Annotated in this window: 55 protein-coding genes (2 of these 55 only partly in view); 29 read left to right on the top strand and 26 right to left on the bottom strand. The window is 71.2% G+C overall.

Annotation, left to right across the window (positions count from 1 at the left end; translation table 11 throughout):
* The 3 genes from RA210_RS02075 to RA210_RS02065 all read right to left on the bottom strand — a co-directional run.
* Positions 1–13: the beginning of a gluconate 2-dehydrogenase subunit 3 family protein gene (locus RA210_RS02075; RefSeq protein WP_201485220.1), read on the bottom strand. Its footprint begins 515 nt before the window's first position; the window shows 13 of its 528 coding nt (coding positions 1–13); its start codon is at positions 11–13; its stop codon lies off the left edge, out of view.
* 268 nt (positions 14–281) lie between these two features.
* Positions 282–1,253: a hypothetical protein gene (locus RA210_RS02070; protein WP_201485219.1), complete on the bottom strand. Its 972-nt coding sequence runs from the start codon at positions 1,251–1,253 to the stop codon at positions 282–284.
* A gap of 74 nt (positions 1,254–1,327) precedes the next feature.
* Positions 1,328–2,326, bottom strand: coding sequence for an MBL fold metallo-hydrolase (locus tag RA210_RS02065; RefSeq protein ID WP_136490309.1), 999 nt, complete (start codon positions 2,324–2,326; stop codon positions 1,328–1,330).
* 208 nt (positions 2,327–2,534) lie between these two features.
* Between RA210_RS02065 and RA210_RS02060 the strand changes: the two genes are divergently transcribed.
* From RA210_RS02060 to RA210_RS02050, 3 genes are all read left to right on the top strand, one after another.
* A complete protein-coding gene (locus tag RA210_RS02060) occupies positions 2,535–3,086 on the top strand; it encodes a histidine phosphatase family protein (protein WP_201485218.1) in 552 nt (183 codons plus the stop codon).
* A gap of 52 nt (positions 3,087–3,138) precedes the next feature.
* Complete coding sequence (locus RA210_RS02055; RefSeq protein WP_201485217.1) at positions 3,139–3,582, top strand: GNAT family N-acetyltransferase; 444 nt, start codon at positions 3,139–3,141, stop codon at positions 3,580–3,582.
* Between the two features lie 95 nt (positions 3,583–3,677).
* Positions 3,678–4,136 (top strand): hypothetical protein, encoded by a 459-nt coding sequence (locus tag RA210_RS02050; RefSeq protein WP_201485216.1) that lies wholly within the window; start codon positions 3,678–3,680, stop codon positions 4,134–4,136.
* Positions 4,137–4,149: 13 nt separating this feature from the next.
* On the opposite strand, the gene RA210_RS02045 is transcribed toward RA210_RS02050, so the two are convergent.
* Both RA210_RS02045 and RA210_RS02040 read right to left on the bottom strand, forming a co-directional pair.
* On the bottom strand, positions 4,150–4,902 hold the full coding sequence (locus tag RA210_RS02045) for a Mut7-C RNAse domain-containing protein (protein WP_201485215.1): 753 nt from the start codon (positions 4,900–4,902) through the stop codon (positions 4,150–4,152).
* A gap of 60 nt (positions 4,903–4,962) precedes the next feature.
* The gene (locus RA210_RS02040; protein ID WP_201485214.1) at positions 4,963–5,625 is read right to left on the bottom strand and encodes a hypothetical protein; all 663 of its coding nucleotides are present in this window, start codon (positions 5,623–5,625) and stop codon (positions 4,963–4,965) included.
* Positions 5,626–5,789: 164 nt separating this feature from the next.
* Between RA210_RS02040 and RA210_RS02035 the strand changes: the two genes are divergently transcribed.
* The 3 genes from RA210_RS02035 (at position 5,790) to RA210_RS02025 (ending at position 8,258) form a co-directional block, all read left to right on the top strand.
* A complete protein-coding gene (locus tag RA210_RS02035; RefSeq protein WP_136491308.1) occupies positions 5,790–6,809 on the top strand; it encodes a M14 family zinc carboxypeptidase in 1,020 nt (339 codons plus the stop codon).
* 2 nt (positions 6,810–6,811) lie between these two features.
* Positions 6,812–7,582 (top strand): alpha/beta fold hydrolase, encoded by a 771-nt coding sequence (locus RA210_RS02030; RefSeq protein WP_201485213.1) that lies wholly within the window; start codon positions 6,812–6,814, stop codon positions 7,580–7,582.
* A gap of 241 nt (positions 7,583–7,823) precedes the next feature.
* Positions 7,824–8,258: a DUF7673 family protein gene (locus RA210_RS02025; protein WP_136491310.1), complete on the top strand. Its 435-nt coding sequence runs from the start codon at positions 7,824–7,826 to the stop codon at positions 8,256–8,258.
* Positions 8,259–8,289: 31 nt separating this feature from the next.
* On the opposite strand, the gene RA210_RS02020 is transcribed toward RA210_RS02025, so the two are convergent.
* From RA210_RS02020 to purU, 4 genes are all read right to left on the bottom strand, one after another.
* Complete coding sequence (locus RA210_RS02020) at positions 8,290–9,894, bottom strand: mucoidy inhibitor MuiA family protein (protein ID WP_201485212.1); 1,605 nt, start codon at positions 9,892–9,894, stop codon at positions 8,290–8,292.
* 137 nt (positions 9,895–10,031) lie between these two features.
* The gene (locus RA210_RS02015) at positions 10,032–11,516 is read right to left on the bottom strand and encodes a helicase HerA-like domain-containing protein (protein WP_201485211.1); all 1,485 of its coding nucleotides are present in this window, start codon (positions 11,514–11,516) and stop codon (positions 10,032–10,034) included.
* A 79-nt stretch (positions 11,517–11,595) separates the two neighbouring features.
* A complete protein-coding gene (locus RA210_RS02010; RefSeq protein ID WP_201485210.1) occupies positions 11,596–12,018 on the bottom strand; it encodes a CBS domain-containing protein in 423 nt (140 codons plus the stop codon).
* A gap of 44 nt (positions 12,019–12,062) precedes the next feature.
* Positions 12,063–12,914 (bottom strand): formyltetrahydrofolate deformylase, encoded by an 852-nt coding sequence (gene purU, locus RA210_RS02005; RefSeq protein WP_201485209.1) that lies wholly within the window; start codon positions 12,912–12,914, stop codon positions 12,063–12,065.
* A gap of 368 nt (positions 12,915–13,282) precedes the next feature.
* Here purU and mvaT point away from each other — a divergent pair, with 368 nt between their 5' ends.
* On the top strand, positions 13,283–13,669 hold the full coding sequence (gene mvaT, locus RA210_RS02000) for a histone-like nucleoid-structuring protein MvaT (RefSeq protein WP_136491315.1): 387 nt from the start codon (positions 13,283–13,285) through the stop codon (positions 13,667–13,669).
* Positions 13,670–13,753: 84 nt separating this feature from the next.
* On the opposite strand, the gene sbcB is transcribed toward mvaT, so the two are convergent.
* The gene (gene sbcB, locus RA210_RS01995; protein WP_201485208.1) at positions 13,754–15,187 is read right to left on the bottom strand and encodes an exodeoxyribonuclease I; all 1,434 of its coding nucleotides are present in this window, start codon (positions 15,185–15,187) and stop codon (positions 13,754–13,756) included.
* A 199-nt stretch (positions 15,188–15,386) separates the two neighbouring features.
* Here sbcB and RA210_RS01990 point away from each other — a divergent pair, with 199 nt between their 5' ends.
* The 10 genes from RA210_RS01990 to RA210_RS01945 all read left to right on the top strand — a co-directional run bounded on the left by RA210_RS01990 (position 15,387) and on the right by RA210_RS01945 (position 27,508).
* Positions 15,387–16,154, top strand: a complete 768-nt coding sequence (locus RA210_RS01990; RefSeq protein ID WP_136491317.1) for a hypothetical protein — start codon at positions 15,387–15,389, stop codon at positions 16,152–16,154.
* Between the two features lie 96 nt (positions 16,155–16,250).
* Positions 16,251–16,958 carry an RDD family protein gene (locus tag RA210_RS01985; RefSeq protein WP_201485207.1) on the top strand — a complete coding sequence of 236 codons (708 nt, stop codon included), beginning with the start codon at positions 16,251–16,253 and terminating at the stop codon, positions 16,956–16,958.
* Positions 16,955–17,923 carry a stage II sporulation protein M gene (locus RA210_RS01980; RefSeq protein ID WP_201485206.1) on the top strand — a complete coding sequence of 323 codons (969 nt, stop codon included), beginning with the start codon at positions 16,955–16,957 and terminating at the stop codon, positions 17,921–17,923. The genes RA210_RS01985 and RA210_RS01980 overlap by 4 nt, the downstream gene beginning before the upstream one ends.
* Positions 17,924–17,997: 74 nt before the next feature.
* Positions 17,998–19,581 (top strand): DUF4129 domain-containing protein, encoded by a 1,584-nt coding sequence (locus RA210_RS01975; RefSeq protein WP_201485205.1) that lies wholly within the window; start codon positions 17,998–18,000, stop codon positions 19,579–19,581.
* On the top strand, positions 19,578–20,744 hold the full coding sequence (locus RA210_RS01970) for a DUF4350 domain-containing protein (RefSeq protein ID WP_201485204.1): 1,167 nt from the start codon (positions 19,578–19,580) through the stop codon (positions 20,742–20,744). The genes RA210_RS01975 and RA210_RS01970 overlap by 4 nt, the downstream gene beginning before the upstream one ends.
* A complete protein-coding gene (locus RA210_RS01965) occupies positions 20,741–21,826 on the top strand; it encodes an AAA family ATPase (protein ID WP_201485203.1) in 1,086 nt (361 codons plus the stop codon). Before RA210_RS01970 ends, RA210_RS01965 begins: the two co-directional genes overlap by 4 nt.
* Positions 21,823–23,151 carry a DUF58 domain-containing protein gene (locus RA210_RS01960; protein ID WP_201485202.1) on the top strand — a complete coding sequence of 443 codons (1,329 nt, stop codon included), beginning with the start codon at positions 21,823–21,825 and terminating at the stop codon, positions 23,149–23,151. Before RA210_RS01965 ends, RA210_RS01960 begins: the two co-directional genes overlap by 4 nt.
* A gap of 141 nt (positions 23,152–23,292) precedes the next feature.
* A complete protein-coding gene (locus tag RA210_RS01955; RefSeq protein ID WP_201485201.1) occupies positions 23,293–24,213 on the top strand; it encodes a universal stress protein in 921 nt (306 codons plus the stop codon).
* Positions 24,214–24,323: 110 nt separating this feature from the next.
* Complete coding sequence (gene pyk / locus RA210_RS01950; RefSeq protein ID WP_136491481.1) at positions 24,324–25,775, top strand: pyruvate kinase; 1,452 nt, start codon at positions 24,324–24,326, stop codon at positions 25,773–25,775.
* Positions 25,776–25,984: 209 nt separating this feature from the next.
* Positions 25,985–27,508, top strand: a complete 1,524-nt coding sequence (locus RA210_RS01945; protein ID WP_201485200.1) for a fumarate hydratase — start codon at positions 25,985–25,987, stop codon at positions 27,506–27,508.
* 58 nt (positions 27,509–27,566) lie between these two features.
* On the opposite strand, the gene RA210_RS01940 is transcribed toward RA210_RS01945, so the two are convergent.
* Both RA210_RS01940 and RA210_RS01935 read right to left on the bottom strand, forming a co-directional pair.
* Complete coding sequence (locus tag RA210_RS01940; RefSeq protein ID WP_201485199.1) at positions 27,567–28,721, bottom strand: phospholipase D-like domain-containing protein; 1,155 nt, start codon at positions 28,719–28,721, stop codon at positions 27,567–27,569.
* Between the two features lie 167 nt (positions 28,722–28,888).
* On the bottom strand, positions 28,889–29,674 hold the full coding sequence (locus tag RA210_RS01935; RefSeq protein WP_201485198.1) for an MBL fold metallo-hydrolase: 786 nt from the start codon (positions 29,672–29,674) through the stop codon (positions 28,889–28,891).
* Between the two features lie 239 nt (positions 29,675–29,913).
* On the opposite strand from RA210_RS01935, the gene olsB reads away from it, so the two are divergent.
* Entirely contained in the window at positions 29,914–30,669 is a 756-nt protein-coding gene (gene olsB, locus RA210_RS01930) for an L-ornithine N(alpha)-acyltransferase (RefSeq protein WP_201485197.1), read from the top strand.
* On the top strand, positions 30,669–31,439 hold the full coding sequence (locus RA210_RS01925; RefSeq protein WP_201485196.1) for a lysophospholipid acyltransferase family protein: 771 nt from the start codon (positions 30,669–30,671) through the stop codon (positions 31,437–31,439). Before olsB ends, RA210_RS01925 begins: the two co-directional genes overlap by 1 nt.
* Position 31,440: 1 nt before the next feature.
* Here the strand turns inward: RA210_RS01925 and RA210_RS01920 are convergent, their stop codons facing one another.
* Positions 31,441–32,019, bottom strand: coding sequence for an acyl carrier protein phosphodiesterase (locus tag RA210_RS01920; protein ID WP_136491810.1), 579 nt, complete (start codon positions 32,017–32,019; stop codon positions 31,441–31,443).
* A 71-nt stretch (positions 32,020–32,090) separates the two neighbouring features.
* Between RA210_RS01920 and RA210_RS01915 the strand changes: the two genes are divergently transcribed.
* Positions 32,091–33,140, top strand: a complete 1,050-nt coding sequence (locus tag RA210_RS01915) for an alkene reductase (RefSeq protein ID WP_201485195.1) — start codon at positions 32,091–32,093, stop codon at positions 33,138–33,140.
* 65 nt (positions 33,141–33,205) lie between these two features.
* Here RA210_RS01915 and RA210_RS01910 read toward each other — a convergent pair whose 3' ends face one another.
* Positions 33,206–34,114 carry an ATPase gene (locus tag RA210_RS01910; protein WP_201485194.1) on the bottom strand — a complete coding sequence of 303 codons (909 nt, stop codon included), beginning with the start codon at positions 34,112–34,114 and terminating at the stop codon, positions 33,206–33,208.
* 212 nt (positions 34,115–34,326) lie between these two features.
* Here RA210_RS01910 and RA210_RS01905 point away from each other — a divergent pair, with 212 nt between their 5' ends.
* Positions 34,327–34,644 (top strand): hypothetical protein, encoded by a 318-nt coding sequence (locus tag RA210_RS01905; protein WP_136488170.1) that lies wholly within the window; start codon positions 34,327–34,329, stop codon positions 34,642–34,644.
* Between the two features lie 11 nt (positions 34,645–34,655).
* Here RA210_RS01905 and RA210_RS01900 read toward each other — a convergent pair whose 3' ends face one another.
* Entirely contained in the window at positions 34,656–35,555 is a 900-nt protein-coding gene (locus tag RA210_RS01900; protein WP_136488171.1) for a LysR family transcriptional regulator ArgP, read from the bottom strand.
* A 100-nt stretch (positions 35,556–35,655) separates the two neighbouring features.
* On the opposite strand from RA210_RS01900, the gene RA210_RS01895 reads away from it, so the two are divergent.
* The 3 genes from RA210_RS01895 to RA210_RS01885 all read left to right on the top strand — a co-directional run bounded on the left by RA210_RS01895 (position 35,656) and on the right by RA210_RS01885 (position 39,257).
* Positions 35,656–36,267 (top strand): LysE/ArgO family amino acid transporter, encoded by a 612-nt coding sequence (locus RA210_RS01895; protein ID WP_136488172.1) that lies wholly within the window; start codon positions 35,656–35,658, stop codon positions 36,265–36,267.
* A gap of 171 nt (positions 36,268–36,438) precedes the next feature.
* On the top strand, positions 36,439–37,020 hold the full coding sequence (gene sodB, locus RA210_RS01890; RefSeq protein ID WP_136488173.1) for a superoxide dismutase [Fe]: 582 nt from the start codon (positions 36,439–36,441) through the stop codon (positions 37,018–37,020).
* Between the two features lie 158 nt (positions 37,021–37,178).
* Complete coding sequence (locus RA210_RS01885) at positions 37,179–39,257, top strand: putative bifunctional diguanylate cyclase/phosphodiesterase (RefSeq protein WP_136488174.1); 2,079 nt, start codon at positions 37,179–37,181, stop codon at positions 39,255–39,257.
* A gap of 6 nt (positions 39,258–39,263) precedes the next feature.
* Here the strand turns inward: RA210_RS01885 and RA210_RS01880 are convergent, their stop codons facing one another.
* The gene (locus RA210_RS01880) at positions 39,264–40,163 is read right to left on the bottom strand and encodes a GIDE domain-containing protein (protein ID WP_136488175.1); all 900 of its coding nucleotides are present in this window, start codon (positions 40,161–40,163) and stop codon (positions 39,264–39,266) included.
* Entirely contained in the window at positions 40,163–40,735 is a 573-nt protein-coding gene (locus tag RA210_RS01875; RefSeq protein WP_136488176.1) for a LemA family protein, read from the bottom strand. The genes RA210_RS01880 and RA210_RS01875 overlap by 1 nt, the downstream gene beginning before the upstream one ends.
* Before the next feature lie 187 nt (positions 40,736–40,922).
* Here RA210_RS01875 and RA210_RS01870 point away from each other — a divergent pair, with 187 nt between their 5' ends.
* The 4 genes from RA210_RS01870 to RA210_RS01855 all read left to right on the top strand — a co-directional run bounded on the left by RA210_RS01870 (position 40,923) and on the right by RA210_RS01855 (position 46,064).
* Positions 40,923–42,266, top strand: a complete 1,344-nt coding sequence (locus RA210_RS01870; RefSeq protein ID WP_201485193.1) for an imelysin family protein — start codon at positions 40,923–40,925, stop codon at positions 42,264–42,266.
* Positions 42,267–42,458: 192 nt separating this feature from the next.
* Positions 42,459–43,886, top strand: coding sequence for a di-heme oxidoreductase family protein (locus RA210_RS01865; protein WP_136488178.1), 1,428 nt, complete (start codon positions 42,459–42,461; stop codon positions 43,884–43,886).
* A 10-nt stretch (positions 43,887–43,896) separates the two neighbouring features.
* On the top strand, positions 43,897–44,964 hold the full coding sequence (locus RA210_RS01860; protein WP_136488179.1) for an imelysin family protein: 1,068 nt from the start codon (positions 43,897–43,899) through the stop codon (positions 44,962–44,964).
* 2 nt (positions 44,965–44,966) lie between these two features.
* Complete coding sequence (locus RA210_RS01855) at positions 44,967–46,064, top strand: DUF1513 domain-containing protein (protein ID WP_136488180.1); 1,098 nt, start codon at positions 44,967–44,969, stop codon at positions 46,062–46,064.
* 47 nt (positions 46,065–46,111) lie between these two features.
* Here RA210_RS01855 and RA210_RS01850 read toward each other — a convergent pair whose 3' ends face one another.
* From RA210_RS01850 to RA210_RS01810, 9 genes are all read right to left on the bottom strand, one after another.
* Positions 46,112–46,348, bottom strand: a complete 237-nt coding sequence (locus RA210_RS01850; RefSeq protein ID WP_136488181.1) for a hypothetical protein — start codon at positions 46,346–46,348, stop codon at positions 46,112–46,114.
* An 85-nt stretch (positions 46,349–46,433) separates the two neighbouring features.
* The gene (locus RA210_RS01845; protein WP_136488182.1) at positions 46,434–47,957 is read right to left on the bottom strand and encodes an ArnT family glycosyltransferase; all 1,524 of its coding nucleotides are present in this window, start codon (positions 47,955–47,957) and stop codon (positions 46,434–46,436) included.
* A gap of 4 nt (positions 47,958–47,961) precedes the next feature.
* Positions 47,962–48,240, bottom strand: a complete 279-nt coding sequence (locus tag RA210_RS01840; protein WP_136488183.1) for a lipid-A-disaccharide synthase N-terminal domain-containing protein — start codon at positions 48,238–48,240, stop codon at positions 47,962–47,964.
* A 1-nt stretch (position 48,241) separates the two neighbouring features.
* On the bottom strand, positions 48,242–49,024 hold the full coding sequence (locus RA210_RS01835; RefSeq protein ID WP_136488184.1) for a glycosyltransferase family 2 protein: 783 nt from the start codon (positions 49,022–49,024) through the stop codon (positions 48,242–48,244).
* 2 nt (positions 49,025–49,026) lie between these two features.
* Positions 49,027–49,992 (bottom strand): NAD-dependent epimerase, encoded by a 966-nt coding sequence (locus tag RA210_RS01830; RefSeq protein ID WP_136488185.1) that lies wholly within the window; start codon positions 49,990–49,992, stop codon positions 49,027–49,029.
* A complete protein-coding gene (locus RA210_RS01825) occupies positions 49,989–51,332 on the bottom strand; it encodes a UDP-glucose dehydrogenase family protein (RefSeq protein ID WP_201485192.1) in 1,344 nt (447 codons plus the stop codon). Before RA210_RS01825 ends, RA210_RS01830 begins: the two co-directional genes overlap by 4 nt.
* A gap of 102 nt (positions 51,333–51,434) precedes the next feature.
* Entirely contained in the window at positions 51,435–52,034 is a 600-nt protein-coding gene (locus tag RA210_RS01820) for an SAM-dependent methyltransferase (protein ID WP_136488187.1), read from the bottom strand.
* A gap of 82 nt (positions 52,035–52,116) precedes the next feature.
* Positions 52,117–53,400 carry a sensor histidine kinase gene (locus RA210_RS01815; protein WP_136488188.1) on the bottom strand — a complete coding sequence of 428 codons (1,284 nt, stop codon included), beginning with the start codon at positions 53,398–53,400 and terminating at the stop codon, positions 52,117–52,119.
* The gene (locus RA210_RS01810) at positions 53,390–54,073 is read right to left on the bottom strand and encodes a response regulator transcription factor (protein WP_136488189.1); all 684 of its coding nucleotides are present in this window, start codon (positions 54,071–54,073) and stop codon (positions 53,390–53,392) included. The genes RA210_RS01815 and RA210_RS01810 overlap by 11 nt, the downstream gene beginning before the upstream one ends.
* 164 nt (positions 54,074–54,237) lie before the next feature.
* On the opposite strand from RA210_RS01810, the gene RA210_RS01805 reads away from it, so the two are divergent.
* Positions 54,238–54,509 carry the beginning of an LTA synthase family protein gene (locus RA210_RS01805; RefSeq protein ID WP_201485191.1) on the top strand. Its footprint extends 1,711 nt past the window's final position, so the window shows 272 of its 1,983 coding nt (coding positions 1–272); the start codon lies at positions 54,238–54,240; its stop codon lies off the right edge, out of view.

Raw genomic sequence — 54,509 nt, 5'->3', positions numbered from 1 at the left:
AAGAGTCGTGCATGGCAGCGCTCCAGACTGTTGCCGGCGCGCCCGCAGGGTGGGGGTCAGACAGGGCCGGCGTTCATTGTTCTGTTGTCGGGAGAGCCTGTTGCGACTCCCCGAACGGAGCAGAGCAGCTTGCGTGCCAAGCCCGAGAGATACGCATAAGCTGTTGTTTTTACTGATTTTCTCAGCGGAACAGTGGGTTTGAACGGCTGCCCACCGGACAGGCCGGCTGTAAATGCCCGGCCTTACACCTGTAAAACGTCTGTAAGGGTTTTACAGGTGGATCACCGATCCTCGACGAACCAATGCCCGTCGCCCATCAGCACCAGCGGCCGCCGGCGGAAGGCAGCCGGCATCGTCCGGCTGGACTCGAACCGCCAGTCGACCAGTTCCTGGCGCCAGAATCCCTGGTCGGCGGTGGCGTCGATCTGCAGATAGCTCACCTCTCCCGCCCGGCAGCTCAGGCCATGGAACTGCCGGCCATCCAGATGGCTGGCGGAAAACTGCAGCCTGTGCTCACCCGGCGGGAGCCGCAGCGCCACCAGGGTATCCAGCCAGGACGGCGCGGCCTCGCCCGCCGCCGGCAGCATGCCGCGCAGCCAGGCCTGCTGCTCGCCCTCGCGATACCAGTAGGCATCGCTCAGGCGCAGCGGCAGGGGTTGCGCGGGCTGGCCGTCGAGCGCCAGCCGGTCGGGGCAGCCCTGGGCGCCGCAACCAAGCACCAGGGTGCAGTCGGCCGCGCCGTGCGCGCGTTCGAGCCAGGCGTCGCGCAGCGCGGGGGCGGCCAGCAGGTTCTCGCGCCGCTCGCCGTCCGGAACGACGAAGAACAACAGGTCGCCGCTGCGCAGGTGCAGCGCCAGAAAGTCGGTCTCGATGGGCGACATGCTGCGCCAGTCAGTCGGCCGCCGGACCAGCCCGCTGTCCACCGCGACGACGCGCGCCTCGTCGTCATAAGCCACCAGGCTGTAGCGCAGCAGGCGATCCTTGATATGGGCGAAGGGCACCGGCCAGGGGGCGATCACCAACATCGTGGCGGACTGCTCGGTGTCGGCGCGGAACAGCTCGAAGCCCCAGTAGTCGCTGGCCAGCAGCGGCGGCCCCAGCCGCTCGTGCACCTGGGAGCGCCGCGTCAGCCCGGGCTCGATCTGCGCCGAGCGATCCGGCAGCAGCGCCTCGGGATGCTCGGGGGAAACGTGCTGGACGCAGCCGCCCAGCAGGGCCAGCGTCAGGGCCAGCAGGGAAAGTCGTCCGGCCATCCTCGATCTCCGCGCACACCGCCTCGGACAAGGCTAGCAAGGGCGCCCGCCGGGCGCCTTGCCGGCGGCCGAAATCAGCGGTCGCTGCGCAGCGGGCCGTACTCCACCGGCACCCAGGCGTAGCCCTCGCCTTCGGTGCGCACGTGGCCGATGCCGGGGAACGGCAGGTGCGCTCCGGCCACCCACAGCCGGTCGAGCGCCGCATCGGCGAGCACGCGCTGCCGGGTGGCGACGGCTCGGGTGCTGTCGACATCGAACTCGATGGCCACGTCCGGGCGGGCGAACTGCACCGCGTGGCTGTGCACGATGTCGCCCCACACCAGCAGGCGGCGGGTGCCGGAGCCGAACAGGTAGCCGCTGTGCCCCGGGGTGTGGCCGGGGCTGGGCGCGGCGCTCACCCCGGCGATGCCCGGACCTTCCTCACCGTGGGGCTGCAGGCGGCCGGCGGCGACGTAGGGCGCCAGGGCCGCCTGGGCCATCCTGAACATGCCCTGGCGGTCCTCCGGCGCCTTGGCCGCCAGCTCGGCGCTCAGCCAGTAGTCCGCCTCGGCCTTGGGCACGTGCACGCTGGCGTTGGGGAAGGCCATGCCGCCCGCGCCGTCGAGCAGGCCGCAGGCATGGTCCGGATGCAGGTGGGTGAGCAGCACGTGGTCGACCTGCGCCGCCTGGTAGCCCGCCGCCGCGATGTTGGCCTGGATCGCGCCGAGCGTCGGCCCGAAGCACTGCGCCGCGCCGGCATCCACCAGCAGCAGCTGGCTGCCGGTGTTGACCAGATAGGCGTTGACCGCGGTCTGCACGCCCTTGTCCGCCTCGACGAACATCCGCGCCAGCAGGCGCTGGATATCCTCGGCGCTGGCGCCCTTGAGCAGCTTGGGATCGAGGTCGACATAGCCGTCGTACAGCGCGGTCACCTCGAACTCGCCCAGCGCCATGCGGAAGAAGCCCGGCACCTGGGTGCGCTGCTGGGCCACCGGCTCGGCGCTGGCCGCCAGCGGCAGGCCGGCGAGCATGGCGGAGCAGCCCAGCGCCATGGCCAGCAGTGCCGAGCGGGCGAAGGTGGGGGAAGTTGCCATTCACGAATCTCCATTCAGGGGGAAGCGGCGCCCTCGTGGCGCCGCGCGACTGCCACAGCCGCACCAGCGTTATGCGCAGCCGCCGGCGATTTGTCCAGCAGCGGCCGGAGCCGGTCGGGCCTCCTCCCGGGGCCGCCCTCGGCTCGCCGGCCGAACGGCGAGCACGCCGGCTATAGTGGCTGGAGGAAACCGCCGCACGGAAGGCGCCATGCAGATCATCCTCGCCCGCCACGGCCAGCCGGAGCTGCGCCTCGACTCCTGGTTCAGGCCGATGGCGCTGCAGGAATGGCTGCGCCTCTACGACGCGGCCGGCCTGGCGCCGGGCGCGGTGCCGGCGGCGATCCGGGCGCAGGCGGCTGCCGTCGGCGTGCTGGCCTGCAGCGACCTGCGCCGCTGCACGGAGTCGGCGCAGCGCCTGGCGCCGGGGCGGGCGGTGCTCGGCGAGGCGCTGTTCCGCGAGGCCGAGCCACCCTGGCCGGCCTGGCTGGCCCCCCGGCTGCCGCCGCTGGCCTGGGCGGCGATGTTCCGCCTGGCCCGCTTTCCCGTCCCCGCCCGGCCCGCTCCCGTCACCGCGCAGCGCGCCCGCCAGGCGGCGCAACGGCTGGTCGAACTGGCCCGCCGGCACGGCTCGGTCCTGCTGGTCGGCCATGGCCTGATGGGCCAGCTGATCGCCCGCGAACTGCGCGCCCTCGGCTGGCAGGGACCGCGCCAGCCGGCCAGCGGCTACTGGCAGTGCAGCGTCTACCGGGCGCCGGACTAGGATTGGCGCGCTTCCTGCTGGGACTTGCGCTCCCCCCTCCGGAGCCACGCCCATGACCATCCGCCCCGCCACCCCCGCCGATCTCCCGGCCCTGTGCGACCTGCTCGCCCAGCTGTTCGCCCAGGAAGCCGAGTTCCGCCCCGACCGCGCCGCCCAGCAGCGCGGCCTGGCGGCGATCCTCGCCGATCCCGGGCTCGGCGCCCTCTTGGTCGCGGTCGAGGACGGCCGCGTCGTCGCCATGGTCAACCTGCTGTACACGGTGTCCACCGCGCTCGGCGCGCGGGTGGCGCTGCTCGAGGACATGGTGGTCGACGCCGGCGCGCGCGGCGCGGGGATCGGCTCGGCACTGCTGGAACACGCCATCGCCCATGCGCGGGCCAGCGGCTGCCGGCGCATCACCCTGCTCACCGACGACCACAACGTGGCGGCGCAGCGCTTCTACGCCCGCCATGGCTTCGCCCGTTCGCCGATGCGGCCGCTGCGCCGGGCGCTGTAGCGCGCGCCGTCGACTACGCTGCACAGGCTGGCGTGGCCGGCAGCCCGGCAATTCGCGGGGCGACCACGCCGCCCATCAGGCGGAGGAGACGAGCGATGTCCATCAGGTACTGGCTGCTGCTGGCCGGCGCGATGCTGGCCGGCCCGGGTTGCGCGCCGTGGTCCGGCACCGCGCAGGAGCGCGAGCTCCTCACCGTGCCGCTGGCGGCGACCCACCACAATGCCGGCAAGATCGCCCAGGCCACCCTGGTGGCCGAGGGCGAGCGCACCGGCATCTCCTTCATCATCGGCGGCGTCCCGGACGGCACCAGCCGGCCGGTGCACCTGTACACCTTCATCTACCCCGGCCGCTGCGACCGCCTCGGCCCCGAGCCGGCCTGGGAGATGAACCAGATCGTGCTCGCCGACCGCCTCGGCCGCGCCCAGGCCGGCTGGCGGCTGTCGAAGCGGGTGGAGGTGCCGCTGGCGCAGCTGCGCAGCGGCGGCTACAGCCTGCTGGTGCGCAACAGCCCCGCCGATGGCAGCTGGGACCTGTTCTGCGGCGAGATCGAATAGCCGGCAGCCACCTTCAGCCGTCCCCGGCGCGCCCCAGCAACGGCCCGAGCAGCGCGCACATGTTGCGCCAGTGCGAACCCTCCCAGTAGATGCGCTGGCAGGCGTCGCAGCCGAGAAAGCGCGAGTACAGCCAGGCGGCGCGCGGCGGCACGCGCGCACGGGCCAGCTCGGTGTCGAGCTCGTGCAGCGGCAGGTTGCAGTGCACGCACAGGGTGAACGGCCGCGCGCTGCGCGCCAGGTCGAGGCGCTCGAACAGTTCGCGCAGCTGCAGCGCCGGCTTGAGCGCGTGCACGTAGCAGCCGTGGCTGACGATGCGGCGCTTGAGCAGCTCGCGGTCGCGGGTCAGCACGATGCGCTGCTGCGCGGCGGCCAGCGCGGCGATCTGGCCGTCCTCGAAGTCGTTGTCGTACAGGGTGTCGAAGCCGCTCATGCGCAGCAGGCGGGCCAGGCCGCCGAGGTGGGCGTCGGCGATGAAGCGCAGCACGCGCAGCGGCCGGGCACGCACGCGCAGCAGCGGCGTGATGTCCAGGCTCTCGAAACGCGGGTAGACCGCCACCCGGTCGCCGTCGGCGAGCTGCCGGGCGAAGTCCACCGACTCGCCGTTGACCAGCACCAGCTCGACCTCGGTGTGCGGCACGCCGAGCGCCTCGATCATGTGCTTGACGGTGGCCGCGCGCGCGCATTCGCAGCTGAACGCCTGCCGCCGGCGCTCGGCCGGCAGGAAGTCGTTGAGTTCCTCGTAGAAGCGGAAGGTGGCGCTGACCATGGCGACGGAGTGGCAGGCAGCGCGCAGCGGCGGGCCGGAAAGAAACCGCCGGGTCGGCCCCTAGCGCCGGGCCGTGTCGGCCTGCCAGAGCTGCGCCGACGACTGCCCGCTGCGGGCGATCTCGCCGCACCAGTCGTGGCCGGCGAAGACCTGCTGCGCCCGCCGCGCGGCGGTCGGCACCCAGGGCACGCTGAGGCTCGCGTAGTCGCGGGTGTTGGACTGGCGGCCATTGGCGTCGTCGCGCTCGGCAAAGGCCAGCGTCACCGGCTGGGCCTCGCCGTCGGCCGCCTTCCAGCTGCAGATCATCAGGTAGCGCGGCAGCTCGCCGAGCGCGCGGATCGGCATCGCGCTTTCCACCTCCCGCTCGCTGCGCGCCCGGGCGACGGCGGAGGGATAGGGGCCATGGCTCATCAGCAGGACCTCGCCGGTCGCCTCCAGCCAGCCGAAGGTGGCGCTGGCCCCGGGCTCCTCCGGCGCCGTGGCGAACTGCAGGGCCGTGGACAGCCGGGCCCGCTGATACTCGGGGCTCACCGCCGACATGGCGAGAAAGCTGGCGTGGGCCTGCGGCGCCGCGGCCTCGGGCAATGCTTCGGCACGGACCTGCGCGGCTCCCGCCAGGGCGGCCAGCAACGCCGCGCCCAGCAGGAGGTGCGGCCGGCGCTGGGCAGGCGCGCTGACGGCGATGGCGCGGGGACGAACGGACGACGGCAGGGAACGTGGCATGACAGGCACCTCGCCAGCGGGACTCTTCGAGGAACGGTACCTAGGCAAGTAAAGTCGCCGCCGCAGGGGCCTGCAAGGACGCCGCACGCACCGATCGCCCGAGACTCCGGCAGCCGGCGCCTAAACTGAGCAAGAGATGTCCCGCCCTGTGCCCCGGAGGTCGCATGCCTGCCAGCGAGCCCAGCGAACTGGTCGAACTCGAACGCCTGATCGACAAGCTCGGCAACCCGCTGCAGGTGCGGGAGCTGTGCCGGGTCGAGGTCGAGGCGCGCAGCCTGCCGGTGTACGCGATCAGCCTGGGCAATCCCGCCCCCGGGGCACCGGCGGTCGGCTACTTCGGCGGCGTGCACGGCCTCGAGCGCATCGGCGCCAGCGTGGTGCTGGCCTTCCTGCGCAGCCTGGCGGCGCGCCTACGCTGGGATCCGCTGCTGCAGCAGCAACTCGAGCGCATGCGCATGGTGTTCATGCCGGTGGTCAATCCCGGCGGCCTGTGGCGCGGCACCCGCGCCAATCCGCAGGGCGTCGACCTGATGCGCAACGCGCCGGTCGAGGCGCAGCAGCGCGTGCCCTTCCTGGTCGGCGGCCAGCGCCTGAGCGCGCGCCTGCCCTGGTACCGCGGCCCGCACGATGCGCCGATGCAGGCGGAAAGCCAGGCGCTGTGCCGCCTGGTCGAGGAGGAGCTGCTCAGCCACCGCTTCAGCATCGCCGTGGACTGCCACTCCGGCTTCGGCCTCTGCGACCGCATCTGGTTTCCCTACGCCAGCACCCGCGCGCCCATCCCGCACCTGGCGGAGATGCACGCGCTGAGCGAGATCCTCGACCAGACCCACCGCCACCACACCTACCTGTTCGAGCCGCAGAGCTGCCAGTACCTCGCCCACGGCGACCTGTGGGACCACCTCTACCAGCGCGCCCTGAGCGATCCCGGGCGCGTGCACCTGCCGCTGACCCTGGAGATGGGCTCCTGGCTGTGGGTGAAGAAGAACCCGCGCCAGCTGCTGTCGCTGCAAGGCCTGTTCAACCCGCTGCTCGACCACCGCGAGGCGCGCGTGCTGCGCCGCCAGGTGGAATGGCTGGACTTCGTCGGTCGCGCCGCCTGCGGCCACCAGGGCTGGTGCCCGGTCGGCGAGGCGCGCGAACAGCATCGCCAGCAGGCCCTGCGCCGCTGGTATCCGTGGTGCTAGCCATGGCCACCTGGATCCTGCTGCGCGGCCTGACCCGCGAGAGCGGCCACTGGGGCGAGTTCCCCGCCCTGCTGGCGGCACGCCTGCCGCAGGCGCGCATCCTCGCCCTCGACCTGCCCGGCAACGGCGTGCGGCACCGGGAGCGCAGCCCGCTGCAGGTCGCGGCGATGGTCGACGACTGTCGCGCCCGCCTGGCCGCCGAGGGCGTCGACGGCCCCCTGCACCTGCTGGCCATGTCGCTGGGGGCGATGGTAGCGCTGGCCTGGGCCGCCGCCCATCCCGCCGAGGTGGCCGGCGCGGTGCTGATCAACGCCAGCTTCGCCGGACTCAGCCCCTTCTACCGGCGCCTGCGTCCGGCCGGCTACCCGCGACTGCTCGGCGTGCTGGCCGGCGGCGATGCCCGCGACAGGGAGGCGGCCATCCTGCGCCTGACCAGTGCACGCGCCGACCCGAGGGTGCTGGACGACTGGGTGGCGCTGCGCCGCCGCCACCCGGTCGCTCCCGGCAACGCCCTGCGCCAGCTGGCGGCGGCAGCGCGCTTCCGGCTGCCGGCGCAGCGCCCGGAGCCACCGCTGCTGCTGCTCAGCGGCGAGCGCGACGCGCTGGTCGATCCGCGCTGTTCGGCGCAGCTGGCGGCCCGCTGGCAGCTGCCGCACGCCCGGCATGCCGCCGCCGGCCACGACCTGCCGCTGGACGACGGCCCCTGGGTGGTCACGCGAATCGCCGAATGGCTTGACGCGCACGGCATGCCCATGCCGGAAATTCGACATTAAACCGCCGCCCATATAGCGTCACCAGATCACGAAATCTGTCAATTCCACCATCCACATGGGGACATCGCGGTTTCGGCCTTGATAAAATCGCCTCGCTCAAGCCAGCTGTTCGTTGAACGTCAATTTTCAGTCGTCAACTTGACTTGAAAGCGATTCTCAGCAAACTTGTCTGAGTTGTTCCCCGAAGGCCGAGGCGACAGGCGATATTCGCACCACCATCGGCCGGGGAAGGGAGGTTCACATGAGCGACGAAAGGATAATTCCCCTCCCGATCAAGCGCCCGGCCAACGATATAGAGCGCGCCCGCCGCGCCCGCGAGGAAGCCGAGATCGAGCGTGTCATTGCGGCACGCATGGCGCATCACGAGCGCTGGAATAACCAGCAAAGCGCACAGGTTCCCCAGGCCCAGGAGGCCCTGGTCAGGCTGCTGCAAGCGGCCCTGCACGGCACCGGCGACGGGCAGAGCGAAATCTGCCGAGACTTCCTGCTCGCCCTGTGGAAGGGCCAGGAGCATCCCTTCAACCTGTCGAAGCTGCAGCGCCTGGAAATCGAGCAGTGGCAGGACTGCATGGCGGTGCTGCAACTGCACCAGTTCTCCCTGTCGCCGATCCACCTCGCCATCCAGGACGGCGAACAGATCTGGCAGCGCCTGAAGATCGCCGAGCCGCAGGGCTGAACGCCGAACGGAGGCGTCCCCGCGACGCCCCCTATTCCAGCCCGCCGACGTAGCCGTCCAGCGGATATTCGATGCGGTAGTCGACACCGAAACGGGCGCTCTCGCCGGCGGCCAGCTTGCGCTCCCAGGCGACCACGCCGCGGCGCTGCTGCCAGCCCTGCTGCGTGGGCGCGGGGTCGAAGGCCGTGCGCACGCGCACTTCCTCGGAGCCGCTGACCGGCGAGGATTCGAGCAGCAGCACGTCCACCGGGCTCTTGTGGGTGTTGGTGAGGGTGAACACCTCGGCGACCCGCCGCTCGCGACGCTTGTCGAACACCCCGGTGCTGCCCGCCTGTCCCTCGACCTGGTCGACGGCCACGCGCAGCTGGTCGTCGCGGCCGAAGGAGAACACGAAGCGCTCGTTGCCGGCCGGATTCCAGTGGGCGTGGCCCACGTAGCTGCCATCGCGGAACAGCTGGACATCGCCGGGCAGCCAGACGCCCGCGGGACGCTCGGCCTCGGCCACCACCACAGCCGCCGGCTCCACGCGCGGCGCGACGCGCAGGTAATGGCGGGCGACCAGGCTCGAAGTGCCCAGGCTGACCGCCAGCGCACGACCGTCGGCCGGCAGGCTGACCGGCGTCGGCACCTCGAATTCGCTGGCGAAGGCACCGTGGCTGACGAAGCTCGGCGGCTGGAACCCCTCCTCGTCAGCGAGCGCCTCGCGCGCGGCGACGCCGGCCAGCGGCGCGGCGGGGGCCGGCATGGCCCGCGACTCCATCCTGGACAACTGCGCCGGCACCGGCGGCTGCCAGGTGAGCAGCCAGGGCTGCGGCTCGGGGGCGGCGGGCGACAGCCGCGGCTGGGTGGTGGACAGCGTCAGGCGCACGCCCTGCCAGTCCTCGCCGGTCCGCTGCGCCACGCTGGCCAGGCGCTCCAGCTCCAGGCGCGAGGCCGCGCTGTCCAGGCTCGCCCGGTAGGCCGGCTGCCAGCCGGCATTCGCCACCTGATAGCTGAGGCGCAGCTCGCCGGGGCGCTGCGCGCTGAGCTGCACGGTGACGCTGCGCATGTCGCGCGCCCCGCTGCGCAGGCCCTCCAGCTCGCGCTGCAGCACCTCGATCTGCTTGCCGAACTCGCGCTTCTCCACGTTCAGGCGCTGGATGGCGGCCAGCGATTCGCGCGCGCTCTGCCCGAGGGTCTGCACCAGTCCGGCGAGAATCTTGGGATCGTCGGGCAGGGCGGATGGCTCGCCTTCGCCGGAGCCGCCCGCACCGAAGCGCTCCAGGTAGCGCCCGACCAGCTCGGCCGCGGCGATCTCGGCATCGACTGCGGCCTGCCGGTCCTGCAGGGCGAGGATGCGCCCCTCCAGATCGGCCTCCGCCGGATTGAAGGCGTCGCCGCGCGCGGCGTCGCGGGTGACCACCTGGCCCACCCGCACGTGGGGGCCGGCCTCGGCGCGCAGGGTCTGCAGGTCGAACTGGGCCGGCAGGCCGGCGAACACCACCTCGGTCATCCCGGGGGTGACCTGCGCGGTCCGCACCACGGTGGCACTGCCCGGATGCAGCACCACCGCCGTGATCGGCGGCGCGCCCTCGGCCAGCACGCCGGTGCTGAGGCAGGCGGGAAACAGCAGGACTACGGCAGCTTGCAGGCGCATGGCGGGGCTCCTCCCCTGGCGGACGATGGCAGGCAGCACGCAGCACGGGTGGACTCACCCCGCCCACGCGCCTGCCCGGCCGCCGGAGGCTATGCCAGACGGCGCCGGGCTGTCCATGCGCCAGATCGCAGCCGTGCTCAGCGCCGCTTGCCGAGCAGCGAGCCCATCAGCCCGCGCACCAGCTCGCGGCCGATCTGGTTGGCGGCCTGGCGCACCGCGCTCTTCATCGCCTGGCCGACCGCGCTGCCGAGCAGCTCGCCGGCCATGTCGCCCAGCGACCTGTCCTGCGCCGCGGCCTGGCCTCTGCCGGCCGGCGCGGGCGCCTCCGACTGGGCGGCGCGGGCGCTGAGCAGCTCGTAGGCCGACTCGCGGTCCACCGGCCGGTCATAGCGCCCGGCCAGCGGCGAGGCACGCAGCAGCGCGGCGCGCTCGCTCTCGCCGAGCGGGCCGATGCGCGACTGCGGCGGGGCGATGGCCACCCGCTGCACCATGGCCGGGGTGCCCTTGTCCTCCAGGGTGCCGACCAGCGCCTCGCCGATGCCCAGTTCGGTGAGCACGGCCAGGCTGTCGAAAGCCGGATTGGGGCGGAAGCCGTCGGCCACCGCGCGCAGCGCCTTCTGCTCCCTGGCGGTGAAGGCGCGCAGGCCGTGCTGCACGCGCAGGCCGAGCTGGGCGAGGATGTCGTCCGGCAGGTCACCCGGCGACTGGGTGACGAAGTAGACGCCGACGCCCTTGGAGCGGATCAGCCGCACCACCTGCTCCAGGCGCTCCTGCAGCGCCTTCGGCGTGCCGGCGAACAGCAGGTGCGCCTCGTCGAAGAACAGCGCCAGCAGGGGCTGGTCGGCGTCGCCGCGCTCGGGCAGCTGCTCGAACAGCTCGGCCAGCAGCCAGAGCAGGAAGGTGGCGTAGACCTTGGGCGCCTCGTGCACCAGGCGGCTGGCGTCGAGCAGGTGGATGCGCCCGCGGCCGTCGGCCGCCGGCTGCAGCAGGTCCTCCAGCTGCAGTGCCGGCTCGCCGAACAGCGCCTCGGCGCCCTGCTGCTCGAGGGTCGCCAGCTTGCGCAGCAGGGCCTGGGCGGACGGCCCGGTGAACAGCGCGCGGTCCTCGCCGAGCAGTTCCGGGTTGCCCTGCAGGTGGTTGAGCAGCGCCTTGAGGTCCTTGAGATCGAGCAGCAGCAGGCCCTCGCGGTCGGCCACCCGGAAGGCGGCGTAGAGCGCGGCCTGCTGGCTGTCAGTGAGCTCCAGCAGCGCGCCGAGCAGCAGCGGGCCCATCTCGCTCAGGGTGGTGCGCAGCGGGTGGCCGCCCTGCCCGGCCACGTCCCACAGGGTCACCGGATAGGCCTGCGGCCGGTGGCCCAGCCAGGGCATGGCGGCGATGCGTTCGGCGATCTTGCCCTGCGGCGCGCCGGCGGCACCGAGGCCGCACAGGTCGCCCTTGATGTCGGCGGCGAACACCGCGACGCCGGCGTCGCTGAACTGCTCGACCAGGTGCTGCAGGGTGACGGTCTTGCCGGTGCCGGTGGCGCCGGCGATCAGGCCGTGGCGGTTGGCCAGGCGCAGCGCCTGGCCGACGGGCTGCCCGGCCGGATCGGCGCCGAGCAGCAGTTGACGATGTTCAGGCATGGTCCATTTCCCCCGCGGGTGATGGCGGTCGCGACCTGCCATCACCCGCGGGCGACCGGCCGCGCCTGCCGGTCGTCGTTCAGTCGTTCGACTTGCCCTTCTCGTGCTGGGCGAACTCCTTGACCGCGCGCAGCACGTCGTGGCGGCTGAGCATGCCGACCAGGCGGCCCTCCTCGAGCACCGGCAGGCGCTGGCGCTGGTCGAGCAGGAAGCCTTCGGCGGCCTTGATGATGTCGGCATCGGCGTCGATGGTATCCGGCACCACCGTCATGAAGCTGCCGACGGCACCGTGGGCATCGTCGAAGTAGGCGCCGGCCAGGATCGCGCGCAGGCAGTCGGCCTCGGACAGGATGCCGACCAGCTGGCCCTCGGCGTCCAGCACCGGCGCTCCGGCCAGTCCGTGTTCGAGCAGGCGGTTGATGGCGGTGAACAGGTCCATGTCCGGGCGGAAGGTCACCGGGTGGCGGGTCATGTAGTCGCGCACCTTGATCGACTTGAGCATGGTGTTTCTCCTCTGGTTCCTTGAAGGGTCGCGGCGGTGGCCTGTCAGTCGAACACCACGGTCTTGTTGTCGTGCACCAGCACCCGGTCCTCCAGGTGATAGCGTAGCCCGCGGGCCAGTACCCGCCGCTCCACGTCCTTGCCGATGCGCACCATGTCCTCGGCCTGCTGGCGGTGGGTGACCCGCGCCACGTCCTGCTCGATGATCGGGCCGGCGTCCAGTTCCTCGGTGACGTAGTGGCAGGTGGCGCCGATCAGCTTGACGCCGCGCTTGGCCGCCTGATGGTAGGGCTTGGCGCCGGCGAACGAGGGCAGGAAGCTGTGGTGGATGTTGATCACCCGCCCGGCGTAGTCCTGGCACAGGGTCGGCGGCAGGATCTGCATGTAGCGCGCCAGCACCACGCAGTCGGCCTGGTGCTCGGCGATCAGCCGGCTGACCTCCGCGAAGGCCGGCGCCTTGTCCTTCGGATCGACCGGCACGTGGAAGTAGGGAATGCCGTGCCACTCGACCATGCTGCGCAGGTCGTCGTGGTTGGAGATCACGCAGGGGATCTCGCAGTCCAGCTCGCCGCTGTGCCAGCGGTGCAGCAGGTCGGCCAGGCAGTGCGATTCACGGCTGGCCATCAGCACCACGCGCTTCTTCACCGCCGAGTCGTAGACCTGCCAGCGCATGCCGAACTCGCGGGCGATCGGCGCGAAGGCATGGCGGAACCCCTCGAGATCGAACGGCAGCGAGTCGGCGCGGATCTCGTGGCGCATGAAGAACCAGCCGTTGTCCAGGTCCGAATGATGGCTCGCCTCGGTGATCCAGCCGTTGTAGGTAGCCAGCAGGTTGCTGACCTTGGCCACGATGCCGACGCGGTCGGGGCAGGCGATGACCAACCGGAAAGTACGCATGGGGTAACTCCGCAAACATCGAAAGGGGGCATTCTATCCAGCCGCACGGAAAACTACAGCCGCGCCGCGGTCACGCCTTGCGCCCGTTGGCCGCAGACAAGGCCGCCCGGCAGCACCGGGCGGCCCCGGCAGATACATGCGAGAACTTGCAAGAGTTTCCGCACTTGTCTTTCCCGGCACTAAGCCATGCCCTCGGCGCCCCCCTCTACATGCCTCGCCAATATCTCCGCCCGCCCGCGACAACTTCGCCCGTTATTTTTACCAAATATTCCGCGAGGCGCTCCGCGCTATTTACTTGGCATTGAGCTGTGCCTATTATCCATTCACCGCCGTAGTTCCTGCAGACCCGTTTCCCAAGGAAAAAGACAATGTCCCTGATCAACGAATATCGCACGACCGAAGCTGCCATCAAGCAACTGCAGGAGCGCCTGCAAGCCCTCAAGCTGGACGACAAGCTGCAGAAGGAACTGGACTTCGAAGCCAAGCTGCGCGAACTGATGGCCGAATATGGCAAGTCGCTACCGGACATCCTCGCCCTGCTCGACGCCGAAGGCAAAGTTGCCAAGGCCGGCCGCCCGGCCCGTGCCGCCAAAGTTGAAGCCCCGGCCAAGCGCACCCGCAAGGTCAAGCAGTACAAGAACCCGAACACCGGTGAAACCATCGAGACCAAGGGCGGCAACCACAAGACCCTGAAGGAGTGGAAAGCCACCTGGGGCAACGATACCGTGGAAAGTTGGGCGACCATCCTCGACTGATTGCCGGCATTTCCTGCAGGGCAATAAAAAACGCCAGCCGAGCTGGCGTTTTTTATTGCCGCGAAATCGTCCGCCCGCTGCCGCTCAGGCCACTGCGTAGCGCTGGCGCAAGCCCTGCGCATGGGCCTGCCAGGCCGCGAGCAGGGCCTGCTGGCGCGGATCGCAGGCCGGCAGCAGTTCCGTCACGGCCTGTTCGAACTCGGCCAGGGTATTGGGCGCCCCGGCGCGACTGTCGCTCAGCCGCCGGCGACAGAACTCCTGCCAGCACTGCTGTTCGGGCACGCTCAATGTCTGCGGAAAGTTGCGCGCGCGATAACGGAACAGCAACTCCTCGAGACGCTCGTCGGCAAACAGCCCATGGCGTTCGGCGAGTCGCGCCGGGTCACTTTCGCGCACCTGGATACACAGGCCGCGGTCGCGGTCGCCAATAAAGCCGTCATACAGGCGCTGCTCCGGATCCTCGCTGGCGGCAAAACCGTTTTCCGCATAGATCGCCGGCAACTTTTCCCGCCATGCCGCCTGCCGCTGTTCCAGCACGCGCCCCCGATCCAGACAGGCCGACATATCCAGCGCCAGGCGCTGGCAGTCCTCCTCGCGCAACACCTTGAGCGGCGCCAGCACCGGGCAACGATTGATCTGTACCAGTTTCAGCGGTACCGGCAGTTCGCCATCGCCCAGTTCTTCGCGGCGGGTATACAGGCGCGTGGCGAGAACTTCCGCCGGCAACTCCAGCAGCGGGGCGATATCGGCCTGCAGATCGCAGACGATCAGTGCATTGCGATTGCGTGGATGCCAGGCCAGCGGCAATACCACGGAGAGGAAATGGCGCTCGGCGGAAAAGCGCCCGGATATGTGCACCAGCGGTTGCAGAAGGCGGATCTGTTCCATCACCCGCTGCTTGCTGCGCAACTGATAACACCAGTCGTACAGGCGCGGCTGGCGTTCGCACAGCAGCCGCGCCAGGGCGATGGTGGCGCGCACGTCGGCCAGGGCGTCGTGGGCCTGGCCGTGGTCGATGCCGTTGGCTGCGGTCAGCCGCTCCAGCTTCAGGGTCACTCGCCCGTCCTCCTGCGGCCACTCGATGCCCTGCGGGCGCAGGGCGTAGGCGCTGCGCAGCAGGTCGATCAGGTCCCAGCGGCTGTTGCCGCCCTGCCACTCGCGGGCGTAGGGATCGAAGAAGTTGCGGTACAGGCTGTAGCGGGTGACCTCGTCGTCGAAGCGCAGGCTGTTGTAGCCGGCGGTGCAGGTGCCGGGGCGCGCCAGCTCGGCGTGCAGGCGGGTCATGAACTCGGCCTCGCCGAGGCCGTGGCGCTCCAGGTGGCCGGGGGCGATGCCGGTGATCAGGCAGGACATCGGGTGCGGCAGGATATCGTCGCTCGGCCGGCAATACAGGTTGAGCGGCTCGCCGATCTCGTTGAGCGCCTCGTCGGTACGGATCCCCGCCACCTGCAGCGGCCGGTCGCGGCGCGGGTCGATGCCGGTGGTTTCGTAGTCGTACCAGAAGATGCTCGCGGTCACGGGATCGGCTCCAATTGGCAGGGGCGCGCAGTCTAGCGCGAATCGTCCGGCGGTCGGGACCGTTGCGACGCGGCGGCGCCACACCGGGAAAGCCGACCTGGCTCGCAAAGCTGCGCACCTGCGCGCCAGCCGCCTTGCCGGGGCCGGGACGGCCGACTAGCATCCCGGCGTTCCCATCACGCCTCGCAAGGACCCTGGCATGAACAGCATCCCCGCCGCCAATCCGTTCGCCCCGCCGCGCAGCGACCTGCTGCACAGGCCCGACCCTGCGCAGCCGGCCCCCAGCATCGAGGAGGCCCTCGCCCGCGGCTACGACTTCTCCATCGGCGGCCTGCTCGGCGAGGCCTGGGGCAACACCCGCGGCATCAAGTGGCCGATCATCGCCGGCTTCCTGGCCTTCTACGCGGTGCTGTTCGCCGCCGCCTTCGTGCTGGCGTTCATCCTCGCCGGCGCCGGGCTGATCGGCCACGACAGCCTGCTCGCCGGGGTGGCGGGACAGCTGCTGCTCAGCCTGCTGATCGGCGTGCTCACCTATCCGTTCTTCGCCGGCATCCTGATGATCGGCATCCGCCGGGCGGCGCAGCAGCCGGTCGGCGTCGGCCTGGTGTTCGGCTACTTCGGTCATACCCTGGCGCTGGCCATCACCGGCATGCTGGTCACTGTCCTGGTCTACCTCGGCACCCTGTTGCTGATCCTTCCCGGCATCTATCTGGGCGTCGCCTACCTGCTGGCCATGGCCCTGGTGGTCGAGCGCGGCCTGAGCCCCTGGCAGGCCATGGAAGCCTCGCGCCAGGCCATCAGCCAGCACTGGTTCAAGGTGTTCGGCCTGCTCCTGCTGCTCGGCGCGATCCTGCTGGTCAGCGCCCTGCCGCTGGGCATCGGCCTGATCTGGAGCCTGCCGCTGTCGGTGGCGGCGCTCGGCGTACTGTACCGGGAGATCTTCGGCGTGCTGCCGACCGCCGACTGAACGCGCCCCCGCCCGCGGCACCCGGACGCAGGCGGTTGCCTCGCGCCGCCGCGCCTCGCTAGCATCGCCAATCCCAGCCCCGAGCAGCCCGCCGCCATGCCCCCAGCCATATCCGCCAGCCCGCTGCTGGACACCCGCCTGCGGGTGGAAACCCCGGAGGGGGTCGACCTGCTGCTGTCGCCCGCCGGCCCGCTGGTGCGCGCCCGCGCCTTCGGCGTCGACCTGGCCCTGCGCGCCGCCCTGTCGCTGCTGGTCATCAGTCTGCTCGGCCGCCTCGGCGAACTGGGCGTCGGCCTCGGCCTGATCCTGCTGTTCCTGCTCAACTGGTGGTACATGGTGCTGTTCGAAGTGCTCAACCAGGGGCGCTCGCCCGGCAAGCAGCTGCTCGGCCTGCGCGTGGTGCACGAGGACGGCACCCCGGTCGGTTGGGGCGCCGCGCTGCTGCGCAACCTGCTGCGCTTCGTCGACATGCTGCCGCTGGGCTACTGCTGCGGCCTGCTCGCCAGCCTGGCCAGTCCACGCTTCCAGCGCCTCGGCGACCTTGCCGCCGGCACCCTGGTGATCCACCGCCAGCGCCCGCCGGCGCCGCTGCCGGGCGAGCCGGTGGCGCCGCTGCCGGCGCCCTTCCCCCTGCGTGCCGAGGAGCAGCGCGCCCTGCTCGCCTTCGACGAGCGCCGGCGCCAGCTGTCGCCGGCGCGCCGCGAGGAGCTGGCCGGCCTGCTCGCCCCGGTGCTCGGCGTGTCGCCGGACGAGGCCCCGCTGCGCCTGCAGCGCATCGCCGCCGGCCTGCGGGGCGAACCATGAGACAGGCGCAGTTCGAGGCCCTTCACCGGAGCCAGTGGCAGGCCCTCGAGGGCCAGCTCAGGCTGCTGGAGCAAGGCAAGTCACTCGAGTCGCTGGCCGGTGCCTTCGCCGCCGACTATCGGCGCCTGTGCCAGCAGCTGGCCCTGGCGCAGAGCCGCGCCTACAGTCCCAACCTGGTCGAATACCTGCAGCAGCTGGTCCTGCGCGCCCACCAGCAGCTGTACCGCCCCCCTCGCGGCCTCGGTCCGCGCCTGCTCGGCTTCCTGCTCGGCGGCTTCCCGCGCCAGGTCCGCGCCGCCTGGCGCAGCATCCTGCTCGCCAGCCTGCTGTTCTACGGCAGCCTGCTGGGCATGGGCCTGCTGGTCTACCTGTTCCCCGAACTGATCTACAGCCTGCTGTCGCCGCAGCAGGTGGCGAAGATGGAGCTGATGTACGACCCCGACTCCAGCCGCCTCGGCCCCTGGACCGGGCGCGGCAGCGGCGACGACTGGCTGATGTTCGGCTACTACATCATGAACAACATCGGCATCGCCTTCCAAACCTTCGCCAGCGGCCTGCTGCTTGGCATCGGCTCGCTGTTCTTCCTGCTCTACAACGGCCTCAACATCGGCGCCATCGCCGGCCACCTGATCCGCATCGGCTACGACGAAACCTTCCTCGGCTTCGTCGTCGGCCATGGCGCTTTCGAGCTGACTGCCATAACCTTCGCCGGCGCCGCCGGCCTGCAGCTGGGCGGCGCCCTGCTGATGCCCGGACCGCGCAGCCGCCGCGCCGCCCTGCGCAGTGCCGCGCGCGGCTGCGTCGGCCTGCTCGCCGGGGTGATCGGCCTGCTGCTGATCGCCGCCTTCGTCGAGGCCTACTGGTCGTCGGTCACCCGCTTTCCGGTGACCGTCAAGTACACCGTCGGCATCGCGCTGTGGCTGCTGGTCGGCGCCTACTTCGGCCTCGGCGGGCGTCGCCGCTGACTGGATCGATCGAACCGAACACAGGGAGTCGTTGTGATCACCGAGCCACTCGCCAGCCTCCCGCGGAGCCGCGCATGTCGCTGAGCGCCGCCGAGGCCGCCCTGCGCCCGCGCAGCGCGTGGGAAGCCGTCGACCTGGGCGTGCACCTGGTGCAGCGCCACTCCGGCCTGCTGCTGGGCAGCTGGGCGCTGCTCACCCTGCCGCTGCTGGCGCTGCTCGGCCTGCTGTTCCGGGAACAGCCGAGCATCGCCCTGCTGCTGTTCTGGTGGCTGAAGCCGGCCTTCGAACGCCTGCCGCTGCACATCCTCTCGCGCGCCCTGTTCGGCGCCACGCCGACCCTCGGCCAGGCGCTGCGCGCCTGGCCCGCACTGCTGCGCGGCGAGCTGCTGGCCAGCCTGACCTGGCGGCGCTTCAGCCTGAGCCGCAGCTTCACCCTGCCGCTGACCCAGCTGGAGAACCTGCGCGGCAGCGCGCGCCGCCAGCGCCTGCACGCCCTCGGCCGGCGCAGCGGCGTGGCGCGCTGGCTGACCCTGCTCGGCATGCACGTCGAGCTGCTGCTGTGGGCCGGCCTGCTGGTGCTGATCTACCTGATGCTCCCCGAACAGCTCCGCGATCCGCTCACCCTGGCCAGCGCGGTGCTGCGCCCGCCGCAGGAATGGCTGTGGCTGGAGCACCTGAGCAACGCCTGCTACGCCCTGGTGCTGGTGGTCTGGGAACCGGTCTACGTCGCCTGCGGCTTCAGCCTCTACCTCAACCGGCGCAGCGAGCTGGAGGCCTGGGATCTCGAACTGGCCTTCCGCCGCCTGCTCGAACGCCTCGGCCAGACCGGCCTGGTGGTGCTGCTCGGCCTCGCCCTGCTGCTGCCCGGGCGCACGGCACTGGCCGAAACGGCGCCGCCCGAAACTGCCGCGGCAGTCCTGGAGAGCACCGCCTGCCCGCTGCCGGTGACGGACGCCGCAGGGCCCGAGGCGCCGCGCCTCACCCACCAGCCGCTGAGCAGCGCCGAGGCGCAGCGCGAGATCCACGCCCTGCTCGACGCGCCGCCGTTCCGCCGCCACGAGGAGCGCCTCGACTGGGGCTGGCCGGATACCGACCAGCCCGACGCGGCGGACCGCTCCCTGCCCGACGCGCCGCCGGCCTGGACCGGCGGCTTCGCCGAACTCCTCGAGGCGCTGCTGTGGAGCCTGCTGGCCGGCGGCATCGCCGTGCTGGTCTGGCGCTATCGCGACTGGCTGGCGCTGTTCGTCCGCCGCGCTCCGGCCGCCGAGACGCCCGTGGCGGAAACGCCGGTCAAGCTGTTCGGCCTGGCCGTCGATCCGCGCAGCCTGCCGGACGACCTGCCGGCCAGCGTCGAGCAACTGTGGCCGCACGACCCGCGCGCCGCTCTCGGCCTGCTCTATCGCGGCCTGCTCAGCCACCTGCTGCACCAGCGCCGCCTGCCGCTGACCCCGGCACACACCGAGGGGGAGGTGCTGGTCCTGCTGCAGCGCCTCGACGATGCGCCGCTGGCGCGCTTCGCCGCCCGCCTGCTGCAGGCCTGGCAGGCGCTCGCCTACGGCAGTCGCCCGCCGCCGGCCGAGCTCGGCCCCGAGCTGTGCGCCGCCTGGCGCGCCCTGGAACTGAACAGCCGCGCCCGCAGCGCGGAGGTGACCCCATGACCGCCCGCCAACGCCTGTGGGGCGCTCTCGCCGGCCTGTCGCTGCTCGCCGCGCTGGCCTTCCTGCTGCTCGGCAACCTCGACCCGCAGTGGCGCAGCGTCGAGCTCGGCCCGGCGCCGGAGGCGCGCAGCAATCCCTGGCTGGCCGCCGAGCGCTTCCTGCGCCAGCGCCAGGTCGAGGTCGGCCGCGCCGACAGCCTGGCCGGGGTGCTCGAAGACACCCCGCCCGCCGGCCACACCCTGGTGCTGCTCGGCCCGCGCCGCGAACTGACAGCCGCCCAGAACCAGCGCCTGCTCGACTGGGCCGCCGCCGGCGGCCACCTGCTGGTGATCGCCCAGGCCAACTGGAACGAACAGCGCCAGCGCAGCGACGACCTGCTGCTCGACCTGCTGCAGGTGCACCGCCTGCCCAGCGCCAGCCTGGCGGAGACGCCGGAAACCGCCGCCGAGGAGCCCTGGCCCGAGCTGACCAAGCTGTACCTGGAGAACGAACAGGCGCCGGCCTACTTCGCCTTCGATACCCGCTACCACCTCGAGGACGCCGGCAACCGCGCCCATGCCTGGGCCAACAGCGCCAGGGCCACCCACCTGCTGCAACTCGGCCACGGCGACGGCCTGGTCACCGTGCTCAGCGACGGCAACCTGTGGCGCAACAGCCACATCGGCGAGCACGACCACGCCTGGCTGCTCTGGTACCTGACCCAGGACAGCCAGGTCGTGCTGCTCCAGCGCCTCGCCAGCGAATCCCTGCCGTCCCTGCTGCTGCGCCACTTCCCCGAGGCGCTGGCCGCCCTCGCCCTGCTGGTCGCCCTGCTGCTCTGGCGCTTCGGCCTGCGCCACGGCCCGCTGCAGGCCGACCCGCCACCGGCGCGCCGCCAGCTCGGCGAGCACCTGCAGGCCAGCGCCGATTTCCTCTGCCGGCAGAGCGGCCACGCCGCCCTGCTCGCCCGCCTGCAGGCCGAGGTGCGCCAGCGCGCCCGCCAGCGCCACCCCGGCTTCGAGCGCCTGCCGGTCACCGAACAGTGGCAGCTGCTCGGCCGTCTCGCCCGCCTCACGCCCAGCCAGATCGGCCAGGCCATGCGCCCGCTCGGCGAGCAGCGCATCGACGCCGCCCAGTTCACCCGCCAGGTCGCCCACCTGCAACGACTCAGGAATACCCTATGAGCGAAGAATCCGACGCCCAGCCCCTCGCCCCCGCGACCGCCACCCCGGACGACCGGGACGCGCCGCCGGCGGATACCGCGCCCGAGGCCGCACCGCCGGTCGGCGACGACAGGCCCGCCGTCAACCAGCACCAGCGCGCCGTGCAGCTGATCCAGGCGGTGCGCGCCGAGCTCAGCCTGGCGCTGATCGGCCAGCAGCAGGTGATCGACGACGTGCTCTGCGCCCTGCTCGCCGGCGGCCACGTGCTGATCGAGGGCGTCCCCGGCCTGGGCAAGACCCTGCTGGTGCGCGCCCTGGCGCGCTGCTTCGGCGGCCGCTTCGCGCGCATCCAGTTCACCCCCGACCTGATGCCCAGCGACGTCACCGGCCACGCCGTCTACGACCTGGCCAGCGAGCAGTTCAAGCTGCGCCAGGGGCCGGTGTTCACCAACCTGCTGCTCGCCGACGAGATCAACCGCGCGCCGGCCAAGACCCAGGCGGCGCTGCTCGAGGTGATGCAGGAGCGCCAGGTCACCCTGGAGGGCAACGCCCTGCCGGTGCCACGGCCGTTCATGGTGCTGGCCACGCAGAACCCCATCGAGCAGGAAGGCACCTACCCGCTGCCCGAGGCCGAGCTGGACCGCTTCATGCTCAAGCTGCGCATGGACTATCCGGCGCATCTCGAGGAGCTGGAGCTGGTGCGCCTGGTGACCCGCACGGCGCGCGGCGACATGCTCGACGTCGCCGCCCTGCGCCCGCTGCTGCGCGAGCGCGACGTGCCGGTGCTGCAGCGCATCTGCGCCGAGCTGCCGATCGACGATCAGGTGCTCGACTACGCGGTGCGCCTGGTGCGCGCCACTCGCGACTGGCCGGGGCTGGCCTTCGGCGCCGGTCCCCGCGCTTCCATCGCCCTGGTGCGCTGCGCCCGCGCCCGCGCCCTGCTGCACGGCGGCGAGTTCGTCACCCCGGACGACCTCAAGGCCTGTGCGCCGGCGGTGCTGCGCCACCGCGTGCGCCTGGCGCCGGAGCTGGAGATCGAGGGCCAGGACGTCGACCGGGTGCTCGCCCAACTGCTCGCCCAGGTGGCCGCGCCGCGCTCATGAAGCCCACGCCCCGCCTGCTCGGTCTCGCCGCCGCCCTGCTGCTGGCGGCCATCGCCCTCGGCGCCGCGGCGCCGCTCGGCCTCGCCCTGCCCGCCTGGCTGCACGGCCTGTGGTGGGCGGCGCTGCTGGCGCTGGCCGGCGCGGCGCTGTTCGACGCCCTGTGGCTGCGCCGCCTGCCCTCGCCGGCGCTCGAGCGCCAGCTGCCCGGCCACCTGGCGCTGGACCGCTGGAGCGAGGTGCTCCTGCGCGTCACCCCGGCGACGGCGACGCCCTGGCTGGAGCTGTTCGACCACGTCCCGGCGGAGCTGGAGTTCCAGGGCCTGCCGCAGCGCCTCGCCCTGCCGCCCGGCCAGGGCGGCGAGCTGCGCTACCGCATCCGCCCGCGCCAGCGCGGCGACAGCGCCTTCGCGCGCTGCGAGGTCGGCCTGCCCAGCCGCCTGGGGCTGTGGCAGGCGCGCCGCCATCTGCCACTGCCCGGCAGCACGCGCATCTATCCCGACTTCGCCCGCCTGCACGGCGCCCGCCTGATGGCGGTGGAGAGCTGGCTCGGCCGCCTCGGCGTGCGCCAGAAGCCACGCCGCGGCAGCGGCCGCGAGTTCCACCAGCTGCGCGAGTTCCGCGATGGCGACAGCCTGCGCCAGATCGACTGGAAAGCCACCGCGCGCAAGCACCAGCCGATCGCCCGCGAATACCAGGAGGAGCGCGACCAGCAGATCCTCTTCCTGCTCGACGGCGGCCGGCGCATGCGCAGCCAGGACGGCGAACTCAGCCACTTCGACCACGCCCTCAACGCCTGCCTGCTGCTGGCCCACGTCGCCCTGCGCCAGGGCGATGCCGTCGGCCTGCTGGCCTTCGGCGGCGACACGCCGCGCTACCTGCCGCCGGCCAAGGGCCAGCAGCAGCTCAACGCACTGCTCAACGGCGTCTACGACCTGCAGCCCGGCCAGTTGCCCGGCGACTACCTGGCCGCCGCCGGCGAACTGCTCGCCCGCCAGCCGCGCCGCGCCCTGGTGGTGCTGCTCGGCAACCTGCGCGACGAGGACGACCAGCAGCTGCCGCTGGCCGCGGCGCAGATCGCCCGCCACCACCGCCTGCTGATCGCCAGCCTGCGCGAGGAAGTGCTCGACCGCCAGCGCCAGCAGCCGGTGGACAGCTACGAGCAGGCGCTCGCCTACTGCGGCGCCGTCGACTACGCCGCCGCGCGCAGCGCCCTGCACGAGCGCCTCGCCGCCCAGGGCCTGCCGGTGCTCGACCTGCGCCCCGGCGAACTGGGGCCGGAACTGGTCAACCGCTACCTGCAGTGGAAGGCGGCGGGGGCCTTCTGAGCCCTGCCGCCACCCGCTCTGCCACGCCCGTCACGCCCCGGTAACCGGTTTGCATGTGTAGTGGCGCTGGCGCTAGGCTGAGTCCATCAAGCCGAGCCTGGCATCACGCGGGCCATACCCCATCCGGCCAAGGAGTCCGACATGCAACTCAAGCAGCTGCTGGTGATCATCGATCCCACCCAAACCCCGCAACCGGCGCTGGCGCGCGCGGCCTGGATCGCCCGCCGCAGCGGTGCCGCCCTCGAGCTGCTGATCTGCGAGTTCAACAGTGCCCTGGACAACGGCCTGCTGTTCGAGGCGCCGGCGCTGGACAAGGCGCGCGACTCGCTGCTCCGCCAGCGCCGCGAATGGCTCGAGCAACTGGCCGCGCCGCTGCGCCAGGAGGGCCTGGCGGTGACCTGCGAGGTGCGCTGGGGCAAGCCGCTGCACCGGATGGTCATCGCCCGCGCCGAGGAACTGAAGCCCGACCTGGTGCTGAAGACCGCGCACAGCCACGGCCTGATCCGTCGCCTGCTGCTGAGCAACACCTGCTGGCAGCTGATCCGCTACTGCCCGGCGCCACTGTGGCTGGTCAAGCCGGAAGGCGAGTGGCGCAGCCAGCGCCTGGCCGTGGCCCTCGATCCCACCCACAGCGCCGACAAGCCGGCCAGCCTCGACCACCAGCTGATCGAGGCGGCGCAGACCCTGGGTCAGACCCTCGGCCTGGAGGACCACTACCTGCACAGCTACGCACCGCTGCCGCGCACCTTGGTGTTCGATGCCGAACTGATCGCCGATTACGAGTACTATGTCGAGCGCACCGGCGAACGCCACCGCGAGGCCTTCGAGCAACTGCTCGGCCAGCATGCGGTAGCCAAGCCGCGCAGCCACCTGCTGCAGGGCTTCGCCGAGGAGACCCTGCCGCGCTTCGTCGAGGAAAATGCCGTCGACCTGCTGGTGATGGGCGCCATCGCCCGCGGCCACCTCGACACCGCGCTGATCGGCCACACTGCCGAGCGCGTGCTCGAAGGGGTCGACTGCGACCTGCTGGTGCTCAAGCCGCAGGGCGCACCCGCCCACTGACCGACTCCCGCCACGGATGGCGCAGGCTCACCGCGAGCCGACCAAGACCGGTCCGCCCAGCCACAAGCGGGCGCGCCGGCGCTGTTCAGACCTTACCCAGGAGCAACCTGATGCCCTTTCGCCGTACCAAGATCGTCGCCACTCTCGGCCCGTCCAGCAGCTCGCCGCAGGTGCTGGAGCAACTGATCCTCGCCGGGATGAACGTCGCCCGCCTCAACTTCTCCCACGGCACCCCCGAGGAGCACAAGGCCCGCGCCCGCCTGGTGCGCGAGCTGGCCGCCAAGCACGATCGCCACGTCGCCCTGCTCGGCGACCTGCAGGGTCCGAAGATCCGCATCGCCAAGTTCGCCAACAAGCGCATCGAGCTGCAGGAAGGCGACGCCTTCCGCTTCTCCATCAGCCACCCGCGCGACGCCGGCACCCAGGAAGTGGTCGGCATCGACTACCCGGACCTGGTCAAGGACTGCAAGGTCGGCGACGAGCTGCTGCTCGACGACGGCCGGGTGATCATGCAGGTCGAGCAGGTCACCGCCAGCGAGCTGCTGTGCAAGGTCACCGTCGGTGGCCCGCTGTCCGACCACAAGGGCATCAACCGCCGCGGCGGCGGCCTGACCGCGCCGGCGCTGACCGACAAGGACAAGGCCGACATCAAGCTGGCCGCCGAGATGGAGCTGGACTACCTGGCGGTGTCCTTCCCGCGCGATGCCGAGGACATGCACTACGCCCGCCGCCTGCGCGACGAGGCCGGCAGCGACGCCTGGCTGATCGCCAAGATCGAGCGCGCCGAGGCGGTGGCCGACGACGAATCGCTGGATGCGCTGATCCGCGCCAGCGACGGCGTGATGGTCGCCCGCGGCGACCTCGGCGTGGAGATCGGCGACGCCGAGCTGGTCGGCATCCAGAAGAAGATCATTGCCCACGCCCGCCGCCTCAACAAAGTGGTGATCACCGCCACGCAGATGATGGAGTCGATGATCCACAGCCCGATGCCGACCCGCGCCGAGGTGTCCGACGTGGCCAACGCCGCGCTGGACTATACCGACGCGGTGATGCTGTCGGCCGAGAGCGCCGCCGGCGACTACCCGGTGGAAGCGGTCAAGGCCATGGCGCGCGTCTGCGTCGGCGCCGAGAAGCACCCGACCAGCCAGAAGTCCGGCCACCGCATGGGCCTGACCTTCGAGCGCTGCGACGAGAGCATCGCCCTGGCGGCCATGTACACCGCCAACCACTTCCCTGGCGTCAAGGCGATCATCGCCCTCACCGAGAGCGGCTACACCCCGCTGATCATGTCGCGCATCCGCTCGGCGGTGCCGATCTTCGCCTACTCGCCGCACCGCGCCACCCAGGCCCGTGCGTCGCTGTTCCGCGGCGTGCAGACCATCCCCTTCGACGCCGCAGCGCTGCCGCCGGAGCAGGTCAGCCAGGCCGCGGTCGACGAGCTGCTCAAGCGCGGCGTGGTCCAGCCGGGCGACTGGGTGATCATGAGCAAGGGCGACAGCTACGACACCATCGGCGGCACCAACACCCTGAAGGTCCTCCACGTCGGCGAATCGCTGGCCTGATCGGCGGAGTGTGAACCGGGAGGCCGCTCGTTCGAGCGGCCTTCTGCTTTCTGGGCGAGCCTGCCGGCCGCGCCACTGGCCGCCAATCGACCAAGGTCGACGGCGGGCGGGTGTCCGCCACGCCCCCTGCGCGCTATACTGCCGCGCCGTTTTTTGCGCCGCCCACGGTGGCGCGCCGTGAAGTTCCGCCTGACAGAGGACCGCGTTCCATGGCCGTGATCAAGCAAGACGACCTGATCCAGAGCGTCGCCGACGCCCTGCAGTACATCTCCTACTACCACCCCGTCGACTTCATCCAGGCCATGCACGAGGCCTACCTGCGCGAGGAGTCGCCGGCGGCCCGCGATTCCATCGCCCAGATCCTGATCAACTCGCGCATGTGCGCCACCGGCCACCGTCCGATCTGCCAGGACACCGGCATCGTCACCGTGTTCGCCAAGGTCGGCATGAACGTCCAGTGGGACGGCGCCACCATGAGCCTGGACGACATGATCAACGAGGGCGTGCGTCGCGCCTACAACAACCCGGACAACGTCCTGCGCGCCTCGATCCTGGCCGACCCGGCCGGTGCCCGCAAGAACACCAAGGACAACACCCCGGCGGTGATCCACTACCAGATCGTCCCGGGCGACACCGTGGAGATCGACGTCGCGGCCAAGGGCGGCGGCTCCGAGAACAAGTCGAAGATGGGCATGCTCAACCCGTCCGACTCGATCGTCGACTGGGTGCTGAAGACCGTGCCGGAAATGGGCGCCGGCTGGTGCCCGCCGGGCATGCTGGGCATCGGCATCGGCGGTACCGCCGAGAAGGCCGCGCTGCTGGCCAAGGAATCGCTCATGGAGGAGATCGACATCCATGAGCTGAAGAAGCGCGGCGCGCAGAACCGCATCGAGGAACTGCGCCTCGAGCTGTTCGACAAGGTCAACCAGCTGGGCATCGGCGCCCAGGGCCTCGGCGGCCTGACCACCGTGCTCGACGTGAAGATCAAGGACTACCCGACCCACGCCGCCTCGCTGCCGGTGTGCATCATCCCCAACTGCGCCGCCACCCGTCACGCCCACTTCGTGCTGGACGGCTCCGGCCCGGCCGAGCTGACCCCGCCGCCGCTGGACGCCTACCCGGAAATCGTCTGGGAAGCCGGCCCGAGCGCCCGCCGCGTCAACCTCGACACCATCACCCCGGAAGAAGTGCAGAGCTGGAAGCCGGGCGAGACCGTCCTGCTCAACGGCAAGATGCTGACCGGCCGCGACGCCGCGCACAAGCGCATGGTCGACATGCTCAACGCCGGCCAGGAGCTGCCGGTGGACCTCAAGGGCCGCTTCATCTACTACGTCGGCCCGGTCGATCCGGTGCGTGACGAAGTGGTCGGCCCGGCCGGCCCGACCACCGCGACCCGCATGGACAAGTTCACCCGCCAGATCCTCGAGCAGACCGGTCTGCTGGGCATGATCGGCAAGTCCGAGCGCGGCCCGATCGCCATCGACGCGATCCGCGACAACAAGGCCGTGTACCTGATGGCCGTCGGCGGCGCCGCCTACCTGGTCGCCCAGGCGATCAAGAAGGCCGAGGTGCTGGCCTTCCCCGAGCTGGGCATGGAAGCGATCTACGAGTTCGAGGTCAAGGACATGCCGGTCACCGTGGCGGTCGACGCCAACGGCGAGTCGGTGCACATCACCGGCCCGCAGATCTGGAAGCAGAAGATCGCCGACAGCCTGGCGGTGGAAGTGAAGTAAGCTTCCGCAAGCGCGAAGAAAACCCCGGAGCGGCCCTGCCCTCCGGGGTTTTCCTTTTTCAGCGCCAGCGGTCGAGCAGGTTGACCACCAGGCGATCCAGCCAGCCCCACAGGCGCTGCGAGACGCGCATGACCAGCGGCCGGGCGCGCCAGTCGTCGAGGTCGATCTCGCGGCTCTGCGCGAAGTCGGCGACGAAGCTCTCCTCGAGATCGGCGGTCAGCTGCGGGTCGTGGGCCTCGAGATTGGCCTCCAGGTTGAAGCGCAGCGTCCAGTGGTCGAAGTTGCACGAGCCGATGCTCAGCCAGTCGTCGACCAGCACCGCCTTGAGGTGCAGGAAGCGCGGCTGGTACTCGAAGATGCGCACCCCGCTCCTCAGCAGCCGCGGGTAGTAGCGCTGTCCGGCGAAGCGCACCGGCGCATGGTCGGTGATGCGGCTGGACAGCAGCAGGCGCACGTCGACGCCGCGCTCGGCGGCCTTGCGCAGCGCCTTGCGCACCCGCCAGCTGGGCAGGAAATAGGGCGTGGCCAGCCAGATGCGCGTGCGCGCATGACCGAGGTTGCGCAGCAGCGAGCGCAGGATGTCGCGGTGCTGCACGGCATCGGCGTAGGCCACCCGGCCAAGGCCGGCACCCGGCAGCGGCCTCGGCGGCAAGTGCGCCGACGGACGCACGAGGGGGCGCCAGGCGCAGTCGTCGTCACAGGCCTGCCACAGCCGCTCGAACAGGGTCTGCCAGTCGGCCACCAGCGGCCCGGCCATCTCCACCATCAGCTCGTGCCAGCGATCGCCGGCCGGCTCGGGCCGCCAGAAGTCGTCGGTGGCGCCGGTGCCGCCGACCCAGGCGCGCTGCCCGTCGACCAGCAGCAGCTTGCGGTGGTCGCGGTAGCAGTTGGCCACTCCACGCCGCCAGCCGAGCGGGTTGTACAGGCGCAGCTGCACGCCGGCCTGGCGCAGCTGCGTGCTCAGGCGTGCGCCGAGGCGCCGGCTGCCGAAGGCGTCGAACAGACAGCGCACCGCCACGCCGCGGCGGGCGGCGGCGCTCAGGCAGGCGACCAGATGCTCGGCGCAGGCGCCGGCCTCGACCAGATACAGCTCCAGTTCCACCTGCCGCTCGGCACCCTCGATGGCGGCGAGCAGGCGGGGGAAGAACTGCTCGCCGTCGATCAGCAACTCGAAACGGTTGCCGCCGCGCCAGGGAAAGACGGTCTGGGTCATGGCGCGCCGGGATGGGGCAGGATGGTCGGGCTGGGCATCGGCTCCTCGGACGACAGTGGCTCAGCGCACCATAGCCGTCCGTTCGTCGGGGCTCAAGACACCCGCCCCGCAAACGACGACGCCGGCGGGCCCGAAGGCGCCGCCGGCGTCGGTCTGGCCGCAGAGACTCAGCGCGGCAGGGTGTAGTCGGCCGGCCCCATCAGGTCCATGCCGCACTCGAGCTGGCCGATCCAGTCGAGGAAGGTGTTGATCATCGCCTTGCCGACGAAGGGACGGCCGTGCTGCGGCACGATCATCTCGACATCCATCTTGCGCACCATGTCGGCCCACAGGCGGCAGACCTTGTTGCTGGCCATGTAGCGGCGGTGGAAGCCTTCCATGCTCGACAGGTGGGCGGCGAAGTCGGTGACCGGCTGCGCATCCTCGACCAGCGAGGCGCCCATGTCGCCGGAGAACAGGATCTTGCTGATCGGATCGTAGAGCTGGAAGTTGCCCACCGAGTGCAGGAAGTGCGCCGGCACCGCCTTGAGCTGGCAGTTGCCCAGCGGCAGCGACTGGCCGCGATCGGGCAGCGCGATGATGCGGTCGTAGGTGGAGATGCCATGGCTGACGGCCAGGTAGTTGGCGGTCAGGTGCGGCAGGAAGCGCGCCCACAGGCGCGAGCAGATGACCTTGGCCTTGGTGTGCAGCAGCCACTTGTCCAGGGCGGCGATGATGTCCGGGTCCTGGTGCGAGGCGAAGATGTAGGTCAGGTCCTGCACCGGGATGTGCTTGGACAGCTCCAGCGACAGGGGGGTGTAGGTCAGGTCGCCGCCCGGATCGAGCAGCATGTATTGCTCGTTGTCGACGATCAGGAACTGGTTGGTCTGTACACCTTCGCCGGTGACCAGATCATCGAAACACAGGCACTGGTGGGTGCCATTATCAAACAGGACTATGGGCTCGCGACGCATGGCTACCTCGAATTCTCGGTTTGGCGGAGCTTAACGGAGCCGGGTTGCAACTTCACTGATTTGCATCAAGCGCGCCAGCGCCGCCGCAGGCGCTGCCACTCTACGCCGCAGGCGACGGGCAGGTTGCGCGCGCGGTCACAGAAGCATCACCGCCGCGTCACCGGGCAGCAATGCGCCCTTGCCAGCATGGCCGTGCACACAACAAGCCAGCGGCCGCCACGGCTGCCCGGAGGTTCTGCATGTCCGCCACTGCACTATCCCGCGACGCCAGCCCCACCCGCCGCCTGCAGGCCGAGCGCCTGCACGGCACCGAAGCCCTGTTCGAGGCCCAGGCCCTGCGCTACCGCGTGTTCGGCGAGGAGTTCGGCGCGCGCCTGGAAGGCGCCGAGCTGGGCCTGGACTGCGACGGCTTCGACGTCCACTGCAGCCATCTGGGCGTGCGCGACCTGGCCAGCGGCGAGCTGGTCGCCACCACCCGCCTGCTCGACCACCACACCGCGCGCAAGCTGGGCCGCTACTACAGCGAGGGCGAATTCCGCCTGCACGGCCTCGGCCGCCTCGAGGGGCCGACCCTGGAGATCGGCCGCACCTGCGTCGCCGCCCCCTACCGCAACGGCGCCACCATCGCCGTGCTGTGGGGCGCACTGGCGGAGATCCTCAACGAGGGCGGCTACCGCTACCTGCTGGGCTGCGCCAGCATCCCCATGCGCGACGGCGGCATCCAGGCCCGTGCGGTGATGCAGCGCCTGCGCGAGCGCCACCTGTGCACCGAGCACCTGCGCGCCGAACCGCGCCAGCCGCTGCCGGAGCTGGCGGTGCCGGACAACCTCACCGCCGAGCTGCCGCCGCTGCTCAAGGCCTACATGCGCCTGGGCGCGAAGATCTGCGGCGAGCCGTGCTGGGACCCGGACTTCCAGGTCGCCGACGTGTTCATCCTGCTCAAGCGCGACGAACTGTGCCCGCGCTACGCCCGCCACTTCAAGGCGGCCGGCTGATGCGCCGCCTGCGCCTGTATGCACGCCTGCTGCGCCTGTTCGCCGTGCTCGCCGAGGGCGCACTGCTGGGCGCCTGGGTCGGCCTGCGCGAGCGCCTCGGCGGCGCGCCCATGGCCCTGCGCCAGCGCCTGACCTGGCGCTTCATGCGCCGCCTGCAGGCCGCCCTGCCGTTCACCGTGCAGGTGCGCGGCCGGCTGCCGGACACGCCGGTGCTGTGGCTGGCCAACCACGTGTCCTGGGTCGACATTGCCGTGCTCGGCGCCCTGCGCCCGCTGTCGTTCCTCGCCAAGGCCGAGGTGGCCGCCTGGCCGCTGGCCGGCTGGCTGGCGCGCCAGGCCGGCACCCTGTTCATCCGCCGCGGCGGCGGCGACAGCCTCGACCTCGGCCGCCAGCTGGCCGGCCACCTGCAGCACGGCCACCACCTGGCGATCTTCCCCGAGGGCACCAGCTCCGACGGCAGCGGCGTGCTGCGCTTCCACCCGCGCCTGCTCGCCGCCGCCGTCGACAGCGGCGCCGCCGTGCAGCCGGTGGCGCTGCGCTACCGGCGCGCCGGCGCCCGCGACGCGCTGGCGCCCTTCGTCGGCGACGACGAGCTGCCGGCACACCTGCTGCGCCTGCTGAGCGCCGAACGGGCGGTGGTGGAAGTCACCCTGCTGGAACCGATCGCCGTGGCCGGACTCACCCGCAGCGAACTGGCGCGCCGCGCCCATGCGGCGATCGCCGCGGTAGTCTGCCCCGCCGAGGCGCAGGACGAGCGGGAGGCGGCCTGAGTCAGGCCGTGCGCGCGGCGCGGGCGAAGGCGATCAGTTCGGGATAGAAGGCGCGGAAGTCGTCGAGCAGCCAGGGATACAGGCGCGCCAGCTCGGCCAGCGCGCCGTCCAGGCTTTCCGGGCGCGACAGGCGCCGCTGCATGTTCAGCAGCACCCGCTCCAGCACGGCGAACTCGCGGTAGCTGCCCAGCCAGTCCTGTTCGGCCATGCGCGGGGCGATCAGCGCCAGGCGCCCGGGCAGCTCGGCCTCGGCGGCCAGCACGCCGTACACCCGCGCGCTGAAGCACTGCAGCGGCTCGTCGGCGTAGTCGTCCCAGTGGCTGGCCAGACAGTGGTCGAAGAACAGGTCGAGGAGGATGCCGGCGTAGCGCCGCCGCTCGGCGGGAAAGCGCGCCACCGCCAGCCGCACCTGCGGGTGGCGGTCGGTGAAGGCGTCGATGCGCCGGTGCAGGCCGATGGCGGCCTCGACCTCCGGGGCGAAGCGCCCGCCCAGCGGCCCCTTGACGAAGTCGCCATACAGGCTGCCGAGCAGCTGCGCCGGCTGCGCGCCGCCGAGGTGCAGATGGGCAAGGTAGTTCATGCCCCCAGCTTAACCCCCTGCTCCGCCAGCCGGTAGTATGGGAGCCCCTTCCCCGCGCAAGGACACCGACCATGCCGACCCTGTTCGATCCCCTCCAGGTGGGCGACCTGCAGTTGCCCAACCGCATCATCATGGCCCCGCTGACCCGCTGCCGCGCCGAGCCCGGTCGGGTGCCCGGTGCGCTGATGGCCGAGTACTACGTGCAGCGCGCCAGCGCCGGGCTGATCATCAGCGAGGCCACCGCGGTGACGCCGATGGGCGTCGGCTACCCGGACACCCCCGGCATCTGGTCCGAGGAGCAGATGCTGGGCTGGAAGAACGTCACCTCCGCGGTGCATGCCGCCGGCGGGCGCATCTTCCTGCAGTTGTGGCACGTCGGGCGCATCTCCGATCCCTGCTACCTGGACGGCGCACTGCCGGTGGCGCCCAGCGCGGTGCAGCCCAGGGGCCACGTCAGCCTGGTCCGTCCCAAGCGCGAGTACGTCACCCCGCGCGCGCTGGACACCGCGGAAATCGCCGGCATCGTCGCGGCCTACCGCCAGGGCGCGGAGAACGCCAGGGCCGCCGGCTTCGACGGCGTGGAGATCCACGGCGCCAACGGTTATCTGCTCGACCAGTTCCTGCAGGACAGCACCAACCGGCGCAGCGACCAGTACGGCGGATCGCTGGAGAACCGCGCGCGGCTGCTGCTGGAAGTCACCGACGCCTGCATCGGCGTGTGGGGCGCCGGCCGCGTCGGCATGCACCTGGCGCCGCGCGCCGACGCCCACGACATGGGCGACTCCGACCGCGCAGAGACCTTCGCCTACGTCGCCCGCGAGCTGGGCAGGCGCGGCATCGCCTTCATCTGCGCCCGCGAGCACGAGGCCGTCGACAGCCTCGGCCCGCAGCTCAAGCAGGCGTTCGGCGGCGTGTACATCGCCAACGAGCGCTTCACCAGGGAGCAGGCCGAGCGCTGGCTGGCCGAGGGCAAGGCCGATGCGGTGGCCTTCGGCATCCCGTTCATCGCCAACCCCGACCTGCCGGCGCGCCTGGCCGCCGCTGCGCCGCTGAACGCGGCGGACAGCAGCACCTTCTACGCGGCCGGCCCGGCCGGCTACATCGACTACCCGACCCTGTAATACCCACGCCGACGAAAAAGCCCCGGTTGCCAGCGGCAGCCGGGGCCTTGTTCGTCGCGCCGCCGTCAGCGGGCGTTGAGCTGCTGCTGCAGGTTCTGCACCTGCGCCTGCAGGGTGGTGATGTTGCGGGTCATCTGCGCGCGGAAGGCGTCCAGCTCGGCAGTGCCGGCTACCGCGGCGGCCGGGCGGCTGTCCAGCTGGCTGCGCAGCACCAGCAGGTCGTCCTCGAGGCGCTTGATCGCCGGCGCGGGATTGCCCTGCTTCTTCAGCAATGCGACGTCGCCGGCCAGGCCCTGCAGGCGCCCTTCCAGCTGGCTCGCCTGGCCTTGCGCCGCCTTCAGCGCCGCCTGCTCCTCGGCCAGCCCCTTGAGCCGGCCATCCAGGCTGCTCAGCCCGCCCTGCTGCTCCTTCAGAGTCGCGGCCAGCTGGCTGGCGCTGCCCTGCTGCTCCCTGAGCGCGGCAGCCAGCTGCTCGGCAGCCCCGCGCTGGCTCTTCAACTCGCCGCGCAACTGCTCCAGCTTGCGCTCCTGGCCGTCGAGCTGCTCGCTCGCGCTCTGCTGCTGCTTGCCGAGCTGGGCCAGACGGCCTTCCATCTGCTTGATGCGCAGCTTGAGCGCCTCGCTCTCGCTGGTGACGCTGGACTCGGTGGCCACCACCTTGCCGGAGATGTCCTTCAGGCGCCCGGCGGCATCCTCGCTGATCCGCGCGAAGCTCTCCTGGGTCGCCACCAGCTGCTGCTCCAGACGCGCTAGCTGCTGCTGGCTCCACCAGCCGAGGCCGGCCAGCGCGGCCAGCAGCAGGGCGGACAGCAGCCACGGGGCGCGGCTGCCGCGCCCGCGCGGCGCGGCCGCGGCCAGCTGCGGTGCACGCGCCTCGGCGCTGGCCGACGCTTCGCGCCGGCTGTCCGGCGGCATCCGGACATCGGGGGTCAGGCTGGGAAGTTCGTCCAGCTCGTCGAGGGCATCGTTACGCATACCGGCACAACCTGTGGGGAAAGGGAAATCGGCTCGCCCATTATACGGCGCCCCGGCAGCCACCGGCTGACGCTCGCTTACGGTGCATGTTGCACCGCAACGAAGCTTGTCCGGCCCGGCCGGCGGCGGCAAAGCGCAGAGTTGCGCTCGGGAATTCTGGTATGGGGCTTGCTTGATCCCGGGAAACCCCGGACCGCGTCAAGGAGACCCCCATGGAACTGAACAAGGCCACCCTCGATTGCATGCAGAAGCTGCGCCGCCGCCTGCGCGAGGAACTGGGGACCGACATCCACCTCAGCCAGAGCGACGTGATCAGCGCCCTGCTCGCCGCCTGCGAGCGCAGCGACTCGATGGAAACCCGCCGCCTCGGCGCGCAGCTGGCCGAACTGGCCGGCACGCCGGAAGGCGAGGAAGCGGCCCGCAAGCGTCCGCTGTACCGTGGCCAGATTCCGACGCCGGAAGCCGACGCACCGGGCCCGACCGAGGAGCGCCAGGTGCGCATCTACCGCGGCCAGCGCATCTACGTCTGACCCCCGGCGCCTCAGGCGCCCGGCAGGGCCACCAGCCAGCGCCGCGCGGTGCGCTCGACATGGCGGGTGAGGCTGTCCAGGCGCTCGCCGCCCAGACGCCAGCTGTGCCAGTACAGCGGCACGTCGACCGGCCGCTCCGGCAGCACCTCCCGCAAGCGTCCGCTGGCCAGCTGTTCGGCCACCTGCAGCTCGGGGATCAGCCCCCAGCCGAGCCCCGCCTCGGCCATGCGCACGAAGCCTTCCGACGACGGGCACAGATGGTGGAGGAAGCCGCCCTCCACGCCGAGTGCGGCCAGGAAGCGGTGCTGCAGGCGGTCGTCCGGGCCGAAGACGATGGCCGGCACCCGCGCCAGCCGCTCGCCGCTGACCCCGCCGGCCAGATGACGGGCGATGAACGCCGGGCTGGCCATCGCCCGGTAGCGCATCGCCCCCAGCGCCAGGGCGCGCGCGCCGGCCACCGGCCGGGGGCTGGAACACAGGCAGGCGGCCACCTCGCCGGCGCGCATGCGCTTGAGGCCCACCGCCTGGTCCTCCACCAGCAGGTCGAGGAGCACGCCGGACTCGCTGCAGTAGTCGCTGACCGCCTCCGCCCACCAGGTCGCCAGACTGTCGGCGCTCAGCGCCACGCGCAGGCGCTCCGCCCCGCCCTCCTCGTCCAGCGCCGGCACCAGCTGCTGCAGGTCGCCCTCGAGCAGGCGCACCTGCTGCACGTGGTTGAGCAGCCGCTGGCCCAGCTCGGTCGGCTGCGGCGGCGTGCTGCGCACCAGCACCGGCTGGCCGAGGCGCATCTCCAGCAGCTTGATGCGCTGCGACACCGCCGACTGCGACAGCCCCAGACGCTGCGCGGCGCGCTCGAAGCCGGCCTGCTCCACCACGGTGGCCAGGGCAGCGAGCAGCTTGTAGTCGAACATATCGATTTACCTAATGCCTGATCAGCAGTATTCGTTTCTCTTATACATCCGCGCTGCCTAGAGTGGCCACATCCTTGTCTACCCTGGCGGAGTTCCCGAGATGTGGCAGAGTTACAGCAACGGCCTGCTGGTCACGGCCGGCCTGATCGTGGCCATCGGCGCGCAGAACGCCTTCGTCCTCGCCCAGAGCCTGCGCCGCGAGCACCACCTGACGGTGGCCGCGCTCTGCGTGCTGTGCGACGCCCTGCTGATCACCGCCGGGGTGTTCGGCCTGGCCAGCCTGCTGGCACAGAGCCCGCTGCTGCTGGCCGTCGCCCGCTGGGGCGGCATCGCCTTCCTGCTCTGGTACGCCAGCCAGGCGCTGCGCCGCGCCTGGACCAGCCAGGGCCTGGCCGGCGCCGGCGACGCCCTGCCGCGCTCGCGCCGCGCGGTGCTGCTCGCCGCCCTCGCCGTGACCCTGCTCAACCCGCACGTCTACCTCGACACCGTGCTGCTGATCGGCTCGCTCGGCGCCCAGCAGGCAGTCCCCGGCGCCTACGCCCTCGGCGCCGCCAGCGCCTCGCTGCTGTGGTTCGCCACCCTCGCCCTCGGCGCCGCCCGCCTGGCGCCCTGGCTGGCGCGACCGACCACCTGGCGGCTGATCGACCTCGGCGTGGCGAGCATGATGCTGGCGATGGCGGTGCAGCTGGCGCGGCCGCTCTGGGCCGCATAACCCCACGGCTGCTGCGTGGATAAGGCAGGGGGTGGGTGCTATGATTCGGGGCCGACGGCGCGCCATAGCGCTGCGGCAGCTCCGCTGCAGGGGAGCTGCCAGACCGGCCCACGAGCCGGGTCGCGCGCACCTTGCGCTCGCACATACCTGATGATGATAGGGAGAGAAACCATGGCTTTCGAACTGCCGCCGCTGCCTTACGAGAAGAACGCCCTCGAGCCGCACATTTCCGCCGAGACCCTGGAATACCACTACGGCAAGCACCACAACACCTACGTGGTCAACCTGAACAACCTGATCCCGGGTACCGAATTCGAAGGCAAGACCCTGGAAGAGATCGTCAAGACCTCCACCGGTGGCATCTTCAACAACGCGGCCCAGGTGTGGAACCACACCTTCTACTGGAACGGCCTGAAGCCCAACGGCGGTGGCCAGCCCACCGGCGCCCTGGCCGACGCCATCAACGCCACCTTCGGCTCCTTCGACAACTTCAAGGCCGAGTTCACCAAGGTCGCCATCGGCACCTTCGGTTCCGGCTGGGCCTGGCTGGTGAAGAAGGCCGACGGCTCCCTGGCCCTGGCCAGCACCATCGGCGCCGGCTGCCCGCTGACCAGCGGCGACACCCCGCTGCTGACCTGCGACGTCTGGGAACACGCCTACTACATCGACTACCGCAACCTGCGTCCGAAGTACGTCGAGGCGTTCTGGAACCTGGTCAACTGGGACTTCGTGGCCGCCAACTACGCCGCCTGAGTCGCCTGACCATCACGCAGAAGCCCGGCCCCGGCCGGGCTTCTGCGTTTTTGCCCGGCACGCCGCCGGCCCCGCCCCCTTTGACGCTCGCGCGGCAAATCCGAATACTCTGTGCGGCTTCGCGCAACCGGAAGCGCCAAACAAGGAAACGTCCCCCCGTGCCGCCAGACGTCCAGAAGAGCCTCTCGCAGCGCCTGCTCGGCTTCATCCTGCTGGCGGCAGTCGCGCTCGGCCTGCTGTTCAGCAGCGCGCAGATCGCCCACGACCTGCAGCTGAGCCGCCAGGCCATCCGCACCGAGGGCCGGCAACTGCTCGGCATGTTCCGCGAGGGCGCGGCCCTGGCCAGCTTCCGCGAGGATCGCCGCCTCGCCGAACAGCTGGTGGCCGGCCTGCTGCAACACCCGGGCGTGCTGCGCGCCAGCCTGCGCGACGGACATGGCACCCCGCTGGCCGGCGACCAGCGCACCCAGCCGGCACCTGCCGCGCCCGGCTTAGCCGCGGAGCTGTTCGGCCCGCCGCAGCCCTTCAGCCTGCGCCTGCATTGCCCGACGCTCAGGCAGGAGTCCTGCGGCGAGCTGACCCTCACCCTCGACAGCAGCCACCTGGCCGAGCGCTTCGTCGCCGGCGTGCGCTTCCAGCTCGCCAGCAGCCTGGTGTTCATCCTGCTGTTGGGCCTGGCGCTGTTCTGGCTGTGCCGCCGCCAGCTGACCCTGCCGCTGGCGCGCCTGCTCGGCAACCTGACGCGCATTGACCCGGAGCGCCCGGGCGAGCACCAGCTGCCGCCGCTGCGCGGCCACGAACGCGACGAACTCGGCCAGTGGGTCGCGCGCGCCAACCAGCTGCTCGCCGCCATCGCCCACCACCAGAGCCGGCGCCGCGAGGCGGAGAGCAACCTGCAGCGCATGAGCCAGTTCGACCAGCTCACCGGCCTGCCCGGCCGGCCGCTGCTGCAGCAGCAGCTCGGCCGCCTGCTGCGCGAGGCCAATCGCAGCCAGGGACGCGTAGCGGTGCTGTGCCTGGGGCTCGACGACTTCAACAGCCTCAACGAGAAATACGGCTACCAGGCCGGCGACCGCCTGCTGGTCACCGTCGCCGAGCGCCTGCGCGCCCTCGACAGCCGGCTGGCCGGCCTGGCGCGCCTGGGCGGCGACCAGTTCGCCCTGGTGCAGATCGCCTTCCAGCACGGCTACGAGGTCGCCGAACTGGCCCAGCAGGTGCTCGATGCGCTGTCCAGCCCGCAGACCATCGGCGACCAGCAGATCCGTCTCGGCGCCACCATCGGCATCACCCTGTATCCCGATGACGGCGACGACGGCGAGCGCCTGCTGCAGCGCGCCGAGCAGACCCTGACCCTGGCCAAGCAGGGCAACCGCCAGCGCTACCAGTTCTTCATCGCCAGCCTCGACCGCGAGATCCGCCGACGCCGCCAGCTCGAGCAGGACCTGCGCCAGGCCCTGCACAGCGAGCAGCTGGAGCTGTACTACCAGCCGCAGGTCGCCGGGGCCGCGCAGCGGGTGGTCGGCGTCGAGGCGCTGCTGCGCTGGCGCCATCCGCAGCTGGGCTTCGTGCCACCGGACCAGTTCATCCCGCTGGCCGAGCAGAGCGGGCTGATCCTCGAGATCGGCGACTGGGTGCTGGAGCGGGCCTGCCGCCAGTTGCGCGATTGGCACGCCCAGGGCCTGGAAGGGCTGCGCATGGCGATCAACCTGTCCACCGCGCAGCTGCGCAGCGAGAAACTGCCGCGCCAGGTGCTCGGCCTGATCCAGCGCTACGGCCTGCAGCCCTACAGCCTCGAGCTGGAAGTGACCGAGACCGGGCTGATGACCAACGTCGCCCAGGCCGCCCAGCAGCTCAACAGCCTGCGCCTGGCCAAGGTGCTGCTGGCGGTCGACGACTTCGGCACCGGCTACTCGTCGCTGAGCTACCTGAAGAGCCTGCCGCTGGACAAGATCAAGATCGACCGCAGCTTCGTGCGCGACCTGCCACGCAACCAGGACGACGCCATCATCGCCCATGCCATCATCCAGCTGGCGCACAACCTGGACATGCAGGTGATCGCCGAGGGCGTGGAAACCGCGGAGCAGGAGGCCTACCTGCTCGCACACGGCTGCGACGAGGGCCAGGGCTACCTGTACTGCCGGCCGCTGCCGGCCTTCGAGGTGACCCAGTACCTGAGCAACGCCCTGCGCCGCGCGGCCCAGGGGACAGCCGGCCGGCCGCTGGGCCGCCTGGGCTGAACGACCTCAGCCGCCCTGGCGCAGCAGCCAGGTCACGGCCAGCGCCCCGCCCAGGCAGAGCAGCGCGCCGCCCAGCGCCTGCCAGCGGAAGGTGCGCGCCAGCTCGTCCTCGCCCCTGCAGGACAGCAGGAACGGCAGGCCCTCCGGCGGGCGGCGCAGGTGGTTCTGCTCCGGCGCCCGGCTGGCCTGGGCGTGGCGATCCTCCGCCTCCAGCTGCGCGGCCAGGCGCACCAGGCGCCACTCCTGCTCGCTGAGCCGGCCGTCGCCATCGCGATCGAAGCGCCCCAGCAGGCCCTGGAAATCCTGCTTCCACTCGCGCACCAGCGCCGCCTGGGCCGCGGCCAGGTCGAGTCCCTGGCGCCCGCCGCCGCTGGTGCGGAACTCGCCGAGGGCGTACAGCGGATCGCCGGCGTGCAGGCGCTCCTCGACATAACGATAGCGCCGCCCCATGTTCAGCAGGCTGCCGAGCAGGCCGTGCGCCGGGGCGTGGCGCGGGTGGCGCTGGTCGCCGTGCCATACCTGGCGGTGCAGCGGCCGCACCTCGGCGCCGAGCGGATTGATCAGGCACTGCCCAGAAGCATCCTCGAGGGCCAGCCAGCCCTCGCTGCTGGCCGACTCCACCACCCGCCAGGACTTGTGCTTGCCGTTCTCGCGATACTCCTCGATGCGATAGCGCCACCAGCGGCACGGCATGCCGGTCAGCGGGGCCACGAGCGGCTCGCCCGGGCCGTCGCGCAGCACGCCGTACAGCTCGACGTAGCCCTGCGCCGCCGAGCGGATCCGCGAGGTCGGCATGTCCTCCAGCAGGCGCGCCTGGCCGAGGCGGCGCAGGCACCACCAGCCACCGCCGACGCTGGCCGCGCCGGCCATGCCGAGGGCCAGCAGTTGGCCCGGATCGACGGCCATCAGCCGAACAGCTGCCTGAGGTCGACGTCGGCCTTCTCCGCCTCGCTGAACTGCAGCAGCTCGGCGGCCCCGAAGCCGAACAGGCGGGCGACCAGCACGTCGGGGAACTGCTCGATGCGCACGTTGTTGAGGTTGACCGACTCGTTGTACAGCTCGCGGCGGTCGGCGATGCCGTTCTCCAGCCCGGTGATGCGCTGCTGCAGGTGCTGGAAGCTCTCGTTGGCCTTGAGCTGCGGGTAGCTCTCGGCGAGCGCGAACAGCTGGCCGAGGCCGGCGCGCAGACCGCTCTCGGCACGGCCGAGGGCGGCGACGTCGCCCTGCTCGCGCGCCGCTGCCACCGCGCTGCGCGCGGCGATCACCGCCTCCAGGGTATTGCGCTCGTGCTGCATGTACTGCCGGCAGGTCTCCACCAGCTTGGGCAACTCCTCGTGGCGCTGGCGCAGCAGCACGTCGATGTTCGACCAGGCCTTGCCCACCCCGTGCTTGAGGCGCACCAGGGCGTTGTAGATCTGCACGGCGTAGCCGGCCAGCAGGACGATGACCACCAGAATGGCGACGGTACTCGGACTCATGCGCGGGACTCCCTGTGAAGTGGCCGCCAGTATAACGGGAGCCCGCCGGGCACGGCGCGCGGCGCCGCACAGCCGCGCGGCATCGCCCGACGGCGCACGACAGCCCTTCCCATCGATGCGAATATTTCGCATTATGTTTCGAAACCATCTCTCAGCTGCCACCCGCTGCCCACACAAGGATCGCCCCATGCCCCGTTTCCCCCTGGTCGCCACCAGCCTGCTCGCCCTGTCCATCGCCCTCGCCGGCTGCGGCGAGGACAAGAAAGTCGAGGCGCCGGCGCAGAGCGCCGCCCCGACCGCTGCCCCGCAGGTGTCGGCCGCCGCACCGGCCGCGAATGTTGACCCGGCCGCGGCCAAGGCGGTGGTCGGCCACTACGCCGAGCTGGCCTCCGCGGTGTTCAGCGACGCCCTCGGCACTGCCAAGGCCCTGCAGCAGGCGGTCGACGCCCTGCTCACCACCCCGAACGAGGCCACCCTCAAGGCGGCCCGCGAGGCCTGGCTGGCCGCGCGCACGCCCTACATGCAGAGCGAGGTGTTCCGCTTCGGCAACCCGGTGGTCGACGACTGGGAAGGCCAGCTCAACGCCTGGCCGCTGGACGAGGGCCTGATCGACTACGTGGCCAAGGACTACCAGCACGCCCTCGGCAACCCCGGCGCCACCGCCAACCTCATCGCCAACACCGAAATCCAGGTCGGCGAGGACAAGCTCGACGCCAGCACCATCACCGGCGAGCTGCTGGCCAGCCTCAACGAACTGGGCGGCTCGGAAGCCAACGTCGCCACCGGCTACCACGCCATCGAGTTCCTGCTCTGGGGCCAGGACCTCAACGGCAGCCAGCCGGGTGCCGGCAACCGCCCGGCCAGCGACTACCTGGTCGGCGAAGGCGCCACCGGCGGCCACAACGAGCGCCGCCGCGAGTACCTCAAGGCCGCCACCGCCCTGCTGGTCAGCGACCTCGAATACATGGCCGGCCAGTGGCAGGCCGGCGTGGCCGACAACTACCGCGCCAGGCTGGAGGCCGAGCCGGCCGACAACGGCCTGCGCAAGATGCTGTTCGGCATGGGCAGCCTGTCGCTGGGCGAGCTGGCCGGCGAGCGCATGAAGGTGGCGCTGGAGGCCAACTCCACCGAGGACGAGCACGACTGCTTCAGCGACAACACCCACAACTCGCACTTCTTCAACGCCCTGGGCATCCGCAACGTCTACCTCGGCGAGTACCGCCGCGTCGACGGCAGCCTGCTGGGCGGCCCGAGCCTGTCCTCGCTGGTGGCCCAGGCCGACGCCGCGGCCGACAGCGCGCTGAAGGCCGACCTGGACGCCACCCAGGCCGCCCTGCAGAAGCTGGTGGACAGCGCCGAGAAGGACGGCGTGCACTTCGACCAGCTGATCGCCGCCGACAACACCGCCGGCCAGCAGATCATCCGCGACGGCATCGCCGCGCTGGTCAAGCAGACCGCCAGCATCGAGCAGGCCGCCGGCAAGCTGGGCATCAGCGACCTCAACCCGGATACCGCCGACCACCAGTTCTGAGCCGCCTCCGGCGGGAGCGCGGGCCTCAGGCCCCGGCTCCCGCCGCCTCCTGCCACGGTAGCGGCGCGGCAGCCCCCGACGGCCGAGCCCTGGCGCCCGCCAGGCTGCCGGGCAAATGAAAAAAACTCTTATTTGCACCGAAACGCGCTGTTACACTATCGCACCGTTCGGCCCCCCGGGAGTTTCACCGCCATGCCCGTCCTGCCTGTCCTGCGCCCCCTCGGCGCACTGGCCCTGAGCCTGCTGCTGGCCGGCTGCGAGCAACCCGAGACGCCACGCTTCAGCGCCGCCGAACCCGGCGAGGCGCTGTCCGGCGGCGCCGCCACGGTCCGCAAGGCCGACCAGAACGCCTTCTCGCTGCCCTCGGCCAACCTCTCGCCCAGCCGCCGCCTGGACTTCAGCGTCGGCAACAGCTTCTTCCGCAACCCCTGGGTGATCGCCCCGGCCTCCACCGACGCCCGCGACGGCCTCGGCCCGCTGTTCAACACCAACGCCTGCCAGAACTGCCACATCAAGGACGGCCGCGGCCATCCGCCGGGCAGCGCCGCGGACAACGCGGTGTCCAGCCTGGTGCGCCTGTCGATCCCCGCCCAGCCTGGCCAGGAGGCCCTGCTCGAGCGCCAGGGGCTGATCCCCGAGCCGGCCTACGGCGGCCAGCTGCAGGACACCGCCATCCCCGGCGCAACCCCGGAAGGCCGGGTGCGAGTGCGCTACTCGACCGAGCTGGTCACCCTCGGCGACGGCAGCCGTGTCGAGCTGCAGCGTCCCGAGCTGCAGCTCAGCCAGCTCGGCTACGGCGCGCTGCATCCCGACACCCTGTTCTCCCTGCGCGTGGCGCCGCCGATGATCGGCCTGGGCCTGCTCGAGGCGATCCCCGAGGCGGCGATCCTCGCCAATGCCGATCCCGACGATCGCGACGGCGACGGCATTTCCGGCCGGCCCAACCGGGTCTGGGACCATGCCAGCCAGACCACCCGCCTCGGCCGCTTCGGCTGGAAGGCCGGCCAGCCGTCGCTCAACCAGCAGAACGCCGACGCCTTCTTCAACGACATGGGCCTGTCCACCCCGCTGCTCGCCGGCAGCAGCTGCACCGAGAGCCAGCTGGACTGCCGGGCGCTGCCCGACGGCGGCACACCGGAAGTCAGCGCGCACATCCTCGCCCAGGTGCTGTTCTATACCCGCAACCTCGCGGTGCCGGCGCGGCGCCAGGTCGACGACCCGCAGGTGCTCGCCGGCAAGGGCCTGTTCCACCAGGCCGGCTGCCAGGCCTGCCACACGCCGAGTTTCACCACTGCGGCGGACGCCGCCGAGCCGGAGCTGGCCGGCCAGCTGATCCGCCCCTACAGCGACCTGCTGCTGCATGACATGGGCGACGGTCTGGCGGACAATCGCCCCGAATTCCAGGCCAGCGGCCGCGAATGGCGCACCCCGCCGCTGTGGGGCATCGGCCTCACCGAGACGGTCAACGGCCACACCCGCTTCCTCCACGACGGCCGCGCGCGCAACCTGCTGGAGGCCATCCTCTGGCACGGCGGCGAGGCCGAAGGCGCCCGCCAGGCGGTGATCGCCTTCGACGCCAGCCAGCGCGCCGCCCTGCTGGCCTTCCTCAATTCCCTCTAAGGAGCAATCGATGCTGCGCCCCGCCCTGCTCTCCCTGTCCCTGCTGGCCCTGCTGGCCGGCTGCTCGAACGGCGAGCCGCCCAAGCCGAAGGCCGAGCCCTTCGCCGCCGCCAGCGCCGCGCTCACCGACGGCGTGCTGCTGCCCGCCTACACCCGCTGGACCGACAGCGACCGCCAGCTGGCCGACAGCGCCCGCGCCTTCTGCGCCGGCGAGCAGGACCTGGCCGCCGCCCGCCAGGCCTACCTCACCGCCCACGGCGCCTGGGCCGCCCTGCAGCCGCTGGCCGTCGGCCCGCTCGGCGAGGGCAACCTGGCCTGGCAGGTGCAGTTCTGGCCGGACAAGAAGAACCTGGTGGCCCGCCAGGTCGAAGCCCTGCTCGACAAGACCCCGCAGCTCAGGCAGGCCGAGCTGGAGAAGGCCAGCGTGGTGGTGCAGGGGCTGAGCGCCTACGAATACCTGCTGTTCGACCAGGGCATCGACCTCGCCGACCTCGAGCAGAAGCGCCGCTACTGCCCGCTGCTGCTGGCCATCGGCAGCCACCAGCAGGCCCTCTCGGCCCAGGTGCTGGGTAGCTGGCTGGGCGAACAGGGGCTGGCCGCGCAGCTCAAGAGCTTCCCCAACACCCGCTACGCCGAGGGCCGCGAGGCCGTCGCCGAGCTGCTGCGCGCCCAGGTCGGCGCCCTCGACGGCCTCAAGCGCAAGCTCAACACCCCGCTGCCGCTCGGCGGCAAGCCGCCGCAGCCCTACCAGGCCGAAGCCTGGCGCAGCGGCGCCTCGCTGGCGCTGATCGACGCCAGCCTGGCCAGCGCCGAGAGCCTGTGGCGCGAAGGCGTGCGCGGCCTGCTGGGCAAGGAGCAGGCAGACCTGGCCACCCGCATCGACGCCGCCTACCACGAGACCCGCCAGCGCATCGCCGCCCTCGGCCAGCCGCTCGGCGTACTGCTCGCCGACGAGGCCGGCCGCGCCAGCCTCGGCCAGCTGTACGACAGCCTCGGCACCCTGCACCGTCTGCACGAGGCCGAGCTGGCCAAGGCGCTGGGCATCCAGCTGGGCTTCAACGCCCACGACGGCGACTGAGCATGCACAGACGCACCTTCCTCGGCCTCGGCGGCGCCCTGCTCGCCGCCTCCGCCCTCGGCGGCTGGACCCTCGGCCGCGGCGCCGGCCAGGCGCCGCTGCTGCTGTCGGCGCGCAACGACGCCGACGGCCGCCACTACGCGGTCGGCTACCGCCTCGACGGCAGCCGCCAGTTCGCCACCCCGGTCGCCGAGCGCTGCCACGACGTGGTACCGCACCCGGCGCTGCCGCTGGCGCTGTTCGTCGGCCGCCGGCCGAGCCGCGACAGCTACCTGATCGACACCCGCGACGGCCGTCTGCTGCAGACCGTGGCCACGCCGTCCGACCGGCACTTCCAGGGCCATGCGGTGTTCCACCGCAGCGGACAGTGGCTGTACAGCACCGAGAACGACACCGGCGAGCCGGGGCGCGGGGTGGTCGGCGTCTGGCGTCTGGACGGCCAGCGCCTGGTGCGCCACGGCGAACTGTCGAGCCACGGCGTCGGCCCGCACCAGCTGCTGTGGCTGCCCGACGGCGAGACCCTGGTGGTGGCCAACGGCGGCATCCGCACCGAGGCCGACAGCCGCGCGGCGATGAACCTCGACGCCATGGAGCCGAGCCTGGTGCTGCTGCGCCGCGACGGCACGCTGCTCAGCAAGGAGCAGCTGCCCGAGTCGATGAACAGCGTGCGCCACCTGGCGGTGGCCAGCGACGGCACCGTGGTCAGCGGCCAGCAGTACGAGGGCGACCCGGGCGACGCCGTGCCGCTGGTGGCGATCAAGCGTCCCGGCCAGGCCTTCCAGGCGTTCCCGCTCGGCGAGGCGCAGCGCCTGGCGATGCACCAGTACACCGCCAGCGTGGCGATCCACAGCGGCCTGCGCCTCTTGGCGATCACCGCGCCGCGCGGCAACCGGGTGTTCATCTGGGATCTGGACAGCGCCGAACTGCGCCTGGATGCGCCGCTGCCCGACTGCGCCGGCGTCGCCGCCTGCGCCGAGGGCTTCGTGGTCAGCTCAGGGCAGGGCCGCTGCCGCCTGTACGACTGCCGCCAGGCGGACATCGCCATGCAGGCACTGCAGCTGCCGGCCGGGCTGTGGGACAACCACCTGCGCCTGGCCTGAGCCAGGGCGCGGGTTGCCCACCGCCCAGCCCGGGCCGCCCGGCCGATTCAGCCGCGCATGCCCTGCACGATCTGGTAGAGCATCAGCAGCCCCTGCGGATCGGTACTGCTCCGTGCCCGCTGTCGCTCGCTCGGAATGCTGTGGGCGAGCGGCTGCTGGGCCAGCTGGCTGCTGCGGATCACTGTCACGCCCGGATTCCACCAGCTGGCCGCGGCCTGCGCGACCACTCCGAACGCCGCCACCAGGAAAAGGCCGCGAACCACATACGGTTTCATCTTGGTCACCTCCTGACATCCTCACCGGAGATACACAGATAACCGTAGCCGAGGCCATTCCCCTCCCGGATCAGCTGCGACGAATGGCGGCCGGTCATGGCAGCGGCCGGCGCCAGGCGAAGCGATAGGCCTTGGCCGGCTGCGAGCTCCGGCACTGGCCGTTGTCCGCCGCGGCACCCACCAGGTACCAGACCTCCCGCGAGGTCTCGCCCAGCTGGCGGGCCTGCTCCGGATCGAAGCAGCGCGCCAGCTCCGTGGAGGGAATCAGCGCGAAGGCCTGCGGATGGCCGCGCAGCCACTCGGCCGCCCGATCCACCGACTCCGGCCGGGCGAAGCCGAAATGCACGATCGGCTGGCGCGCATACAGCCAGTGGCCCTCGCGCCAGGTGGTCAGCACCAGATCGGCGCCGCCGCTCAGCTCGGCCGCCTGGGCCATGATCGCGTCGTGGGGATTGGCGCCCTCCTTGAGCGGCTCGATCCAGCCGCGGGCGAACCACAGGGCGAACCACACCAGCGCGAGGCCGACGAAGACCTGGCGCCCACGCGGCCGCCGGGCGAACCAGCGGCGCAGCAGCCAGGGCACCAGCGGGGCGACCAGCAGCACCAGCCCCGGCAGCGCCGGATAGATGTACAGCTTGCGCTTGCCGCTGCTCAGCGAGAAGAACAGCAGGACCAGCACCACCCAGCCGAGCAGCACCAGCACCCGGCCGTCGCGCTTGGCCAGCTGGCGGCGCCAGGCCGGCACCAGCCACGGCAGGGCGAGGAACATCGGCAGCCAGTACTTGGGAATCACCTCGGCGAAGAAGTACCAGAACGGCTCGCGGTGGTGCCAGGCGTCGGCGTAGCGCTTGGCGGTCTGCTTGAGGAGGATCTCCTGCACATAGGCGACGCTCTCGGCATTGCCCTGCAGCGCGACCATCACCAGCAGCGGCAGCAGCCAGACCGCGATGGCCGCCAGCATCGCTGCCAGGCCCAGCCACCAGCGCCGCCCCTGTCCCGGCATCGCCACCACGCCCGTCCAGCCCCGGCGCGCGGCGTAGAAATAGGGGATCAGCAGCAGGATCGGCAGGAAGCCGACGCCCTTGCTGATGATGCCGAACCCCATCGCCGCGCAGCCCAGGTAGAACCAGCCCCAGGCCGGCCCCAGCAGCAGGTGGCGGAGCAGGCCGTAGACGCCGAGGATGATCCACAGGCAGAGGAAGCCGTCGATCTGCCCGGCGCGCAGGATGCTGTGGGTCTGGTAGGTGGCGAGGAACAGCAGCGCGGCGATCACGCCGATGCGCGGATTCCACAGCCGCCGCCCCAGGTCGTACAGGCACAGGGTGGCCACCGCGCCGGCCAGCAGCGCCGGCAGGAACAGCGCCAGGATGGGCGCATCGGTGAGCCGGACGAACAGCGCCACCGCCCACATGAACAGCGGCGGCTTGTCCGGATAGATTTCCGCCGCGCGGTGCGGGATGAACCAGGAACCGCTCTGCAGCATCTCCATGGCGACGCCGAGGAAGCGCTCCTCGTCGACATTGAGCGGCTGGCGCAGGCCCAGACCGGCGCCGAGCATGAGCAGCGCCAGGGCCAGCAGCCACAGCGGGGCGCGCCGCGGCGAGATCGGCAGACGCATCGGCTCAGTCCCCCTTTTCCTTGTCCTTGTGCCGCGCGATCAGCTGCAGGTTGCGCAGGTAGACGACGAAGCCGAACGACTGGCCGAGGATGAACACCGGGTCCTCGCGGTAGATGGCATAGGCCAGCAACAGCGCGCTGCCGACGATGCTCAGGTACCAGAAACCGACCGGAATGATGCTGCGCTTCTTGTACTCGCTGTACAGCCACTGCAGGGCGAAGCGGCCGGTGAAGGCCAGCTGGCCGGCGAAGCCGACCACCAGCCAGAGAGTCTCACGCCCCATGTCAGCCCTCGACCTCGTGCGCCGCCAGATCCAGGCGGGTGCGCCGGATCAGCCACCACACGCCGAACAGGTCGAGGATGCCGACCAGCGCGCGATCCAGGTTGCCATACTTGGAGACGCCGGCGCCGCGCGGACGGTGATTGACCGGATGGACGATCATCCGCCCGTTGTGGCGCTTGATCAGCGCCGGGATGAAGCGGTGCATGTGGTCGAAATAGGGCAGCTGCAGGAAGGCGGCGCGCTCGATCACCTTGATGCCGCAGCCGGTGTCCGGCGTCTCGTCGCGCAGCAGGCGGCTGCGCAGGCGGTTGGCGAAGCGCGAGGCCCAGCGCTTGCTGGCGGTGTCGCGGCGGTTGACGCGGTGGCCGGCGACCAGCTTGACCGCATCGGCATGCCCCTCGGTGCCGCGCACCAGCGCCAGCATGCCGGGCAGGTCGGCCGGATCGTTCTGCCCGTCGCCGTCGAGGGTGGCCAGCCACTGGCCGCGGGCGACCTGGGCGGCGTGGTAGATCGAGGTGCTCTGCCCCAGCGAGTGGGTGTGGCTGAGGATGCGCAGCTGGTCGAAGCCCTCGCGCTTGAGCGCGCGCAGGGCGGCGGCGGTGCTGTCGGTGCTGCCGTCGTCCACCACGATCACCTCGTAGGCTTCGTCGGCCAGCGCGGCGCGCACCTCGCCGAGCAGGCTCGGCAGGTTGTCGGCCTCGTTCTTGGCCGGGATCACCACGGAAACGTAGATGTCGCCGGACGCGGCGGTGCCGGCCGGGTTGGAAATGGTCTGTTGGGTCATTGTTATACCGCGTAGTAATCCCGATACCAGTTGACGAAGTGGCTCACGCCGCTCTGCAGCGTGGTTGCCGGACGGAAGTCGATCAGTTCGGCCAGCTCGTCGACATCCGCCCAGGTGCGCAGCACGTCGCCGGGCTGCAGGGGCAGGAAGTTCTTCTGCGCCTCGACGCCGAGGGCGGCCTCGAGACACTCGACGAAGTCGAGCAGGCGCACCGGCTCGCCGCGGCCGATGTTGTACACCTTGCTCGGCACCGCGCCGGCCGGCGGCAGGGCCTGCAGGCGCAGGATGCCCTCGACGATGTCGTCGATGTAGGTGAAGTCGCGCGACATCTGCCCGTCGTTGTAGATGTCGATGGGCCGACCATGGAGGATGGCGTCGGTGAACTTGAACAGCGCCATGTCCGGGCGGCCCCAGGGGCCGTAGACGGTGAAGAAGCGCAGGCCGGTGGCGCGCACGCCGTACAGGTGCGCGTAGGTGAAGGCCATCAGCTCGTTGGCGCGCTTGCTGGCGGCATACAGCGAGGCCGGCTGCTCCACCGGATCCCGGGTGGCGAACGGCAGCTTGTCGTTGAGGCCGTACACCGAACTGCTCGAGGCGTAGAGCAGGTGCTCGACCGGAAAATGCCGGCAGGCCTCGAGGATGTTCAGGTAGCCGCTCAGGTTGGACTCGACGTAGACCTCCGGATGGTCCACCGAATAGCGCACCCCGGCCTGCGCCGCCAGGTGGATGACGCGCTGGAAGCGCTGTGCCTCGAACAGCGCCAGCAGCCCCGCCTTGTCGACGATGTCCAGCCGCTGGAAGCTGAAGCCGGGCAGCTCCGCCAGGCGGGCGAGGCGCGCTTCCTTGAGCGCCACGCTGTAGTAGTCGTTGAGATTGTCGATGCCGACCACTTCGTGGCCTTCGGCGCACAGCCGGCGGGCGACATGGAAGCCGATGAACCCGGCGGCTCCGGTGACCAGGAACTTCATGCCGCCCCCTCGACGCTGCAGCCGCGGCCGATGCCGTAGTAGGTGATGCCGGCAGCCGCCAGGGTGGCCGGCTCGAACAGGTTGCGGCCGTCGAAGATCACCCGGTCGGCGAGCTTGGCCTTGACCAGTTCCTCGTCCAGCACGCGGAAGTCCTGCCACTCGGTGACGATCAGCAGCGCATCGGCGCCCTCCAGCGCTTCCTCCTTGCTGGCGGTCAGCCGCAGGTCGTCACGCGCGCCGAACAGGCGCCGCGCCTCGTCCATCGCCTCGGGATCGAAGGCCTGTACCCGCGCGCCGGCCTGCCACAGCGCGGCGAGCAGCTCGCGGCTGGGGGCATCGCGCATGTCGTCGGTGTTGGGCTTGAACGCCAGGCCCCACAGGGCGAAGGTCCTGCCGCGCAGGTTGCCGCCGTAGTGGGCGCTGACCTTCTCGAACAGCCGCTGCTTCTGCGCGGCGTTGACCGCCTCCACCGCCTGCAGCAGGCGCGGCTGGTAACCCAGGCCCTGGGCGATCTGCTGCAGGGCCTGGATGTCCTTGGGGAAGCACGAGCCGCCGAAGCCGCAGCCGGCGTAGATGAAGTCGTAGCCGATGCGCGAGTCCGAGCCGATGCCGCGGCGCACCATCTCGATGTCGGCGCCCAGGCGTTCGGCCAGGTTGGCGATCTCGTTGATGAAGGAGATCTTGGTCGCCAGCATGCAGTTGGCGGCGTACTTGGTCAGCTCGGCGCTGCGCGCGTCCATGACCATGATCTTCTCGTGGTTGCGGCTGAACGGCTGGTACAGCTCGCGCAGCACGGCGACCAGCTCTGGGCTGTCGGTGCCGATGATGATCCGTTCCGGACGCATGCAGTCGTCCACCGCGCAGCCTTCCTTGAGGAACTCGGGATTGGAGGCGACCCGGAAGTCATCGGCCCACGGCTTGCCCGCCGCGGCCTCGCGCAGGTGCGCGGCGATGCGGTCGACGGTGCCCACCGGCGAGGTGGACTTGTTGACGATCAGCTTGGCCTGCTCGCTGTGCGCGGCGATGCTGTCGACCACCGCGAACACCTGGCGCAGGTCGGCGCTGCCGTCCGCCAGCGGCGGGGTGCCGACGGCGATGAAGATCAGCCGGGCGAAGCGCACGGCCCGCTCGGCGTCGACGGTGAACTGCAGGCGGCCGGCGGCCAGGTTCTTGGTGATCAGCGAGGCCAGCCCGGGTTCGTAGATCGGCGACTGCCCGGCGTTGAGACGCTCGATGCGCGCCGCGTCGATATCCACGCAGCAGACCGAGTGCCCCACTTCCGCCAGGCATACCGCCTGGGTCAGTCCCACATACCCCGTACCGAAAACCGTGACTTTCATGGATGTCTCACACCGTAACGGAAACTGCGACCCTCGGGTCGTCGATCGGCAAGCAGGAGAGCCGGGGGCACTGGCCGCGCGAGCACTCCGCTCATGTTCTAATTAGTCGTCCTTGCGCACCACGTATATCCACGAAGTGGAATAACCTGGCAAAAGGCCATAACGCCCAAGAATATCAAAGCCGGCCTGCACCAGCTCGCCCTCGATGGCCTTGCCGGCGGGGAAACGCCCGGCCGGCAGCGACAGGATCAGGGTGTCGCGGGTGACGCGACGCAGCTCGCGCAACTGCTGGCGGAGTTGCAGCGCCTCGGCGCCGCACGGCAGCAGGCCGATGCCGAGAATGCAGTCGACCGCGTTGTCCGGCAGCAGCAGAGCCGCCGCGGTCCCCTGGAAGACCCTGACTCGCTCCGCCAGCCCGGCAGGCTGGGCGGCCAGCACGGCATCGAGGCGCTGCTGCGAAGGTCCGGCGGCGAGGATGACCCGGTTGTCATGCTCGGCCAGCAGCGGCCAGCAGCGGCCAGCCTCGGGCGACAGGTCGAGGAGCAGGTTCGGCTCGCCGGCCAGTTTCAGCGCCCGGCGCAGCAGCTGCGCCTCGCGCCAGAGCAGCAGTCGCCGGCGCAGGGCGCCCCCCTGCCCTGCCGCGCAGGAGTGATCGCGCGAGTGCGCCAGTTGCTCGGGCTCGGCCGGACGAGGTCGTTCCATACGCGGAGATCCACAGGAAAGATGGCGCGTGACCCTAAGGTCCGAGCCATCAAGGGCGGGTGAACAGTATGTGAAAAAAACGTCAAGCGCCATGATCCAGGTCCACCTCGAAGCGACAGCCATGGGGCTCGACCGGCAGCAGGGCGATCCGCCAGCCCTCCTGGGCGCAGATCCGCTGCACCAGCGACAGGCCGAGGCCGAGACCGTCGCCACGCTCGCGGTCGCCGCGCACGAAAGGCTCGAACACCGACGCGCGCATCTCCTCGGGTATTCCGGCGCCGCTGTCATCGACGCTGAAGCCATGGGTCGACAGGCTCAGGCAGATCCGCCCGCTGTCGGTGTAGTGCCAGGCGTTGCGCAGCAGGTTGCCCAGTACCGCGCGCAGCAGCGGCGCGTTGTAGGGGTGGCCGGCCGGCGCCTCCGGGCCCGGCCGATAGTCCAGCCGCAGGCCCTTGGCCTCGATCGGCTCGCGCCACTGCGCCACCAGCTCGTCGGCCACCTCGCGCAGGCTCGCCCGCGGTGCGCCGCCGCCCTGGGCGGATTGCGCGCGGGCCAGCTGCAGGAAGGTCTGCACCAGCTCGCGCATCTCGGCCGTGGCCCGGGCGATGCGCTGCACCTGACGACGCCCCCGCTCGTCCAGCGCCGGACTCTCCAGCAGCAGCTCGCAGGCGCCGGCCAGCACCATCAGCGGAGTGCGCAGTTCGTGGCTGACGTCGCTGGTGAACAGCTGCTCGCGGCTGAGCGCCTGACGCAGCTGGCTGAGGGTGCCATCGAAGGCCGCCGCCAGCTGGCCGACCTCGTCGGGCGCGTAGTCGGGCGCCAGCGGCGGCGCCAGCGCCAGCAACTGGTCGCGATGACGCACCTGGCGCGCCAGGCGGCTCACCGGCGCCATCACCCGCCGCGCCAGCAGCCAGCCGAGCCCCATGGCCAGCAGCACGCTGGACAGGAAGCCCACCACCACCACCACATAGATCAGTTGCTCGCGCCGCTCGAAGTCGCTCTGGTCCTGCAGCAGCACGTAGCGGCGGCCGTCCACCTGACGCACCATGGCGTGCCAGGCCTGCTCGCCGCGGAAGACCTCGTGGAACCCCTCGCCCAACGCGGCGACATCGACCGGCAGGGCGAACTCCTCGACGCCGCCGGTGAAGTGGAACTGCTGGTCCGGGCGCGGCTGCGCGCGCCACTCGTCCATGGTCTCCATCTTCAGCAGACGGTCGAGGTCGCGCCCCAGCTGGGCGGACAGCAGGCGCTCCTCGACCACGTGGATGGTGGCCACGGTGCCCACGGCGAAGGTGCCGGCCACCAGCAGGCTCATCAGCGCGAAGGCGATGACGATGCGCTGCGCCAGGCTGGGCTTAAAGCGCATCGACACTCTCGGCCAGGCGGTAGCCGACACCGTGCACGGTGTGCAGCAGCGGGGCCGGGAAAGGCTTGTCGATCACCTGGCGCAGTTGGTGGATGTGGCTGCGCAGGCTGTCGCTGTCCGGGCAGTCGTCGCCCCACAGCGCTTCTTCCAGCGCCTCGCGGCGCAGCACGTGGGGGCTCCTCTGCATCAGCAGGGCGAGCAGCTTGAGGCCCAGCGGATTGAGCTTGAGGCGCCGGCCGGCGCGGGCCACCTCGAGGGTGTCGAGGTCGTAGCTGAGATCGGCCACCTGCAGCAGCCGGCGCGCCGCGCCCTGGCTGCGGCGCAGCACCGCCTCGATGCGCGCGGCCAGCTCGCTCATGGCGAACGGCTTGACCAGGTAGTCGTCGGCGCCGGCCTTGAAGCCCTGCAGACGGTCGTCGAGCTGGTCGCGGGCGGTGAGCATGATCACCGGCACGCTGCTGCGGCCCTCCTCGCGCAGGCGCCGGCACAGGCTGTAGCCGTCCAGGCCGGGCAGCATCACGTCGAGCACCAGCAGGTCGTAGTGCCCGCTGCTGGCCAGGTTCAGCCCCGACAGGCCGTCCTGCGCACAGTCGACGCTGTAGCCCTTGAGTTCCAGATAGTCGGCCAGGTTGGCCAGGATGTCGCGATTGTCTTCGACCAGCAGGATACGCATGCAGTCACCTCTACCGCCAGGATCGCACGGGCGGGTTAGGGAAATCTTAAGAGCCGGAAAGTTACCGCACGCCGCCCGCCTTGACACATTTTTCATGCGCCGCTCACGTCGGCATGACGTCCGCGCGCGCAGTCTGCGCGCGCTCAACCGCTTCGGACCCCGTCATGCCACAACTCCTACGCTCCGCGCCCCTGCGCTACCTGTTCCTGCTGCTGGCCTGCTGGCTGGCCCTGTTCACCCTGACCCGTGCCGCGCTGCTGCTCGGCCACTGGAGCGAGGCCGCCCTGGCGCCGCTGCAGGTCGCCGCGCTGTTCGGCACCGGCCTGCTCTACGACCTCGGCTTCCTCGCCTTCGCCGCCGCGCCGCTGGCCCTCTACCTGCTGCTGTGCCCGCCATCCCTGTGGCGCCGCCCCGGCCACCGCCTGTGGCTGCAGGC

Source organism: Pseudomonas sp. OF001 (genome assembly GCF_904426495.1).
In the GTDB taxonomy this organism is placed as follows: Bacteria; Pseudomonadota; Gammaproteobacteria; order Pseudomonadales; family Pseudomonadaceae; genus Geopseudomonas.
The sequence above is the reverse complement of the archived record's forward strand: the minus strand, read 5'-3'. Positions and strand labels throughout refer to the sequence as shown.

What these genes read in the sequence shown, in the direction of transcription:
- RA210_RS01955 (WP_201485201.1), top strand. Translation starts at nt 23,293, where the DNA reads ATGCAACTCAAGCAGCTGCTGGTGATCATCGATCCCACCCAAACCCCG.
- RA210_RS01915 (WP_201485195.1), top strand. Translation starts at nt 32,091, where the DNA reads ATGCCGACCCTGTTCGATCCCCTCCAGGTGGGCGACCTGCAGTTGCCC.
- RA210_RS01985 (WP_201485207.1), top strand. Translation starts at nt 16,251, where the DNA reads ATGCCCCCAGCCATATCCGCCAGCCCGCTGCTGGACACCCGCCTGCGG.
- RA210_RS01845 (WP_136488182.1), bottom strand. Translation starts at nt 47,957, where the DNA reads ATGCGTCTGCCGATCTCGCCGCGGCGCGCCCCGCTGTGGCTGCTGGCC.
- purU (WP_201485209.1), bottom strand. Translation starts at nt 12,914, where the DNA reads ATGCGTACTTTCCGGTTGGTCATCGCCTGCCCCGACCGCGTCGGCATC.
- RA210_RS01920 (WP_136491810.1), bottom strand. Translation starts at nt 32,019, where the DNA reads ATGAACTACCTTGCCCATCTGCACCTCGGCGGCGCGCAGCCGGCGCAG.
- RA210_RS02020 (WP_201485212.1), bottom strand. Translation starts at nt 9,894, where the DNA reads ATGCGCCTGCAAGCTGCCGTAGTCCTGCTGTTTCCCGCCTGCCTCAGC.
- RA210_RS02010 (WP_201485210.1), bottom strand. Translation starts at nt 12,018, where the DNA reads ATGCTCAAGTCGATCAAGGTGCGCGACTACATGACCCGCCACCCGGTG.
- RA210_RS01855 (WP_136488180.1), top strand. Translation starts at nt 44,967, where the DNA reads ATGCACAGACGCACCTTCCTCGGCCTCGGCGGCGCCCTGCTCGCCGCC.
- mvaT (WP_136491315.1), top strand. Translation starts at nt 13,283, where the DNA reads ATGTCCCTGATCAACGAATATCGCACGACCGAAGCTGCCATCAAGCAA.
- RA210_RS01990 (WP_136491317.1), top strand. Translation starts at nt 15,387, where the DNA reads ATGAACAGCATCCCCGCCGCCAATCCGTTCGCCCCGCCGCGCAGCGAC.
- RA210_RS01840 (WP_136488183.1), bottom strand. Translation starts at nt 48,240, where the DNA reads ATGGGGCGTGAGACTCTCTGGCTGGTGGTCGGCTTCGCCGGCCAGCTG.
- RA210_RS01870 (WP_201485193.1), top strand. Translation starts at nt 40,923, where the DNA reads ATGCCCCGTTTCCCCCTGGTCGCCACCAGCCTGCTCGCCCTGTCCATC.
- RA210_RS01830 (WP_136488185.1), bottom strand. Translation starts at nt 49,992, where the DNA reads ATGAAGTTCCTGGTCACCGGAGCCGCCGGGTTCATCGGCTTCCATGTC.
- sodB (WP_136488173.1), top strand. Translation starts at nt 36,439, where the DNA reads ATGGCTTTCGAACTGCCGCCGCTGCCTTACGAGAAGAACGCCCTCGAG.
- RA210_RS01910 (WP_201485194.1), bottom strand. Translation starts at nt 34,114, where the DNA reads ATGCGTAACGATGCCCTCGACGAGCTGGACGAACTTCCCAGCCTGACC.
- RA210_RS02060 (WP_201485218.1), top strand. Translation starts at nt 2,535, where the DNA reads ATGCAGATCATCCTCGCCCGCCACGGCCAGCCGGAGCTGCGCCTCGAC.
- RA210_RS02050 (WP_201485216.1), top strand. Translation starts at nt 3,678, where the DNA reads ATGTCCATCAGGTACTGGCTGCTGCTGGCCGGCGCGATGCTGGCCGGC.
- RA210_RS02035 (WP_136491308.1), top strand. Translation starts at nt 5,790, where the DNA reads ATGCCTGCCAGCGAGCCCAGCGAACTGGTCGAACTCGAACGCCTGATC.
- RA210_RS01970 (WP_201485204.1), top strand. Translation starts at nt 19,578, where the DNA reads ATGACCGCCCGCCAACGCCTGTGGGGCGCTCTCGCCGGCCTGTCGCTG.
- RA210_RS02015 (WP_201485211.1), bottom strand. Translation starts at nt 11,516, where the DNA reads ATGCCTGAACATCGTCAACTGCTGCTCGGCGCCGATCCGGCCGGGCAG.
- RA210_RS01895 (WP_136488172.1), top strand. Translation starts at nt 35,656, where the DNA reads ATGTGGCAGAGTTACAGCAACGGCCTGCTGGTCACGGCCGGCCTGATC.
- RA210_RS01880 (WP_136488175.1), bottom strand. Translation starts at nt 40,163, where the DNA reads ATGGCCGTCGATCCGGGCCAACTGCTGGCCCTCGGCATGGCCGGCGCG.
- RA210_RS01900 (WP_136488171.1), bottom strand. Translation starts at nt 35,555, where the DNA reads ATGTTCGACTACAAGCTGCTCGCTGCCCTGGCCACCGTGGTGGAGCAG.
- RA210_RS01865 (WP_136488178.1), top strand. Translation starts at nt 42,459, where the DNA reads ATGCCCGTCCTGCCTGTCCTGCGCCCCCTCGGCGCACTGGCCCTGAGC.
- RA210_RS02070 (WP_201485219.1), bottom strand. Translation starts at nt 1,253, where the DNA reads ATGGCCGGACGACTTTCCCTGCTGGCCCTGACGCTGGCCCTGCTGGGC.
- RA210_RS01965 (WP_201485203.1), top strand. Translation starts at nt 20,741, where the DNA reads ATGAGCGAAGAATCCGACGCCCAGCCCCTCGCCCCCGCGACCGCCACC.
- RA210_RS01860 (WP_136488179.1), top strand. Translation starts at nt 43,897, where the DNA reads ATGCTGCGCCCCGCCCTGCTCTCCCTGTCCCTGCTGGCCCTGCTGGCC.
- RA210_RS01945 (WP_201485200.1), top strand. Translation starts at nt 25,985, where the DNA reads ATGGCCGTGATCAAGCAAGACGACCTGATCCAGAGCGTCGCCGACGCC.
- RA210_RS01820 (WP_136488187.1), bottom strand. Translation starts at nt 52,034, where the DNA reads ATGGAACGACCTCGTCCGGCCGAGCCCGAGCAACTGGCGCACTCGCGC.
- RA210_RS01960 (WP_201485202.1), top strand. Translation starts at nt 21,823, where the DNA reads ATGAAGCCCACGCCCCGCCTGCTCGGTCTCGCCGCCGCCCTGCTGCTG.
- olsB (WP_201485197.1), top strand. Translation starts at nt 29,914, where the DNA reads ATGTCCGCCACTGCACTATCCCGCGACGCCAGCCCCACCCGCCGCCTG.
- RA210_RS02055 (WP_201485217.1), top strand. Translation starts at nt 3,139, where the DNA reads ATGACCATCCGCCCCGCCACCCCCGCCGATCTCCCGGCCCTGTGCGAC.
- RA210_RS02025 (WP_136491310.1), top strand. Translation starts at nt 7,824, where the DNA reads ATGAGCGACGAAAGGATAATTCCCCTCCCGATCAAGCGCCCGGCCAAC.
- RA210_RS01940 (WP_201485199.1), bottom strand. Translation starts at nt 28,721, where the DNA reads ATGACCCAGACCGTCTTTCCCTGGCGCGGCGGCAACCGTTTCGAGTTG.
- pyk (WP_136491481.1), top strand. Translation starts at nt 24,324, where the DNA reads ATGCCCTTTCGCCGTACCAAGATCGTCGCCACTCTCGGCCCGTCCAGC.
- RA210_RS02030 (WP_201485213.1), top strand. Translation starts at nt 6,812, where the DNA reads ATGGCCACCTGGATCCTGCTGCGCGGCCTGACCCGCGAGAGCGGCCAC.
- RA210_RS01810 (WP_136488189.1), bottom strand. Translation starts at nt 54,073, where the DNA reads ATGCGTATCCTGCTGGTCGAAGACAATCGCGACATCCTGGCCAACCTG.
- RA210_RS02065 (WP_136490309.1), bottom strand. Translation starts at nt 2,326, where the DNA reads ATGGCAACTTCCCCCACCTTCGCCCGCTCGGCACTGCTGGCCATGGCG.
- RA210_RS01980 (WP_201485206.1), top strand. Translation starts at nt 16,955, where the DNA reads ATGAGACAGGCGCAGTTCGAGGCCCTTCACCGGAGCCAGTGGCAGGCC.
- RA210_RS01935 (WP_201485198.1), bottom strand. Translation starts at nt 29,674, where the DNA reads ATGCGTCGCGAGCCCATAGTCCTGTTTGATAATGGCACCCACCAGTGC.
- RA210_RS01905 (WP_136488170.1), top strand. Translation starts at nt 34,327, where the DNA reads ATGGAACTGAACAAGGCCACCCTCGATTGCATGCAGAAGCTGCGCCGC.
- RA210_RS02040 (WP_201485214.1), bottom strand. Translation starts at nt 5,625, where the DNA reads ATGCCACGTTCCCTGCCGTCGTCCGTTCGTCCCCGCGCCATCGCCGTC.
- RA210_RS01975 (WP_201485205.1), top strand. Translation starts at nt 17,998, where the DNA reads ATGTCGCTGAGCGCCGCCGAGGCCGCCCTGCGCCCGCGCAGCGCGTGG.
- RA210_RS01835 (WP_136488184.1), bottom strand. Translation starts at nt 49,024, where the DNA reads ATGACCCAACAGACCATTTCCAACCCGGCCGGCACCGCCGCGTCCGGC.
- RA210_RS02045 (WP_201485215.1), bottom strand. Translation starts at nt 4,902, where the DNA reads ATGGTCAGCGCCACCTTCCGCTTCTACGAGGAACTCAACGACTTCCTG.
- RA210_RS01825 (WP_201485192.1), bottom strand. Translation starts at nt 51,332, where the DNA reads ATGAAAGTCACGGTTTTCGGTACGGGGTATGTGGGACTGACCCAGGCG.
- RA210_RS01875 (WP_136488176.1), bottom strand. Translation starts at nt 40,735, where the DNA reads ATGAGTCCGAGTACCGTCGCCATTCTGGTGGTCATCGTCCTGCTGGCC.
- RA210_RS01925 (WP_201485196.1), top strand. Translation starts at nt 30,669, where the DNA reads ATGCGCCGCCTGCGCCTGTATGCACGCCTGCTGCGCCTGTTCGCCGTG.
- RA210_RS01815 (WP_136488188.1), bottom strand. Translation starts at nt 53,400, where the DNA reads ATGCGCTTTAAGCCCAGCCTGGCGCAGCGCATCGTCATCGCCTTCGCG.